Genomic DNA, 40,832 nt, shown 5'->3' with positions numbered 1-40,832 from the left:
CACGTCGCCAAGCGCACCCCGCGCGCCGAGGCCTCGGCGGCCAGCAAGCGCGTGCCTGACTAGAGCGGTTCACGGCTTGATTGAATCGGGAGGGATTCCCGATTTCGGACGAATGTGATTCAAGATGCTGGCTGGGCTGGAGGCCAGCATCCGATGGTCCGACCAATTTCCGATGATCTGCGTAAGCGGGCGGTTGCGGCAGTTGCGAAGGGTGAGAGCTGCCGCTCAGTGGCATTGCGGTTTGGGATTGCGGTGTCGTCAGTTGTCAAGTGGTCGCAGCGTTATCGAGCGACCGGCTCGGTAGCGCCCGGCAAGATGGGCGGCCATCGCAAGCCCGTACTTGAGCCGCATCGCGCCTTCATCATGGAACGGATCGGTCAGACGCCGCATTTGACGCTTCACGCCCTCAAGGACGAGCTCGCCGCGCGCGGGATCAAGGTCTCCCACAATGCGGTTTGGCTGTTTCTACGGCGTGAAGGGCTGCGGTTCAAAAAAAACGCTGCTCGCCCTCGAGCGAGCTCGCTCCGACATCGCGCGTAGACGCCAGCGCTGGCGTTCATGGCAGGCCAACCTCGATCCCCGACACCTGGTCTTTATCGATGAGACCTGGATCAAGACCAACATGGCCCCACTGCGCGGATGGGGGCCAAAAGGCGAGCGCGTACGCAGCTTCACGCCACATGGTCATTGGCGGACGCTGACATTCCTTGGCGCCTTGCGCTGTGACCGCCTCACTGCACCTTGCCTGTTCGACGGCCCAATCAACGGCGAATGCTTCCGCGCCTATGTTCAGCAGATTCTCGTTCCGCAGCTCCAGCCTGGCGACATCGTCATCATGGACAATCTCGGCAGCCACAAGTCGGCGGCCCTGCGTAGCTTGATCAGAGCGGCCGGCGCCAGGCTCTGGTACCTGCCGCCGTACTCCCCAGACCTCAATCCGATCGAACAGACCTTCGCCAAGATCAAGCACTGGATGCGTTCCGCCCAGAAGCGCACCATCGACGACATTTGCCATCATGTCGGCGGCCTCATCACAACCATCCAGCCTAACGAATGCAGCAACTACTTCGAAAACGCCGGATACGCTTCTATCAAAACGTGAAACGCTCTAGAGCGCGATCTAGCTGACCACGATCTTCGCGACGCAGAGCAGGATCACCAGCGCCAGGAAGAAGATGTCGATATAGGATTTGATCTCGCCGGCATGCCTGAGCGCGGTGACATCGGCGACGATCTGCTTGCGCGAGGCCACGGCATTGGGCCCCTCGCCGGCCGCAGCGGCGAGCCGCCGCGTCTCGCCCTCGAGGCGCTCGATCCGCTGGAAGAAATAGAACGAGCGCAGGCCGGAAAGGGCACGCATCGTTGCATAGACCAGGACCAGGATCGCGACCGTCGCGCGCTGCTCGTATTTCTCCAGCAGGTTCAGCGTGAAATAGACCAGTCCCAGGAACACGAAGTTGGAGAGGACACGGTAGGCGTAGCTGGCAAAGATCATCGAGGTCTCCGGGTGGGGCAGGCTTGCGGCCGCGCGTTAGGAAGACGCGGCCGCCTTCGGTCGGCAGCGCCACACCGGCAAGGCCATGCATCCGCGAATCTACCTGACCGGTGTTACAGGACCGCATCGACCGGCGCCTCACGTCAGCCGCCAACGCCCGTCGGACCGGCCCCGGGTGCGGGGCCGGCACGGCCAAGGAGCGGCATGCTTCGAAAAGTCCAGCGATTTCAATGATCAGCTGAGGTGTGGTGCGCTCGGAGGGACTCGAACCCCCACGGTGTTACCCACTGCCACCTCAAGGCAGCGCGTCTACCAATTCCGCCACGAGCGCTAAGGATGTCGGATGGAACCCTAAGGCGCCGCCGCATCGAGGGGGCCATGTAACAAATCACGGATGCAGGGACAAGGCGCTTGATGCGTGAATTAACTGCGAACGCCAGGAGATTTCGGCAGCATCTGCTTGACCTCGACCGCAATCCGGTTGCGGTCGACCAGGACGACGCCGCTGGCTACCGGCAGGTTGTTGGCGAGGATCTTGACCTCGTCGGCCTCGGTGGCATCCAGTTCGATGATGGCGCCGCGGGACAGCCGCATGACCTGGTGAATCGGCATGGTGGTCGTGCCGAGGACCACCATGAGATCTACGCTGACTTTATCAAGCGTGGGCACTTCTGAACCACCGAACGGGAACTAAATTGTGGGTTCACCTGACCACGTTAGGGTTAGCTAATGGTTAACGACCGCCAAAGCCTCGATTTGACGACCTTTGCGCGCCCTTCGGGCGGCGAAGCGGTCGAATGGCGGATCTCGGACGGTCCTGTGCCCTACCCCGATTCTCTCGCCGAGATGGATGCAAGGGTGGCGGCGATCGCCGAGGGCTCGACGCCGGAACTGGTGTGGCTGCTCGAGCATCCGCCGCTCTACACCTCCGGCACCAGCGGCAAGGCCGACGACCTGCTGGCTCCGCGCTTTCCGACCTTCCAGAGCGGCCGCGGCGGCCAGGTCACCTATCACGGCCCGGGCCAGCGCGTTGCGTATGTGATGCTCGACCTCAAGCGGCGCCGGCCGGACGTGCGCGCCTATGTCGCCTCGCTGGAGGAATGGATCATCCGCACGCTCGCGGCCTTCAACGTCCGCGGCGAGCGCCGCGAGGACCGCGTCGGGGTCTGGGTGCGGCGCCCGGACAAGGGGCTGGGCCATGAGGACAAGATCGCCGCGATCGGCGTGCGGCTGCGCCGCTGGGTCTCGTTCCACGGCATCGCGATCAATGTCGAGCCCGATCTCTCGCACTTCCAGGCGATCGTGCCCTGCGGCGTGGTCGATCCGCGCTACGGCGTCACCTCGCTGGTCGATCTCGGACTGCCGGCCACGATGGCGGATGTCGACATCGCGCTCCGGCAGGCATTTTCCGAGGTGTTCGGCGACACCGCAGCGCGCCTGCCGGAAGCAACCGTGTAAGGCTCACGCCGCCTTCTGCGGCGCGACCTCGAGCTTGCCGGCGATGTAGCGGCGCTCCTGGGTCAGCCCGCCGAAGCCGTAGGCGTCGCCCTTCACCTCGTCGACATGGGCGTAGCTCTCGGTGTGGAGCGGCCCAAGCAGCTCACCCATCCGCTTGAACAGCGCCGCGAGATAGGCCGCCTTCTCGTCCTTGGTGTTCGTGCCTTCGGTAACGTGAATGTCGAGCCAGTAGCTCGCGAGCCCCTGCTCGGCGAGCGACTTGCCGCCGGCGAACCAGTCGGCGGCGTCGGCGGACTTTACGATGATTGCCGTGACCTTGGGGTCCTTGTGCAGGATCCCTGCGGTCAGGTCCGACACTGCAGCGGCGATGTCGGACTTCAGCGATGGCCTCTCGCGGGAGGTCGCATAGGTGACGGTAATGAGCGGCATGATCGGTCTCCTTGAATTCGGTTGGCGCGGGTCAATCGCGCCTCCTCCAACTAGACCTTTGCGCATCATCTTGGTATCTTATCTATATGGATATCAATGATAACGATTTCTGATCATGACCGCGACGCTCGATATCGACACCGTGCAGGCCTTCCTCCTCGTCGCCGAGCTGCAGGGCTTCACCCGTGCCGCCGAGGCGCTCGGCACCACGCAGGCGGCGATCAGCATGAAATTGCAGCGACTGGAAACCGTGCTCGGCAAGCGGCTGGTCGAACGCTCGCCGCGCGCGGTGCGGCTGACCGCCGATGGCGCGGCTTTCCTGCACCATGCCCGCGCGCTGATCGAGGTGCATGACCGTGCGCTATCCGGCGAGACACCGGCGCAGCAGCAGTTGACGCTTGGGATCAGCGATCACGCCGCGGGGCCGGAGCTGGTGCCGCTATTGGAGCGGCTGCACGCGATGGCCTCGCAGCTTGCGCTCGCCGTCACCATCGGCTTCTCGCGCGAGATGCTCGACGCCTACGATGCCGGCGAGCTTGACGCCGTGATCGTGCGCCAGGAGGGCAGCCGGCGTGGCGGCGAGAAACTGACCGAGGACGAATTCGGCTGGTTCGCTGCCAAGCGCTTCGTCTGGCCGCGCGGCGACGCGCTGCTGCTCGCTACGCTGGCGCCGCCGTGCGGGGTGCGCGCCCTCGCCGTGCGATCGCTCGACAAGGCCGGCATCGCGTGGACCGAAAGCTTCGTCGGTGGCGGCGTCACCGCGGTCGTGGCTGCCGCGCTCGCAGGCCTTGCCGTTGCCCCCCTCGTCCGCCGTATCGCGCCGCCCGGCTTGATCGACATCGGACCAACCCACAAGCTGCCGCGGCTCGGTACGTCAAAGGTGATGCTGCATTCGAAGGTCAGCGATCCCGCGAAATTGGCGGCATTACGGACGCTGGCGGCGACGTTCCGGAGTGTGGCGTCTGCAGCGTAGCGCGGGCACCGCTCTGCGGCATCACGAGGAATGCTCGGCGGCTTCCAGCTCTCTCACGACAAACCAGTAGGTCAGGCCTGCGACAAATCCGGCGGCGGCGAACAGACAGACAAGTCCGGATGTCCAGACGGCTGGAGACCGCAGCAGCACCGTGATGCTCAACGCACCGATCGCAGCACCTGCACCGGCGAAGAACCCCGCGGATCGGATCTCGAGCTCCTCGCTCAGCCAGATCACGACCGCTGCGGGAATCGCGGTCAGCACACATGTGACGACGAGGACCAGGAATGTGGGAAGCAGAAGCGCGATGGCGCCTCCCAGCAGCCTCATGATGTCGCCGCCGGATGCGACCATCAAGAGGGTCTGGACAACGCCGGAGAGAATCGCAGTTGCGGCTCCGCATCCGGCGAGCCAACCTCCAAATGCACGGCAACCGTCATCAGACATCTCGCCCTCCTCACAAGATCGCCTCGAACGCGCTGCGCAAGGTCTCATGCCGGAACACAAAACCGTTGCTGAGCGCCTTGTTCGGCAGCACGCGCTGGCCGCCGAGCAGCAGCTCGTTGGCGAAGTCCCCGCCGACGGTCCGCAACAGCGCGGCCGGCACGCGGAAGATCGCGGGCCGGTGCAGGCGGCGTCCCAACTCCTCGGTGAATTTCGTGTTGGTCACCGGGATCGGCGCGGTCGCGTTGATCGGGCCTGAGAGCTCCGGCTTCGCGATCACATGCGCGATCAGGCGCACCAGATCGTCGCGCTCGATCCATGACATCCACTGCTTGCCTGAGCCGAGCGGGCCGCCGAGACCGAATTCGAATGGCGTCAGCATCCGCGTGATGAAACCGCCGTCGGTGCCGACCACGAGACCGATCCGCAAATACGCCACGCGCACGCCATGATCGGCGGCGGGCTTGGCCGCATTCTCCCAGGCCTCGCACAGTTCATGACTGAAGCAAGCGTGGGATTTCGCCGACTCCGTCAGCACCTGGTCCTGCCAGAGACCGTACCAACCTATCGCGGAGCCGCTCACCAGCACCGACGGCTTGCGTTCGAGCCGCGCGATCAGCCTGACGACCTCGGCCGTCATCTCGACACGCGAGGCGACGATCTTGCGGCGCTTGGCTTCAGTCCAAAGACCGTTGCCGATCGGCTCGCCCGCAAGATTGACGATGGCGTCGATCCCTGAGTCAGCGGGCAACTGGTCGAGGCTCGTGATCAGCGTCACCGGCGGCGGCAGCAGATCCGCCTTCGCCGGATTGCGGATCAGCGCAATCACCTGATGGCCTGATGCGGTGAGGCTTGCGGCCAGGCGGCTGCCGACGAAACCGGTCGCACCGGTGATGAGCACGGTCTGCCGCGCCGGCAATTTCTCGACCAAGGTGGCGGCCGGCACGCTGACCATCCGTCCCAGCCGCCTGGCCGCAGCAAAGTCGCGCGCACCGAACAGCGCGGCGCCGAAGGCCGCGCCGGCTGCGAACAGGCTTAGGAGGCCCGCATAGGCCGGCACGACAGCCGTCGGCAGCATTGCCCAGCCGATCAGCACCGGCACCAGCAGCACGAGGATGGCGCCGTAGTTGATCGCGAGCAGCGTATGATTGATCCGCTCGCTCGGCGGCAGCTTTCGGCTCAGATCCTCCTCGACGAAATCCATCAGCGTGATCACGACCTCGACGACCAGCACGGCCATGATGCCGATCGCGAGAATGCCGTGTACCTCCAGCCAGCCGAGCACGAGGAAGAGCAGCGCATAGAGCATGTTGCGCACGCTGTGCAGCTGCAGCTCATGGCGCTGCGAGGGACGCCGGGCCAGCCGCTCGGTGAATTCGTGGTGATAGAAGGTGTCGAACGCGCCCATCGCGATCTGGATGGCGACCAAGGTCCACAGCAGCGGCGTCATGACGAGGCCTCCCTGAACACGGCAGACTGACGGATCAGCCGGCCAAAACGCGGGTGGATGATCTCCAGCGTGAAGCGGAAGTCACCGCAGCCGAGATCGGAATGCGTGACGGTGAGATCGCCAGGCGTGAGCCATTCGGGCAATTGCATCCGAAACGGCCCGAGCCGCAGCGAATAGCCGACGCTATGAAACACCAGCGCCTCGTGCTCGACCGCGATCCGCAACGCCATGCTGACGCCGAAACCGACATACTCCTCGAGCCCGGTCGGCCCGGCAAAGCGCTTGGCGGAATGAATCACCTGCGGGAAGCCGTCGCGGCGCGCGCAGATGCGGGTCCAGATCTGGCCGCCGCTCGCGGCGTCCTCGGTAACGGTGACGATCATCGGCACGCCGGTCTCGGTGCCGGTCGGAAGCGGCCCGCCGATCAGCCGCGCGGCCTGTGCGAGCCACCAGCCGGCGCGGCTGATCGAGGCTTCCTCGACCTCGCCGACATAGACGACGGTGTTGCCGTCCTCGAACCGCTTCGAGAAGCGCCGCCAGATCGCAACCGGCAGGCGGCCCCAATCCTCGTCGGGCAGCAACGCGCGAAAGCGATGATCGTCGAACAGTTTCGTATCGGAAGCCGGCGCTGTCTTTAAGGTGGATATCCTTGCTGACGCCATCGCACACTCCCGTTACGCCGCCGCCCCTATTTGGCTCTGCCTGTCGGCAGGAAACTCACGATCTTGTCGCCGAGCTTGATCAACGCGACCAGGCGCGGCCGCGGCACGCTCAGCATCTGCGTGTACCAGCGGTCGACCAACTCGGTGAATGTCAGCATCTCCTTCAGCCGTTTGCTGGCGAGCGGACTGATGGCGGGATCGTCGGCCGCGTCGGAGACGCAAGCGCGCAGCGCCGCCAGCGCGGGATCGATCTCGCGCTCCTTGCGTCCGGCCGCGATCTTCGCCGCAACCTCCCAGATATCGGTCTCGGCCTCGAAATGGTCGCGACGGTCGCCAAGGATCGGGACCCGCCGGATCAACCCCCAGGACAGCAACTCCTTGATCGAGTTGGAGACGTTGGAGCGCGCCATGCCGAGCGTGTCGGCGATGTCTTCCGCGGTCATCGGCGCTTCGGCGAGATAGAGCAGCCCGTGGATCTGGCTGACCGAGCGGTTGACGCCCCATTCGTCGCCCATGTCGCCCCAATGCAGGATGAAGCGCTCGACGGCGGCGGGAAGTTTTTTCTTGGCGGTTATTTCTGTCATGACAGAAATATCAGACTGTTCGGAGTGGAAGTCAAGGGTCATCGATGCCGCCAGGGACGCCGCGCGACGCAGCGTGCCCCTCTCGCCTGCGTGACCCCAGCGAAGGTGATCATCACAGATGACGAATTTTCCTTTGTCGCGACCGACGTCTTCGTCCAAGCTGATCCGGGTGGACGATTTTTCGGCCGGATCGCGGGCTGTCGACAATGAGCCAGCTTCACGGCCAACAAGGAGCTTGCGATGCCCGCGTCCGACAAGGAGTTCGTTGGGTCCATTCCAGAACTTTACGACCGGCTCCTCGTGCCGATGATTTTTGAACCCTACGCACGCGATCTCGCACAACGCGCCAAGGCCATTGGCCCGCGCGACCTGCTTGAGACGGCCGCGGGCACCGGTGCCGTGACCCGCGCGCTGTCGGCAGCGCTCGGCCGTGACACCCGCATCGTGGCGACCGACCTGAATGAACCGATGCTCGAACGGGCGAAATCGCGGATGCCGGACGCGGCTGATATCAGCTGGCGGCAGGCCGACGCGCTCAACCTGCCGTTCGACAATGCGAGCTTCGATGTCGTCGCCTGCCAGTTCGGCGCGATGTTCTTCCCCGACAAGCCCAAGGGTTATTCGGAGGCTCGCCGTGTCCTGAAGCCGGGCGGCCGTTTCCTGTTCAGCATGTGGGATCGCATCGAAGAGAACGAGTTTGCCGACGTGGTGACCCAGGCATTGGCAGAGGTCTTCCCGGCCGATCCGCCGCGATTCCTGGCGCGCACGCCCCATGGCCACCACGCGGCAGACCCGATCCGGGCCGATCTTTTGGCCGCGGGCTTCAGCAAGATCGAGATCGACACCGTCCGGGAGCAAAGCCGGGCGAACGCGCCGCACGATCCGGCGATCGGTTTTTGCCAGGGCTCACCGCTGCGCGGCGAGATCGAGGCGCGTGGCGAGATCGGCCTCGACGCTGCGACCGAGCACGCCGCATCGGCGCTCGCGCGGCGCTTCGGCAAGGGCGCGATCGAAGGCCGCATTCAGGCGCTGGTGATCACGGCTGTTGCGTGACCGCGCGTCATACCGTCGGCAGGACCGAGAACCGCTCCGCTGCCCGTCGCAGGTTCAGAAGATCGGAATTGCCTGATACGGCGTGCACGGCATCGACCCGCGCCGAGAACGGTCCGCGGCCGCAGGCCGCGATCATGTCATCGACGACGGCCTCGGGGCCGGCGAACACCGCCTCGACGCTGCCGTCGCGGCGGTTACGGACCCAGCCTTCGAGGCGGCGTGAGGTCGCCTGCTCGTCGACCCAGGCGCGATAGCCGACGCCCTGGACGCGGCCACTGACCGTGACATGGCGGATCACACCGCTCATTTCTTCAGGCCGAGGAACTCGCCGCTACGCGCCTTGGTCTCCGCCTCGCGCATGACGCGGCTGGTCAGTTCGGACGAGACGATGCCTTTCAGATTCTTCGGCGAGGTGCCTTCGCGCAGCGCCTTCAGTGTCTCGTAGACGGCCTGGGTTGCGGCCGCGAACGGCGCGTGGCCCTGCAGCGCGATCCTGACGCGCTGGCTTGCCAGATAATCCAGCGCGGTCATCTCCTCCGGCGCGCCGCCGAGCACGATCGGCAGCGTCGTGGCGGCCGAGAGCGCCTCGAGCTCACCGCGCGACTTGATGCCGGTGAAGAACAGCCCATCGACGCCGACCGCCTCGTAGGCCCTGGCGCGTGCGATCGCGTCGTCGAGATCTGTGATCGAGACGGCGCCGGTCCGGCCCAGGATGACGAGCGACGGATCGCTGCGGCCGTCAAGCGCAGCCTTCATCTTGCCGACGCCTTCCTCGAGCGAGATCAGCTGCGCCTTGGCCTGGCCGAACGCCTGCGGCAGCAGCGTATCCTCGATGGTGAGGCCGGCGGCACCGGCAGCTTCGACCTCCTGGACCGTGCGGCGAACGTTGAGCGCATTGCCGTAGCCGTGATCGGCATCGACAAGCACAGGCAAGCTCGACGCACGCGACATCCGGCGTACCTGCTCGACGAATTCGGTCAGCGTGATCAGCGCAATATCAGGATCGCCGAGCACGGCGAGCGACGCCACCGAGCCGCCGAACATGCCGAGCTCGAAACCGAGATCCTCCGCGATCCGGATCGAGGTCGCGTCATAGACCGAGCCCGGGCGAATGCAGGTTGATCCGCTCAGAATCGATCGCAGTGCTTCGCGGCGCTTGCGGAAGGCCATGGGGGACACCCCTCACTCACGTCATTCCGGGACGATGCGAAGCATCGAACCCTCAGGTGCGCAATTGCGCACCCAAAATCTCGAGATTCCGGGTTCTCGCTTCGCGAGCCCCGGAATGACAAACTCAGGCGAACTCCAGGATCAGCGCATCGACCGCGAGCGTGGCGCCGGCGGCGGCGTGGATCTTCTTGACTGTGCCGTCGCGCTCGGCGCGCAGCACGTTTTGCATCTTCATGGCTTCCACCACCGCCAGCGTCTCGCCGGCCTTGACCTCCTGGCCCTCGGTCACCGCGATCGACACCACGAGCCCGGGCATCGGACACAGCAACTTCTTGCCGGTGTCGGCGGCCGAGGTCACCGGCATCAGCCGCGCCGAGGTCGCCTCGGTCTCGGTGAAGACATAGACCGGCACCTCATAGCCTTGATGCGCGAGGCGGAAGCCGTTGTTGATCGCCCGCACCTGCACGGCGACAAAATTGCCGTCGATAGTGCCCTGCCACACCGGCTCGCCCGGCGCCCAGCTCGACACCAGATTGTGCGGATTGCCCGGCAGCCCGTCGGCGCCGATGAAGCGCACCGCGATGGCGTCATCCTCGCGCGCGACGTCGAGCGCGATTTCGGCGCGATCGAGCCACACCGCGCGACGGCGCTCGCGCTGCACCACGCGGCCGCCCATCTGGCCGGAAATCTGCCGCTTGCGCTCGCCCAGCACGTGATCGATCGCGGCACCGACGGCCGCGAGCCGCCGCGCGATCTCGCCCTCGGGGGCGCGCGCGGAGAATCCCTTGGGGAACTCTTCCGCGATGAAGCCGGTCGAGAGCCGGCCCTCGCGCCAGCGCGGATGGTTCATCAACGCCGACAGGAACGGAATGTTATGCCTGATGCCGTCGACATAAAAGGCGTCGAGCGCGGTCGCCTGCGCCTCGATCGCCGCGGCGCGCGACGGGGCATGGGTGACGAGCTTGGCGATCATCGGATCGTAGTGGATAGAGATCTCGCCGCCCTCCTGCACACCGGTGTCGTTGCGGATCGTGATGCCGTCATGGCTGGCCTCGGCCGGCGGACGGTATTTCACCAGCCGGCCGATCGAGGGCAGGAAGTTGCGGAACGGATCCTCGGCATAGACGCGGGACTCCACCGCCCAGCCGGTCAGCGTGACGTCCTTCTGCGCGAGTGCAAGCTTCTCGCTGGCGGCGACGCGGATCATCTGCTCGACGAGGTCGATGCCGGTGATCAGCTCGGTGACGGGATGCTCGACCTGCAGACGGGTGTTCATCTCCAGGAAGTAGAAGCTCTTGTCCTGGCCGGCGACGAATTCCACGGTGCCGGCCGAATCGTAATTCACCGCCTTGGCCAGCGCGACCGCCTGCTCGCCCATCTTGCGGCGGGTCTGCTCGTCGAGCAGCGGCGACGGCGCTTCCTCGATGACCTTCTGGTTGCGGCGCTGGATCGAGCACTCGCGCTCGCCGAGATAGATCACGTTGCCATGCTTGTCGCCGAGGATCTGGATCTCGATGTGCCTGGGATCGACGATGAATTTCTCGATGAAGACGCGGTCGTCGCCGAACGACGACTTCGCCTCGGCCTTGGCGAGGTTGAAGCCTTCGGCGACTTCGCTCTTCGAATGCGCGATGCGCATGCCCTTGCCGCCGCCGCCGGCGGAGGCCTTGATCATCACGGGGTAGCCGATCTCGTCGGCGATCTGGACCGCGTGCTTGTCGTCCTCGATGACGCCGAGATGGCCGGGCACGGTCGAGACTTTCGCCTTCGCAGCGGCTTTCTTGGATTCGATCTTGTCGCCCATCGCGGCGATGGCGCCGGGGTTCGGGCCGATGAAGACGATGCCGGCGGCTTCCAGCGCGCGCGGAAAGGCCTCGCGCTCGGACAGGAAGCCGTAGCCGGGATGCACGGCCTGCGCGCCGGTCTTGCGGCAGGCGTCGACGATCTTGTCGATCAGAAGATAGCTCTCGGCCGCGGCGGGCGGGCCGATCAACACGGCGTCGTCGGCCATCTCGACATGCAGCGCGTCGCGGTCGGCCTCGGAGTAGACGGCAACCGTCTCAATCCCCATACGGCGCGCAGTCTTGATGACCCGGCAGGCGATCTCGCCGCGGTTGGCGATCAGGATTCGTTTGAACATGCTCTTCTTGCTTGGGCTTTGGGCAGGATTCCTCCCCGCGCAATCCGGCACGGGCGATTGGGCGTAACCACTCCGTGGTACAGGAAATTGTCCCGGAGGCAACGGTCTAATGCAGACCCGGCCCGGTGCCTGGCCAGTCCTTGGCGGTAGCCTGAGGGGTCGTTCAGCCCGAATAGGTCTTGAAGCGGCCGCGCGAATGCGCCTTCGCGACGGCCTTCATCAGCTCGCTGACCTCATTCTCCAGGAATTCATTGGCCACGATCAGCGCCCGGATGGTCGCGCGCAAATTGCCGCCGCACGCGGAAATGGCCTGATCGACAGCCGCTTCCAGCCCGTCATCGTCATCAGATTCGGGCCGTGCAGACATCATGGGGCATCCGGGATTCAGGTGGCACATCATGTTCCTATTTTGTTCTCATGAAGTCAATCGGATCTTTGCTCGGAAGCCGTCGGCCGAGGCGTCTCTCGCTTCCGCCGCCAGCGCGCGAGACATTGCAGGGTCCAGATGTCGGTGATGACATCCCCAATGAGCTTGATGATGAACTCGGCCATGTCAGCATCCCATCGATAGCAATGTCCGGCCGTTCTACGTCGCGGAATGCCGATCGGGATGTGACGGCGCGCACGCATCGCGTGCGAACAGTCCTTGGTTGGATCGTACCTGCCTGTGCTAGAAGTTCGGCTGCCCGCCAAAGATCTGAAGTGAGAAAATGCGGTTTCGGAATCCGGTCATCACGACGCTTCTCCTGACATGCCTGTCCGCGAGCCCTGTCCTGTCCGCGACGGCTGCCCCGTCTGCGACCGGTGGCCCCTCCACGGCTATCGTCAAGGACGCCGGCACCGTTCAGCTCGGCAACACGGTCTATCGGCTCGACGGCATCGACGCGCCGGCGGCCGACCAGCTCTGCATCGACGAGCACGCCGACGTCTGGACCTGCGGGATTGAAGCGCGCGACCAGCTGACCAGACTGATCGGCGGCAAGCCGATTCATTGCGACGATATCGGCGTCGATCCGACCTTCAAGAAGCGCCGCCTCGGCGTCTGCAAGCTCGAGGGCGACCCGACCAGCCTCAGCCAGGTGATGGTGCAGAAGGGCTACGCCCTCAACGTCGAGACATCGGCCACTGGCCGATTCAAGCCGGATCAAGCCACCGCCACGGACAATCGTGCGGGGCTGTGGAAGGGCTGCTTCGTGGCGCCGCGCGATTTTCGTCTCGGCAAGAAGGACGGCGCCCTGCTCGGCAACGCGTGCCCGGCCGGCCGTGACACGCAGATCCGCAATGCGCTCTTCCCCGACGACCTGCCGATGCCGGCGAGCTGCAACATCAAGGGCAAGTACGCCGTGCGCGCCCGCGTCACCGGCAATGTCGGCATCTATCACCTGCAGGCGTGCCGCAGTTACCCGGGCCTCGGCAATCCGGATCGCTGGTTCTGCTCCGAAGAGGATGCGCAGGCCGCCGGGTTCCGCAGGGCCTATAATTGCCGCCCGCCCAAAGGCAAATGAGGGGCAAGTGACGGGCAAGTGATCGCCGCAAATCACGCTGGAAAAGCCGCCTCGTCCTGTGTGAAACTGCGCCGAGAGGTTGCCGGCGCGTATGACCCCACCCGATCCCGCTGATGTGCTTCCCGAAGCTGCGGCAGCCGAACGGCTGCGGCAGCACCTTGAGGAGATCGCGCGCGAACGCGACCGCGCCCATCGCGAGCTTCAGGAGCGCGAGGCCGAGCTGGCGCGGATCCAGCGTATCGCGCGGGTCGGCGGGCTCGAGATCGATTTCCGCGACGGCGTGCGCAACCGCCGCTCTCCCGAATATCTGCTGGTGCACGGCCTGCCGCCCGAGGAGGTCAACGAGACCTATGAGAACTGGGTCGCGCGCATCCACCCCGACGATCGCGAACGAACCATCAGCCACCTGTTCGGCGTGCTCAAGGCCGGCGGCGAGGATTACACCGCCGAGTACCGCATCATCCGCCCGAACGACGGCGAGAGCCGCTGGATCCGCGTCGTCGCCAAGATCGACCGAGACCGCAGCGGCCGTGCGCTGCGGCTGGTCGGCGCCGATCTCGACGTCACCGATCAGATGCTGGCGCAGGAAACCCTGCGCGAGAGCGAGGAGCGCTTCCGCCTCATCGCCGACAGCGCGCCGGTGCCGATCTGGGTGACCAAGCTTGACCGCACCCGCTCCTTCGCCAACCAGGCGTATCTGGATTTCCTCGGCCTTCCGTTCGAGGAAGCGGTCGTGTTCGACTGGCGCAAGGCGCTGCATCCGGATGATCTGCCGAACATCCTGCAGGAGCAGATCACCGGCGAATTGTCGCTCAAGCCGTTCGTGCTCGAGGCACGCTACCGGAATGCCGCGGGCGATTGGCGCTGGCTGCGCTCGGAATCGCAACCGCGCTGGGACCCGAACGGCAAGCATATCGGCTTCATCGGCGTCGCCCACGACATCACGGCGGCCAAGGAAGCCGAGATCGAGCTGCGCAAGCTCAACGAGTCGCTGGAGCGGCGCATCCTGGAGCGCACCGCGCAGCTCGAATCCCGCGAAGCGCAGACGCGCGCGATCCTGGAAACCAGCCATCAATATCAGATGCTGCTCAACCGGGATGGCGACCTGCTCTACACCAACCAGACCGCGCTGGCCGGCATCCGCGCCGACGCCGCCGACGTCGTCGGCAAGCCGTTCTGGGACACGCCCTGGTTCACTGCGACCGGCGGCGTGCCGCGCGTGATCCAGAATGCCTTTGCGACCGCGATGCGGGGCGAGGAAGTTAAGATCGAGCTGCGGCTACACCTGCCGATCGGCGAGCGCTATTTCGATTTCGCGATGCGCCCGTTGCAGGACCAGCACGGCACGATCGTCGGCGCGGTGCCGGAGGCTGTCGACATCACCGAACGGCGCCTTGGCGAGGAAGCCCTGCGGCAGTCGCAGAAGATGGAAGCGGTCGGCCAGCTCACCGGCGGCGTCGCGCACGACTTCAACAATCTGCTCACCATCATCCGCTCCGCGACCGACTTCCTGCGCCGCCGCGAGCTGCCGGACGAGCGGCGACGCCGCTACATCGATGCGATCTCGGAGACCGTGGAGCGGGCCTCCAAGCTCACCGCGCAGCTCCTGGCGTTTGCGCGCAGGCAACCGCTCAATCCCGAAGTGTTCAATGTCGGGACGCAGGTCGATAGCGTGGTGCAGCTGATCCGCCCGCTGGTCGGCGCGCGGATTCACATCGAAGTCCGGATCGAGGATCCCGACTGCTTTGCGATCGCCGATATCGGCCAGTTTGAGACCGCGATGATCAACCTCGCGGTCAATGGCCGCGATGCCATGAACGGCGAAGGCCAGCTGACGATCGGTGTCAGGAAGGTCAAGCACATCCCTGCCCTGCGCGCCCAGGCCTCACGCAGCGGCGATTTCGTGACGGTCTCGATCCAGGATACCGGCACCGGTATCTCGCCGGAGAATCTCGATGCGATCTTCGAACCGTTCTTCACGACCAAGGAGGTCGGCAAGGGAACCGGCCTCGGACTGAGCCAAGCCTTCGGCTTCGTCAAGCAATCCGACGGCGACATCGAGGTGACCAGCACGCCGGGGCATGGCGCGACCTTCACCATCTATCTGCCGCAGGCGATGCGCCCGGCGGACGCCAAGGTCGCGGCCAGCGCCGGCATCGAGCAGGCCTCGATCGGCCGCGGCTATCGCGTCCTCGTGGTCGAGGACAACGACGATGTCGGCCAGTTCTCCACCGAGCTGCTCGAGGATCTCGGTTATTCGGTCAAGCGCGCGGCGAACGCCAACGCCGCGCTATCGATTCTCTCCGAGAACGAGTTCGCCGCCGACCTCGTGTTCTCCGACGTGATCATGCCCGGCATGAATGGCGTCGAGCTCGCCGGCGTGATCCGCGATCGCTTTCCCGGCCTGCCGGTGGTCCTGACCAGCGGCTACAGCAATGTGCTCGCCGAGAATGCGCATAGCGGCTTCGAGCTGATCCAGAAACCCTATTCGGTCGAGGCGCTGTCGCGCACGCTCCGCAAGGCGATCGCCGAGCAGCGGGCGACCGCCTCAAAACCCTGATCCCGCCGCCGGCCGCGCGCTACTCGATCACCACATGCGCGACGCCGAGCTGAAGGATGCCGAGCGCGCGCGCCGCCGTGGTCGAGACATCGATGATCCGTCCGCGAACGAACGGTCCGCGGTCGTTGACCCGGCACCGGATCGATTTGCCGTGATAGAACACGGTGACCATGCTGCCGAATGGCCGCTTGCGATGCGCGCAGGTCATCTCGCCACTCCTGCCGATGCCGTGATAATAGGACGCAAGGCCACTCTCCGCATTTGCCATGCATGAGGTAAACAGCAGCATGGCCGCGGACGTTACTGCGGTCTTCATTGATTGCCTGCCGGTCGAGCCCCGCAATGGAACGCGGTTCCACCGTTTCGGTTCCGCGCCCGACACGTCGGCAGGTCGATTTTTTGGAACTTTTCAGGGAAGGCCGCTCAGGCAGCGTCCTCGACCCCTTCAGCCAAGAGCAGCGTCCGGAGATCCTGCGCCGGAACCGGCTTGCTGAACAGATAGCCCTGCATCTGCGTGCAACCGAGCATCTGCACGGTGTCGCGCTGCTGATCGGTCTCGACGCCCTCGGCGGTCGTGATCATGTTGCGGTCGGCGGCGATCGAGACCACTGCGCGGATGATCGAGGCCGAGCCGCTGTTGCGGGTCACTTCCTTGACGAAGCTGCGGTCGATCTTGATCTTGTCGAACGGGAAGCGCTGCAGATATTGCAGCGACGAGTAGCCGGTGCCGAAATCGTCGAGCGCAATGTGGACACCGAGCGCGCGCAGTTGGCCGAGCGTGACAAGCGCCGCATCGTCGTCGGCGATCAGCACCGCCTCGGTGATCTCGAGCTCGAGCCTGCGCGGGTCGAGCCCGCTCTCGGCGAGCGCGCTTGCAACTTTCAGCGCCAGCGTCTCCGACTTGAACTGGATCGGCGAGACGTTGACCGCAAGGCGCACATGCGCTGGCCAGCCCGCCGCCTCGATGCAGGCGGTGCGCAACACCCACTGCCCAATCTCCTCGATCAGTCCGGTCTCCTCGGCGACCGGTATGAACTCCGCCGGGGAGATCATGCCGCGTACAGGATGCCGCCAGCGCAGCAGCGCCTCGCAGCCGGTTACCTCGTCGCTGCGCAGGTCGACCAGCGGCTGATAGTGCAACTCGAAACGGTCCTCCGCCAACGCACTTCGCAGATCGGCCTCCAGCGCGCGGCGCAGATTGGCCTGCTTCTCCATCGCCGGATCGAAGAAGCGATGGGTCCTGCGGCCGGCGGCCTTGGCCGCGTACATCGCGAGGTCGGCGCATTTGAGCAGGCCGAACAGGTCGGAGCCGTGACGCGGGGCGATCGCAATGCCGATGCTGGCGTCGCTCGACAGCCGATGACCGTGGCAGTCGAACGGCGTGCGCAGCGACTGATAGACGCGCGCGACCAGATCGCTGACGTCGTCGTCCGACATGATGTCATGCTGGACGATCGCGAACTCGTCGCCACCGAGGCGCGCGATGAAGTCGTTCGATCCGACCGACTGGCGCAGCTTGTCGGCCACGCGCCTCAGGAATTCATCGCCGATCGGATGGCCCAGCGTGTCGTTGATCCGCTTGAACTCGTCGATATCGATGTAATGGATCGCGAATTCGCGGACGGTAGCCTCGCGCAACAATTCTTCCGCGTGACGCTGGAACAGCGTCCGGTTCGGCAGATCGGTCAGGGCATCGTAATGCGCGAGATACTCGATCTGCGCCTGCGCACGCCGCCCGTCGGTGACGTCCTCGAGCGTGGTAGCCCAGCCGCCGTCAGGTGCGCGTTTGTAGATCAGGCGGATGCTGCGGCCGTCGGGCGTCATGATCACCGAATCCCGGATTTCGTCCCCCCTGGGATTGGTGAACCGCGCACAATATTCATCGACATCGCCGACGAATGAACCGAGCGCCTGGCGATGCAGGATCAGATCGCGCAGATGGCAGCCGGGCCTGGCGACATCGGGCGACAGGCCGAACATGTCGATGTATCGCTGGTTGCAGATCACGAGCCGCGCCGAGGCGTCGAACAGCAGGAGCCCCTGCGTCATGGTGTTGATCGCGGTGTCGAGATGCTGGCTCTTTTCGGACAGCCGGCGCTGCGCCGCATCGTGCTGCCGCTGCAGCTGGCGGACGATCAGGAAGACCGCGAAGCTGATGACCAGTACCGCCAACACGGCCGCGCAGAATTGCAGCTTGGTCTGGGCGCGCCAGTCCTCCAGCGCGCTCGATGTCTTCGTGGTGGCGAGGATCAGGATCGGAAAATGCGACAGCGATCTGACCGCACCGACGTTCTCCTCGCCCGAGGCGCCGACGAACCGTCCCGACGTGTTGCCGCCAAAGCTGATGACCTTTTGGAATACCGGCAGGTTGATGATGTTGCGGCCGATCACGCCGGCATCCTGCGGATAGCGCGCGATGATGGTGCCGTCGCGATGGATCATCGAAATCACGGTGTCGCCGTCCAGCGCCAGCGAGGCCACAAAATCCTCGAAATGGCTGGGCTCGACGCCGCGGCTCGCGAACCCGATGATCTCGCCGTTACGGCCGGTGATCTTGCGCGCAAAGATCGTGGTCCAGTTGCCGGTCACCTTGCTCATCGCAGGTTCGACGATCACCGGCGACGTCGGCCGTCCCGAGGTGAACTCCTGGAAATAGCGCCGTTCGGCAATGCTGACGTCGGGCACCGGCCACATCTCGGACGAGTTGATCAGCCATCCCTTGGCATTGAACAAATTGAGCCCGCCGACATGCGGCAGCGCGGCCAGCCGCGTGCGCAGCATCTCGTGCGCGCTCAAAAGCGACATGTTCTTTTCGAACTGATCGGCGGTCTCGACCTGCTCCGACCGCAGATAGTTCACGATGTCGTCGTGGACATGCTGGAGGTCGCTGAGCTGCTGATCGAAATGCCGCGACAGCAGCAGCGCGGTGTTGTTGAGCTCGCGTTCGGACATCTCCAGCGCGCGCTCGCGAAACTGCAGCGCGAGATAGCCGGTGCCAACCGTGATGGCGAGCACCAGCAGCGCGGCGCTCAGGACGAGCCACTGAATGGCACCCATCCTGGCGGCGCGCAGCACACCCTTGATCGACAGCCGCCGGTGCTCCGGCTTCACGCTGTTCGTTGATACAACCGACATTTTCCTGCCCCTGCGGGTGCCCTTCTACGGGAGCACAACCCAAGGGCTCGTTAGGAAAATCAGTTATCGGACTGTTAAGGCGGATGAGTAGCTGAGCCCGATCAGCACGGGCATCCTCAGGACGCGACCGCCTCAGGCGACCCCGGTCGCCTCCTTCAGGCTGCACTCGATCAGTGCGCCCTCAATGCTGAATTTCGAGAATGGAGAGAACGGCGTCGCGGCCTTGAGCGCAGCGAAGAATTGCGAGTCGCCAGGACTCTTGAGGAGAAAACGGATGTGACTGGCCGCCAGCGCATCACGCGACAGCCAGACGACGCCGGAGAACAGCGCCACCAGCATCTGCGCGTAATCGCCGACATCGGCGAGGCCGAGATCATAAATCGGAGACACATTGATGAAACGCGCGCTGAGAGCCGGCGACGTATATCGGCTCATCAGGAGACGCCTGACCTGGCAGACCGCGTGGACCCGTTCGCCGTCGGTCAGGTGATACAGTCCCTGACTGTCACCTTCCCTGGCGGTCAGCGCTTCAAACGCGCCGATGCCGCCAAAGGTGGCAAAAGCCTCTCCGACGCCTTCAGCGTCCTTCTTCCATTGTGCCTTGATATGACGCCAGGACCGCTCAGGATCCTTGATTGGCAAAAGCCGCATGGTTAAGGGGCTGTTAGCACGGAGGGGAGTAGTCGCTGAGATAATATGTCGCAGGCATTAAGCTTTTGCTTACAACGGTAGCCGGCTGCGCGGCATGACGACTGCCTGGCGACATCCTGGCGTCGGTATGCGCGACCGCCCCGAGCTCACGATCTGCAGCAGGCCGAAGCCTCGGGCGGCGCGGCCTGGGGCTGTGGCGCACAACAGGCGCTCTGCTGCCCGTCCAGCTTCTCGTGCGCGACGCGCGCGGTCCGCTCGCCGCTGCCGTCGCCGTAGACGATGCTTTCGCCGGTCGTATGGAAGGTCTCCCACGCGATCCCCGCGGGATCGTCGATCCACGACTTCTCGGACTTGGCATAGCAGCACACCGTCTGGCCCTGCTCGATCACCTCGCCGCCCGCCTTGCGCAGCCGGCCATAGACCTCGCCGAGCTCCTCGGCGCTCTCCACCTGAATGCCGAGATGATCAAGCCCCGGCTCGCGGCCGCGGGTCGAGATCGCGAAGTTGACGCGGGGATCGTCGAGCATCCATTTGGCATAGTCGGATTTCACGACCGTCGGTTCGGCGCCGAACAACGCCGAGTAGAAGCCGACCGATTGGTGGATGTCCTTGACGGCGACGTGAACATGCATGCGCTTCATGGGGGCAATCCTTTCGGGCGGCGACGCTGGATGGATATTCCAGCCCAAGCGTGCTCAGATATCAACAGCGTTACAACAGGAGTCCTGCTGGGGAATGGATGCGCTCACGCTGTTCGGTTTGTTCGCCGTGACGATGATGCTCGTCTGCTACGCAGCCGAAGATCGCAGCCCGTGGTTCATCCTGGCTTTCGCGGTCTCCTGCGCGCTCGGCTCGGCCTACGGTTTCCTCCAGGGCGCTTGGCCGTTCGGGCTGGTCGAAGCGATCTGGGCCGTCGTCGCAGCGCGCCGCTGGCTGATGCGCCGAACCGCTGAGAACGTGTAACGTTATAGTATCCGCGGCAATTCTGTCGCAGCGTCGAACTTGAATGCGCGCGGTCGCGGCGCTAATTAGGGCCCATGGACGCTTCGCGCACCATGATTCAGAATTCCGCTCATGCAACAGGATCGCGCCGCTGGCGCAGCCTGCTTGCGGGGCTGATTTCGCTTGCGCTGGTGCTGTCGTTCTTCCACGGCTGGGCCTTCGACGGCGATGACGATGCAGCTCCCGGCTTCTCGATCGCTCAGTCGATCAACGACACCGGCGGTAAGGCTCCCGTGCATCCGGCCTCACTGCATGGTGATCACTGCCTGACGCACGTCGTCTCGGTCGCTCCGCAGGAGACCGCGTTCCCCATCGCCTATGCGTCGCATAGCTATGGCGACGGCAGCGTTGAGCTGCCCGCGTCGGCTGATCGCCTTTCTCCTTTCAAACCACCCCGCGCCTGATCCGGTCGATATGACCGGCCGTGTGCCGCTGCCATTGGGCAGCGCGCACGTTTCCGCACAGATTGATGTCGCAACAGCGCAGGGCCTACGGCATGCGCTGCGGAGAGGCGTATATGAAACGGGTTGTTCTATTTTTCGCCGGCGTGACCGCCGGCATTGCGTTGGTCTTCCTGGCGGCTGGAGGGATCGGCTGGCCGGTCAAATTCGCGGCCACGACGCAGGAGGCCGCGTCCGCTGGTCCGGAGAAGACCGAGGCCAAGCATGAGGCTCCCGGGCATATCGAGCTGAGCGAAGACCAGGTTCGCGAAGCCGGCATCACGTTCGCGCAAGCCAGCGGCGGCATGCTGAAGCGGCATTTCCTCGCGCCGGGATCGCTGATCCCCGACGCCGACCATATCGGTCGCGTCTCGGTGCGCGTGCTCGCGACGGTCACGGAACTGCGCAAGCGTCTCGGCGACGTGGTCGAGAAAGGCGAGATTGTCGCTGCGATCGAAAGCCGCGAGGTGGCCGACGCCAAGAGCGAATACCTCGCCGCGCGGCTCACCAACGACCTGCAGCAGACGCTCTACGCGCGACAGAAGACGCTGGTCGAGACCCGCATCGTCTCGGAAAACGAGTTCCTGCGCACGCGGCTGACCGCGAACGACGCCCAGATCAAGCTCGACGGCGCGCGGCAGAAGCTGTTTGCGCTCGGCCTGTCGGAAAGCGAGATCACCGATCTGCCCAACCAGCCGCCCGAAAGCCTGCGGACGCAGTTCCTGCGCGCGCCGATCAGCGGCCGGGTGTCCGAACGGCGTGTCGATCTCGGCGGACTGATCGGGCGCGAAGGTCAGGAAAGCGAGCTCTACGTCATCGTCAATCTCGACGACATCTGGGTCGATCTGGCGGTTTCGCCTGAGGACATCAGTGCCGTTCGCGAAGGCGTGTCGGTCAAGATCCGCGCCATTGGCACCGAGGATGAAGCCAGTGCCGGCGTGATCTTCGTCAGCCCCCTGCTCGACCGCGAGACCCGCAATGCCCGCGTGATCGCGACCATGCCCAACAAGGATCACCGCTGGAAACCGGGCACCTTCGTGACCGCGGAGGTGCCGCTGTCAGGCGCGCCATCGACCGTGATGATCTCGAAGAAGGCCATTCAGACCATCAAGGGGACGCCGACCGTATTCGTGCGTGATGCCGACGGCTTCGAGGCGAGGTCGGTGCGGACCGGCCGCGAGGACGATGACGACATCGAGATCGTCGCGGGTCTTGCCGCCGGCGAGACCATCGCGGTGCAGAACACCTTCACGTTGAAGGCCGAGGTCGAGAAGGACGAAGCGGAGCACGGCCATGATTGAGCGCATCATCGGTCTTGCGATCCAGCGGCGCTGGGTGGTCGTCACACTGGCGGCGGTCCTGATGTTCCTCGGCGGCCTCGCATTGACGAAGCTGCCGATCGACGCAGTGCCCGACATCACCAACAAGCAGGTCCAGATCAACACCGTCGCTCCGGCGCTGTCGCCGGCGGAAATCGAGAAGCAGATCACCTTCCCGATCGAGACCGCGCTGGCGGGCGCGCCGGGGCTGGAGAGCACGCGGTCGCTCTCGCGTAACGGCTTCTCGCAGATCACCGCGGTGTTCAGCGAAGCCACCGACATCTATTTCGCCCGCCAGCAGGTTGGCGAGCGCCTGACCGAAGTTCGCGCGCGCTTGCCGCAAGGCATCGAGCCGCGCATTGGCCCGACCACGACCGGTCTTGGCGAAATCTACATGTGGACCGTCCACTACTCCGGCCATAAGGTGCAGAGCGACGGCGCGCCGGGCCTGCAGAGCGACGGCCGCTTCCTCACGGCGGACGGCCAGGTGCTGCAAAGCGAGGTCGAAAAGGACGCCTATCTGCGCTCGGTGCAGGACTGGATCATCAAGCCGCAGATCAAGATGGTGCAGGGTGTTGCCGGCGTCGATTCGATCGGCGGCTATCTCAAGCAGTACCAGGTCCAACCCGATGCGGCGAAGCTGATCGCGCTCGGCCTCACCTTTGCCGACGTCGCCAAGGCGATCGAGAGCAACAATGTCAGCCGCGGGGCGCGCTATATCGAGCGCAATGGCGAAGGATTCGTGGTGCGGTCCGGCGGTCGCCTCGAGAACATCGAGGAGCTCGGCGCCGTCGTCGTCACCACTCGCGGCGGCGTCCCGGTCCGGATTCGCGACCTCGCCTCGCTCTCGATCGGCGGCGAGACGCGCACCGGCAGCGCCAGCGAGAACGGCCGCGAAGTCGTGGTCGGCACCGCACTGATGCTGATCGGCGCCAACAGCCGCACGGTGTCGGCCGCGGTCGATGCCAAGCTGCGCGCGATCACGCCATCCTTGCCGGCAGGCGTCGCAGTCGAGACCGTGCTCGATCGTACCCAGCTGGTCGATGCTACCATCGGTACGGTGGCGCGCAACCTCAGCGAAGGCGCGCTGCTCGTGATCGCCGTGCTGTTCGTGCTGCTCGGCAATTTCCGCGCGGCATTGATCACGGCACTGGTGATCCCGATCGCGATGCTGATGACCGCGATCGGCATGTGGCAGGGCCGCATCAGCGCCAATCTGATGAGCCTCGGTGCGCTGGATTTCGGCCTGATCGTCGATGGCGCCGTCATCATCACCGAGAACAGCCTGCGTCATCTTGCCGAGAAGCAGCATGCGCTCGGCCGCGTGCTGACCCGCGACGAACGGCTGGCGACGGTGCGGGCATCCGCCGTGGAAATGGTGCAGCCGAGCCTCTACGGCCAGGCCATCATCCTGCTGGTCTACGTGCCGCTCCTCACCTTCACCGGCGTCGAAGGCAAGATGTTCGAGCCGATGGCACTGACCGTGATCCTCGCGCTCGCTGCCGCCTTCGTGCTGTCGCTGATGCTGGTTCCCGCGCTGCTCGCGATCGGCATCACCGGCCGCGTGCAGGAGAAAGAGAACTGGCTCGTTGCCGCATTGAAGCGCGGATACAGCCCGCTGCTCCGGCGCGCGGTTGCAACGCCCCTGCCCGTCATCGCCGTGGCGGTCGTGTTGTTCGCGACCGCCCTGTTCGGGTTCTTCCGGCTCGGCCAGGAGTTCATCCCCTCGCTCGACGAGAAGAACATCGCCATGCACGCGCTCAGAATTCCGAGCACGGCGCTGTCGCAGTCGCAGGCGATGCAGCTCTCGGTTGAGAAGGCCGTCAGCCGCTTCCCGCAGGTGTCGTTCGTGTTCTCCAAGACCGGCACCGCGGAGGTGGCGAGCGACCCGATGCCGCCGAACGCGTCCGACACCTTCATCATCCTGAAGCCGCGCGCGCAGTGGCCGGACCCGTCGCTGACCAAGGAGCAGTTGATCGAAGACATTTCGAAGGCGGTCGGCCGGCTGCCGGGCAACGTCTATGAATTCACCCAGCCGATCCAGATGCGCTTCAACGAACTGCTCGCCGGCGTTCGCGGTGACATCGCGGTCAAGGTGTTCGGCGACGAGTTCGAGCCGATGCAGAAGGCCGCCAACCAGATCGCCGCAGCGCTGCGCGGCGTGCGCGGCGCGACCGACGTCAAGGTCGAACAGGCCGGCGGCCTGCCCGTGCTCGAGATCAAGGTCGACAAGGCGGCGATCGCCCGGCGGGGCCTGAGCGTCTCCGAGGTCCAGGACGTGATCGGTGCGGCGGTCGGCGGCCAGGATGCTGGCGTCGTCTACGAGGGCGATCGCAGCTTCGACATCGTGGTGCGGTTGCCGGAGAGCGTCCGCTCCGATCTCGAGGCGTTGAGCAATTTGCCGGTCGCCTTGCCGAAGGCAACGCCGAGTTCGCCGGTGCAGAGTCTGCCGCTCAACCGCGTCGCGCAATTCTCCTTCACCGAAGGACCGAACCAGATCAGCCGCGAGAACGGCAAGCGCCGCATCGTGGTGACGGCCAACGCCCGCGGCCGTGATCTCGGCTCGGTGGTCGAAGAGGCTCAAGCAAAGGTCACGCAATCGGTGCAACTGCCGCCCGGCTACTGGATGACCTGGGGCGGCCAATCGGAAAATCTCGCCGCGGCGCGTCGGCGCCTTGCCGTCGTGGTCCCGGCCTGTTTTGCGATGATCTTCCTGTTGCTGCTGGCGGCGATGGGCTCGGCGCGCGATGCGCTGCTGGTGTTCAGCGCGGTGCCGCTGGCACTCACCGGCGGCGTCGCGGCGCTGTGGCTGCGCGGCATGCCGTTCTCGATCTCGGCGGCAGTCGGCTTCATCGCGCTGTCCGGCGTTGCGGTGCTGAACGGACTCGTGATGCTGAGCTTCGTCAGCCAATTGCGCGAGCGCGGCGTGCCGATGCGGGAGGCCATCGAGCAGGGTGCCCTCACCCGCTTCCGGCCCGTGGTGATGACTGCGCTGGTCGCCTCGCTCGGTTTCGTGCCGATGGCGTTCGCCACCGGCACCGGCGCCGAGGTGCAGAAGCCGCTCGCCACCGTCGTGATCGGCGGCCTGATCAGCGCGACCCTGCTGACGCTTGCCGTCCTGCCCGCGCTCTATGCACGGTACGGGCATGCCGGCAGCGCTGCGGGGAATGAGAGAACCGCGGTTCAGCCCGCGGAATGACGGCCTGCTGACCGGCCGTGCCAAGAAAAATCCGGCAGTTACAGCGCCCGGCGGGCGCTGTAACATTTCTGTCATATGGCAAAACTAAACGAAGGCTGCGGCGGGCTGCCGCGGGGCTTCATCAGGGGGAATAACAAAATGCGCCGTGCCATTACATTACTGTCCGCGAGCATGATCGCGCTTTCAGCCGGCGCCGCTTCCGCGCAAAATGCAAAACCCCGCAACCTGATCCTGTTCGTCCCCGACGGCCTGCGCGGCGGCATCGTGACGCCGCAGACGGCGCCTGCGATGGCCGAGATCCGCGACAAGGGCGTCCACTTCAAGAACTCGCATTCGCTGTTCCCGACCTTCACGATGGCCAACAGCTCGGCGCTCTCGACTGGCCACTATCTCGGCGACACCGGCACCTTCTCTAACACGATCTTCACCGGCTACACCTCGGTGCCTGCCGGCGACACCGTGGTTCCCTTCATCGAGAACGATGCCGTGCTCGCCGATATCGACGATCACTTCAATGGCGACTATCTCAACGAGGAGACGCTCTTGAAGATGGCCCGCGGCCAGGGCTTTAGCACCGCCGCCATCGGCAAGGTCGGCCCGACCCTGCTGTTCGACCACACCGATCGCGGCAAGAACACGATCGTGGTCGACGATTCCACCGGCGGCAAGGCCAGCGTGCCGCTCTCCGACGAGATGAAGGACGCGCTGACCAAGGCCGGCCTGCCGCTCGCCACCCCGAGCCGCGGCGACAACGCCAAGGCGGGCGACGCCAAGACGCCCGGTACCACGGTCGCCAACGTCGCACAGCAGGCCTACATGGCCGATGTCGCGACCAAGGTCGTGCTGCCGATGTTCAAGGCGCGCAACAAGCCGTTCGTGCTGGTGTTCTGGTCGCGCGATCCGGACGGCAGCCAGCACAACACCGGCGACAGCCTCAACACCATCACGCCCGGCATCAACGGCCCGACCTCGATGGCCGGCATCAAGAATGCCGACAACAACCTCGCCCAGCTCCGCAAGGCGCTCGACGAGCTCGGGCTTTCCGCCAACACCAACATCATGGTCTCCTCCGACCACGGCTTCTCGACGATCTCGAAGGAGAGTAAGACCAGCCCCTCGGCCAAGATCGCCTATGACGACACGCCGAAGGATTTCCTGCCGATGGGCTTTCTGGCGATCGATCTCGCCAAGGCGTTGAACCTGCCGCTGTTCGACCCCAACGACAAGAATGCCAAGGTCGCCGACAATGCCCATCCGAGGGCCGGCAACGGTGTGCTCGGCCAGGACCCGGCCAAGCCTGACGTCGTGATCGCCACCAATGGCGGCTCGGATCTGATCTATCTGCCGAACCGCGACAAGAAGCTCGCCGACCGCGTGATCAAGGCACTGCTCGAGCAGGACTATGTCAGCGGCCTGTTTGTCGACGACAAGCTCGGCACCTTCCCCGGCACGCTGCCGATGTCGAACCTGAACCTGAAGGGCAAGGCGGTGACGCCGAACCCGTCGATCGTGGTCAATTTCCGCTCCTGGTCGAGCGGCTGCGAGATCCCGACCAACTGCTCGGTGCAGGTTGCCGACACCGTGCTGCGCCAGGGCCAGGGCATGCATGGCAGCTTCAGCCGCGGCGACACCTTCAACTTCACCGCCGCGATCGGTCCCGACTTCAAGGCGGGCTATGTCGATCCGCTGCCGGTCAGCAACGCCGATGTCGGCATGACCGCGGCGCAATTGCTCGGCCTGCGCGCGCCGAACAATGGCGGGCTGATCGGCCGGGTGATGTCTGAAGCGCTCCCGAACGGCATCGTGCCGAAGATGGCTGAGGGCACCATCATGTCGAAGAAGCCTTCGGCCAACGGCCTGCGCACCGTGCTGAAATTCCAGCGCGTGCTCTCGACCCGCTATTTCGACGTTGCCGGGTTCCCGGGGCGGACGCTCGGGCTCGAGGAGAGCGCCGGCAAACAGAAAACGGCGGGGAAGTGATCCCCGCCGCTCTCGCCTGAAGCCGGTGGTCTGGGATGATGCACAGGCATCATCCCACACGATCACATCATCCCGATGTCGAACACGTTGGGCAGCTGGGCTGCGAGCGGCAGCGCAGTCGCGCCGACCAGCGTTGCCACCATCGCCGCCAGCGCACGGCCGGTGCGGCGCTGACCGCGCATCCGGCCCGCGATCCATTCCAGAACCTTGGTGTCCATCTTGGCGCCTTGCGTCGGCGCCCAGCGATCGATGTTCGTATCCGGCGACAGCGCCACCGTGCGCGGCGGCACCGGCAGACCGGACTCGGACGCGGCATGATGGGCGATCGCCTTAGCGAGCAGGTCGTCGAACCGGCCGCCATCGCTGCGCTCGGCAGCAGCCTCGTTGATCGCGAACAGCGCCTCGATCTCGGCCCGGCTGACCGGCTGATGCTCGACCGCGGCCGCCGTCAGGATGCGCGCGCACCAGGCAGCGTCATCGGCATCGAGTGACCGGGAGAAATGGATACGGCCCTTGGTGGTCGGGCCTTCGCCGGTGATCACGCCATCGCGCACGATGGTCAGCGCATGGGCGGCGGTCTTGCGGCAGGACGGATGCAACGCACCGCTGAGAGCCTCAGCGGCCTTGGTACTTGGGGTAGACATTGTGGGAGCTTTCAATTCCTATCTGAGGCCAGCTTTTCCATGCGGGCGTAAACGAGTGGTTAATGATTCGGAACTTGGGTTCCGAGATTTTTAGATGGTTGCTATTTGGTCGCTTTAAACGCTGTCACGGTTCAGTCCTATAGCAGCCGGGGCCGGCGTGATGACGGCGATAAGCGGCTTTATCTGGGCATTTCCAAGCTTTTGTGCCGAAGCTGATATTTCGTCGCAGGACTACGGATCAAAACAAATTGCTTGGAATTCCACCCTCAAGGAGAAATGTCTCACCTTTTTTCAGAAGCCGTTCACTTAGGCCTTTCCGCGTCCTATACTGGAACAGACCACCTCAAATACAAATTTGGATGCAACTTCAAAGAGATGAGGTAAAATCATGGCACTTCAGATTGGCGCCGTCGCCCCCGACTTCGAAGCCGAGACCACCGAAGGGAAGATCAAGTTCCACGACTGGATCGGCAGCAGCTGGGTGCTTTTGTTCTCCCATCCCAAGGACTTCACCCCGGTCTGCACCACCGAGCTCGGCGCGCTCGCCCGCCTGAAGCCCGAATTCGACAAGCGCGGCGTCAAGCTGATGGGCCTGTCGGTCGATCCGGTCGATCGCCACGCCAAATGGTCCGAGGACATCAAGGAAACCCAGGGCGCGGCGCCGAATTATCCGATGATCGGCGACACCGATTTCAACGTCTCGAAGCTCTACGACATGCTGCCGGCCTCGACCTCCGGCGATCCCCTCACCCGCACGCCGGCGGACAATCAGACGGTCCGCAACGTCTTCATCATTGGTCCCGACAAGAAGATCAAGCTGGTGCTGGTCTACCCGATGACCACGGGCCGGAACTTCCAGGAGATCCTGCGCGTCATCGACTCGCTGCAACTCACCGCCACGCACCGCGTCGCCACCCCTGCCGACTGGAAGCAGGGCGAGGACGTGATCATCGCCGGCTCGGTCAGCAATGACGAGGCCAAGACGATCTATCCGCAGGGCTGGAAAGAACCGAAGCCCTACATCCGCATCGTGCCGCAGCCGAAGTAACGGCCGGCACGCAGCCTCCAGGTGGCCCGCGTACAGCCTGTTATCGTCTGGTTTCGCGACGATCTGCGGCTGTCGGATCACCCGGCCCTGCATGAAGCGGCCAGCCGCGGCGCGCCCGTGGTTGGCCTTTTTATCCGCGACGAAGCAAGTCGTGCCCTGAAACCTCCAGCCGCGCGCCCCCTCGGAGGCGCGACGCGCTGGTGGCTGGCGCAGTCGCTGCGCGCACTTCGTAAAAGCCTTGAGGCGATCGGCGGAACGCTGGTGCTGCGCACCGGATCGGCCGCCTCCGTGATCGCCACGCTGGCGCGCGACATCCATGCGGGCGCCGTGTTCTGGAACGAGATCGCGCAAGCGCCGCATCAGGCGATTGCCGCAGACGTTGAATCCGCGCTCGCAAGTGACGGTATCGCTTCGCAGATTTTTCCTGGCGACCTGCTCGTCGAACCCAAAGCCATCCGCAACAAGGACAACCGTGGCCCGCGTGTGTTCACACCGTTCTGGCGGCGTGTGCAGGGGCTTGGCGATCCGCCAGCGCCGCTGCCGGCGCCGAAGAAGCTCGCATCCGTCAGTGGCGTCGCGAGCGAAGCCCTCGACGATTGGAATCTCGAACCGACCAGGCCGGATTGGGCCGGTGGCCTGCGCGACACCTGGACTCCGGGCGAAGCCGCGGCGCAGGCACGGCTGAAGGCGTTCCTCGACGAGAATATTCGCGGCTACAGCGACGACCGCGACCGGCCCGACCGCGACGGCACCTCGCGCCTCTCCCCGCATCTGCGCTTCGGCGAAATCAGCCCGCGCCAGCTCTGGCATGCGGCCCGCTTCGCCGCCGCCGAGCACCCGCGCCTCGCCGGCGACATCGACAAATTCTTGAGCGAGCTCGTCTGGCGCGAATTCTGCCGCCATCTGCTGTTCGATGAGCCTGATATGGCGAACCGGAATCTGCAGGCGCAATTCGATGCGTTTCCGTGGAAGCGCAACGCCCCTGCGCTGAAAGCCTGGCAGCGCGGCCTGACCGGCTATCCGATCGTCGATGCCGGCATGCGCGAGCTCTGGCACACCGGCGTGATGCACAACCGGGTGCGCATGGTGGTCGCCTCGTTCCTGGTGAAGCACCTGCTGATCGATTGGCGCGCCGGCGAAGCATGGTTCTGGGACACGCTGGTCGATGCCGATGCCGGCTCCAATCCGGCGAACTGGCAATGGGTCGCCGGCTCCGGCGCCGATGCCGCGCCCTATTTCCGCGTCTTCAATCCGAACCTGCAGGGCGAGAAATTCGATCCGGACGGCGCCTATGTCCGGCGCTGGGTACCGGAGCTCGCGCAGCTTCCCAACAACCTGATCCATCAGCCCTGGACCGCGATGCCGATCGAGCTCGCAAGCGCCGGCGTCGAACTCGGCAAGACCTATCCGCCGCCGATCGTCGATCACAAAATGGGACGAGAACGCGCGCTTGCGGCGTACGCAAGAATCCGCGGCAAGGATTAAGCGCGGCGGTTGACCACCAACACCGCGGCGGCGCAGGCGGCCATGCCGGCGATGGCGACGGTATCCAGCCGCTCGCCGAACAGCACATAGGCCATCAGCGCGGTCACCGCCGGCACCAGATAGAACAGGCTCGCGACCGAGGTCGCGGCGTGGTGTCGGATCAGCCAATACAGCAGCCCGATCGAGCCGATCGACAGCGCGAACACCAGCCAGGCTATCGCCAGCACGAACTCGCGGGTCCAATGCACGACATTGGTCTCGAACAGCCAGGCGCCGATGCCGAACAAGATCGTCACCGCGACGTACTGCACGAGATTGCCGGCGCGCCAGTCGATCTGGTTGCAGTAGCGGCGCTGGTAGAGCGTGCCAAGCGTGATGCTGATCAGCGAGACGCCGGAGGCAAGCCAGCCCCACCCCGCATCGCCCGTCATCGGCCGGTTGTGCAGGATCAGCACGACGCCGGCGAGGCCGAGCACGAGCCCGCCCCATTGCAGCGGCGTGACGCGCTCGCCGAGCCAGCCGTTGGCGATGGTCGAGGTCAGGATCGGCTGCAGACCCGGGATCAGCGCCGACAGGCCTGCGGGAATCGAATGCGCGATCGCAATCGCGGTGCCGCCGAGATAGAAGCCGTGCACCAGGATACCGGCCACCGCACTGTGGAAAACGCCTGTCCGGTCCGGCCATTTCGGCCGTGCGACCGCGGCGATGCCAGCCATCACCACCACCACGAACGCCATCCTGATCGCCAGATAGGTCAGCGGCTCCGCATTGTTGATGACGTATTTGGTGCCGATGAATCCCGTGCTCCACAGCACGACAAAAATCGTCGGCGCCAGACGAGCGGCAGTTTCCTCGAAGCTCTTGTTCATTGCAGGCCGTCATTGCCTGAAGAAGAGGCAGCCGGCAATCGCGAATTTTTGCGGGGGTGGCGGGCGGACGCCACAAGCATACTGTCCCGGCGAAAGCGATCAGATCCGTCATCCTGAGGAGCGCATAGCGCGTCTCGAAGGATGCACGGCCACAGTCGGGCCGTCGTGCTTCGAGGCTCGCTCCGCTCACACCTTAGCATGACGGTGCCAGACATAGGAGCATGCGATCTCCCCAATCGTCGTCCTGGCGAAAGCCAGGACCCATAGCCACCGTACTTGACGATGAGCGAGATCGCGGCCCCAGCATCGCACAAGAAATTTCATTCGGGGTAATGGGTCCTGGCTTTCGCCAGGACGACACTGAGAATTGTTTGCACGACTTGTGAGCCACGCATTCGCATTCTCGCGACATGATCTGTCCGAGCCTTGCATCTCGTTCCGCCGGGTTGCTTTGTCGCCTGAGACCGCTCTGACCCTGCAGACTGTCGCGCCTGTTCGCTGCAATCACGACCATTTGTCTTCAAGGATGCTATGCGTGTTTGTCGGATGCAGCCGCCATCCCTGACGACGACGATCCCTCGCCGCCTTACCAGCCGGCTCTTCTCCAGCGCTCGAAGGAACTGGGCGTGATACGCACCACGTGACGGCACCCGGCACACGTCAGACCGTCATCTGAGGTGGTACTTCCTGCCGTTGGTGTTCGGGTCGGTATTGTCGCTTGTCGAGAACATCAAGGCCGGTCCGAAATAGCCCCAGCGATCCCGGTAAAGTCCAAATCGGCCGGCGCCCTTGTCGATGATCTCTTGCTGCGTGGTATTCGCGGGACCGAGAAGCCTGTCGTCTTCATACAGCCGGGCAGTCTTGATCTCGCCATCCACGTATTTGACCGGGACGAGAAACGCGTGCCCCTGATAAAAGTGAAAGGTGCCGCGCAGAAGTTGTCGGTCGATCGGGCAGATAGAGCAATGCACTCGACGCCAGGGCAAAAAGCGTCGATCCGATCACGATGCGCGTATTGGCTGATATCCTCAACGGCACTTTCCCCAGGCGCTTGCTTGCCACGCGTCTCTGTAGCGCGCGGCTTCATCGCGTACAACCGACGGGCATCCGCCATCCCCGGTATGCGGCCGGTGCGGAAGCCGAATTGACAGGCCGCATGTCCGCACACAGCAAGCATCAGATCGTGGCCGCGCGTCCGGCGAAATTGCCAAGGACCGCCATCAGCACGGTCGCGACGGCGCAGCAGACGAGCGCAACCTCCCAGCCTCCGGTCGCATCGTGGGCAAGTCCGGCAAGCGGCGGACCCGCAGCCGCAAGCGTGTAGCCGAGGCATTGCGCCATGCCTGACAGCGCGGCCGCCTGATGGCTGTGCGCTGTTCGCAGGCTGACGAATGTCAGACCGAGGATGAAGGCAGCTCCCGCTCCAAAGCCGAACAGCGCGACCCACACCATCGCAAGCGACGGAAGCTGCCACAATCCCAGCAGCGAAACGCAGGTCGCGAGCGACACCGCGATCGCGATGCCGCGCTGATCCTTCATGCGGCGGACCATCGGACCGAGGATCAAGCCGGGAACCGCCGTCGCCAATTGCGACACACCGTGCAACGTGCCCGCCGCCGCCGCTGAATAACCTGCCTGCACGAGAATGGCGGGCAGCCATCCGACGATGATGTAGAACACCAGCGAGGTCAGGCCGAGAAAGCCGGTGACCTGCCAGGCGAGCGGTGAGTGCCAGATGCGCCCGCGATGCGACGACGAGCCAGGCTCGATCGCCGGAGCCGAGTGCATCCCCAGTTGCGGAGCCCAGACCATTAGCGCCACCAGCGGAAAGATCAGTGTGCTCGCAAGCGAAAGGTGCCAGTTCGATCCGGGCAACAGGGCGAGCGGGATCGCCACAATAGATGCGAGCGCCTGCGCCAATGCGGACGTGATCGCGTAGGCGCCCGTCAGGCCGGCGATGCGGGTCGGGAAGTCCCGCTTGAGCAGGCTCGGCAGCAGGACATTTGCGACAGCGATCCCGGCACCAAGGGTGGCAGTGCCGGCGAACAGCGCCCAGACCGGACCGGACGAGCGCAGCGCGATCCCGGCCGCAATGACCAGCAGCGCGCCGAATAGCGACCGCTCCATGCCGCATCTGCGCCCGAGGATGGCTGCAACCGGTGAGATCGCGGCGAACGCAAGCAAGGGCAGCGTCGTCAGGATCCCCGCCTCTGCCGCGCTGACCCCGCTGCTCTCGCGGATCAGGCCGAGCATCGGCGCCACGCCGGTGATGGGCGCACGGAGCGCCGAGGCGATCAGCAGGATCCCCGCGACCAGGAGCCCCTGCCCGCCCAACGTCCGCATCGGCGCAATCATCGTCATCGCATGCTCCCGGCTGTCTGTATGCGCGGAAATTATCGACTTGGCGGCCGGAAGAATTTACATATTTGCTCTATCGATCGCTAAATTCAGTCACGCGATGGGTTTTCAGCTCCGCTATGGGTTTTGAGCTTCGCTATCCTTGGCCGGACCTCGATCCGGATGACGTCGCGGCCCCAGCCCTCGCCGTGCGCCTCGACATCACCGCGAACAAGGTCGAGGCGGCCGAGCATGCGCACCGCAAGGGACAGCTGGTGTTTGCGCTCGGCGGCGGCGTGATGTGCCGCGTTCCGAACGGACTGTGGATGGTGCCGCCGCATTGCGGCGTCTGGCTCCCCGGCGGCACCCGCCACACCAATATCGCAACCGCCAACGCGCGGATCTTCTTCGTCTTCATCGAGCCCGGGGCCGCCGACCTGCCCGACCGCTGCTGCACGCTGTCGATCTCGCCGCTGCTCCGCGAGCTTATCGTCGCGCTTTCGGATCGCATGCAGCACGACGTCGGCGATGCGACGCTCGTCGCACAATTGCTGCTGAACGAATTGCCGCAAATGCCGGTCCAGCAGCTGCATCTGCCGATTTCAGGCGAACCGCGCCTGCGACGGATCGCGGCTGATCTCGCCGACGATCCCTCCGATCGCAGCACGATGGCCGAATGGGCCGACCGTGTGGCAATGAGCGAGAGCAGCCTCGCACGTCTCGTCCTGAGCGAAACCGGCCTGACGTTCGGCCGCTGGCGCCAGCAGCTACATTTGATCGTCGCGTTGCGCGAGCTGTCGGCCGGCGCAAGCGTTCAGCAGGTCTCGACCGCGCTCGGTTATGAATCCGTCACGGCGTTCATCACCATGTTCAAGAAGGCGCTCGGCAAGCCGCCGGCGAAATATCTCAGCGACATCGTGCAAGGCGGCGGTTCGGCCTTCGCGGCGTGAAGGGCCTCCGGCTTCGGTCCCTTCTGGCAAGGAAGGCCGCCGACCGGCGCCTGGAGATCGCAAATGCGTGATTGGCGCAACCGACCGCTGCCTTCATTTGGGCATCTATGAGGAACAGGGTTCCCAGCGGAGAGCAAAGGCGGCCGTCGCAGGGGGGCCTGCATTGACGTATCGATCCCACAGCAGCTGGCAGGACGTGGATCTGCGCAATCTCGTTCGGGTCATCTCGGCCTGCACCCTCGGACTCTGGGCATTTGCGGCCGGCCTCCTGATCGGGACCTTCCTGTTTTCATGACTGGCTTGGTGGACCTGCCGCCCGGTCTACCCGCCGCTCAGGTGATGTGCGGCGACGAACAGGACGAGCGCGCTCAGCACCAACGCTGACGCGGCGCCGGCAACGCCGCGGGCGAGTTCAGCCTTCGAAAGATTGGACCTGGTTGCCATCACAACCTCCTGCGCGGGCGAGCCGAGGCCGGTCCGTTCCGGCGGTGAGGCTCGCTCTCGCTGCTCGGACCCACCATCGCATCATGAGGATGAACGCATCATGAGCAAAACGAATGGCCCGTGCTGCCGGTTCCAAATTCTGACCGCAGGGTTTCGGATCGCGGGCGTTGGCCGCACGCGGCAAGCGGGCAAAGCCGCGCTGGAAGAAGGTCGAGTGTGCGCGAGCGTCCGCGCCTACCACTCTTCCGGACAGGGATCGACGATCTTCCAGAGATCGACGCCGTTCTTGATCTTCTTCATCTCGGTGGTGAGCCCGCCATTGCGGCGGATCCAGTCCTTCACCGTATCGGGATAGTAGGACATCAGGTCGGAGGTGCCCTCAAGGCTGGTGACCTTGATGCCGAAGGTGAAGGCCTTGTCGTAATAGGCCTGGTGGAAGCCGATGCTGGCCTTCGGCGTCACGCAGATCTTGTTCAGCGGCACGATGCCGAACACCAGCGTGCAGGCCGAATTGCAGATGCCGTCGATCACGACGCGCTCGCGGCGGTCGCGGATCTGCTTGTACTTGGCCTTGTACTCCTCGACATAGCCGCCATGGTCGCGCGTGATGTGCAGAACGGCCCGCGCTGGCGTGACCGCCGGAACCGAGAGCAGCAAGGCAACAAGGGGCGTGATGCGCATGAAATGTTCGAAACCGAGGGAAAGGCGGCCCGGGCGGACCTGACCGCAAGACTCTGGCCGGACTGTGTTGGCAATCCGTTAAGCATCCCCAAAAAGGCAAAATTTGGCGCGCTGTGACTGATTTCCCGCAGCTTTTCGCCGGATTCCGGGTTAAATGAAGCGCCAGAGGATCATGGACCGGCTGCGCAAGCCGATTCCAGCGTGAATGCCAGGAGGCCGCCAATGACCAAGAGCAAGCTTTTCGCCGCCCTCGCCGTGACCGTTTCCCTGGCCATCCCGGCCCTCACCCCGGCTGCAGCGGCCGACCTCTCGGCCACCCCGCGCCACCACCGGCATCACCACCACGCGCATTGGGGCCTGCCCTACCACATCAGCTATCTGCACAATTACGGCCCGGGCCCGGCCGCCGGCAGCTTCGCCTATTATGACGGCCCGTCGACCAACAAATGCTACCAGGGCTCGGCCGCCTATATCGGCCAGGATCATCGCCGGCATCCCTGCTTCTGAGCTCAAGGCAAGGCCGGCGGGACGCGCGGACGCCGCGCCGTCCCCGCTGGCCCCGACAGCCCAAGTCTGATAATCGACCCGCAACGCGCTCGTAGCTCAGCTGGATAGAGCATCGGATTTCGATTCCGAGGGTCGGGAGTTCGAATCTCTCCGAGCGCGCCAGCGTTTTCATCGATCGTACAATGGTTTAGGACGAACCGGTTTCGTTCTGGATGATCGTTTTCGTGCTGCGAACAAGCTCGACTCGCTGCGAGCAAAATCGAGACATTACCAACCGCTTCAAATCACTCCGCACGGCAAGGGCGCAACAGGGCGGTTTGGCGTTTGTTCTGAAATGCGATGTGCACAATGAGGAACGACCCCGACGCGGACGGCGCGCCGAGGTCGCCATTCTGTCAACTCCCGACCGGGTGGGGGCGTAAGGGTCGGGAGCCGACAGACTACCTCTGATACCGCCGCTCGTTCCGCCCCTAAGCGGCGCCATTAAGGGTTACTCCCGCCCAGCCTGCCGGAAAACGATATCCATTCGCGCTGGTCGAGAGCTAGCCGAGCGAGGCCGTTAGCAAATCAGCAAGCAGGTCGGCGCAGGCTTCTCAGAGGGACGGGACGTCTTACGGTCTCCGTTTCGGAGGAGCTGGCGCACGGGCCCTGGCGCCGGCTCCTCTTTCTTAAGACCTGTGTATGCACTGCGACAGTCATTTGCCCTCGCATTTGCTGAATTGATGGCACGGGGAATTTCAGGGCTCCAGCGCTGGGAACAACAGGCGCCGCAGGGACAAATCATTTCTTCTCAGCGAAGCGAGGACGCGATGTTCTCGAAGCGGTCAACATCGGCGAGCAAGCTCTGGACCTGCAGGGCCCTCGCTTCGCGAGAAAGTCCGGCGGCGCCGTGGCAAGCGCTTCTAGATGGCCGTAGCGCTCTGTCTCAGGCCCTAGATATTCGGGCCGCCCGTCCCCGTCCTCATGGGCATCGATAAACGCTTCGCGACAAGGTTCGGTGGCTCGATACTCGGCTGGACGGGGGCGAGGTCATCAGCTTCGCGATGGGCGTTTCGGGCCAGCCCAAGTAGGCTGAGAGTTCCAAGTTGCCAGCCTCTGCCTAATCTGCTCGGCCTGCTCCTTCGTCAGTTTCTCAGCCAAACTGTAATCGTTCAATTGGGCCGCCCCCTTGCGTTGTCGATCGTAAACCATCCAGTCGGTGCTTCCCTTTCGAACCAGGAACCTTGGTTGTATCGGTGCCGTGTAATTCACCGCAAACTCCCTCAGCAATATGAACGACGTAATATCCTTTTAAGTATAGCACTTGGCATTCGATGCTTTTGTGAACTTGCACACACACGCCGAACGCCTCGTGCGTTCCGCTTCGCTCCAATCGTCATCGGCACAGGCTCGTGAAAATATCGGGCCCGCGGATCACCGATTGCATCGAACATGGTTCCGCGGTTCAGACTACCGTCGTGCACGAGCCACTCGAAATCCTGATAGATTTGATTGCGAACGCAATTCCAAATTGCCGGCAAAAGCTCTAGCGATCTTTTGTCGGCGTAATGATCGTACTGGCGCGCACGAAATCGATAATCCGTCCGGGCTCTGACCGAGATTCGCGGGCGATGTAGATCGCTCCCAGGTCACAGAAGTGTGTCGCGCTCGCAACGTCACAACAGTTCCCTGTGTGGATGAGCGTGTTTGGACTTCACTGCGTTGCGCATTTGCCCTCTACTAATATCGGACCTTCGGCGGCGATTTTATTTCCAAGACGTCCATTTGAAATCGGGGTCCAGGAGGCCGCTGTTCAGCGGCCAGCGGCCTCTTTCGTTATTTGAGATTCATCGATTGCAATGACATCTTCCGACGCCAATCTGCGTCAATCGGACTGCCATTAGGTCATGGGGACAAGATGATTGAAGAACGCAAACCTTACGTGGCATTTGGAGTAGACCCGGCCGGCGTCGCACGCGCAACGTATGAACTTCGTTGCAGTGACGACGAAGAGGCAAAGCGCCGAGCTGAGGGTTTTTTGGACGAGCACGAATTCGTCGAGTTGTGGATCGACTACAAAAGGATCGCTCGTCTGAAACGTAGCTAGGAAGAGCGTAGACGCGGCATCAAACTCCGAACGAATGCCTCATTTGAACGGAGGCCGTCAGCGTCTGGCCGTCATGCTCGCTTCAGCAAGGCGCCTTTTCTCGACCCCTGGAGAAGCTGCTTGGCCGTTCGCGAAGTTCAACGGTTGAAGTCACCGGCCGGACTGGTTGCGCAGAACGAGCAGCAGTAGAAGCTGGCCCGCTCCGATGCCGGCGAGGCCTCCTGCAACCTTGAAGAATGCGTCGGCCAGGTGGCCGTGCCGGTCAGGGGTTAGCAATTGCATTGCTTCGAGCGTGAACGCACTGAAAACGACCAAGAGCACGACCAGCACGGCGCGCCGGGGATGGCCGACCACAAAGGCCAATGCCATCACCGCGAACGCGGCGAAATGCTCGACGTGCGGATCAGCTGCAAACGAGGGGCGGTCCCGGATCGGGGACAGTGTGGCGAACGCAATAAAGGCCAGCGTTAGCCAGCCAATGACCATTCCGAACGTCCTGATCCTTGATTCAAGCAAGCAACAATTTCCAAGTCGTGGTGCCCTGGATGCACCATCGCTGAATTAACCCATCGCGCGTGTCAGCGACAGGCGGGATCGACGCAAAACCGGGTCGCCCGCAAGGACTAATCCCGATGGCTTTCCCGTAGAGCCCCCGTAAGTCGAAATTCCAACTCCTCGGTGTGCAGCAAGCGCTACGATGAACAACGAGGGGGCGGCACCTCACCTTGAAGGGCAGCGAGGCCGTTATGGAGCGCTTATACCTGGGCATTACCGTTACCAGCACATACGTCTTGGTCACGATTGCGCTGATCGTGGCCTTCATGCACTGACGGCAGATAGGTCCGGCACGGCTGGTCTTGTGGCGAGCCACAACAACTTTCACCGCTCACCCGCAACTATCGACGAAAGCCCCGAAAGCCGATCGAGATCCGGCGGGAGGTCGCCCGCCAGTTTGCGGCCGACGTGCGGGCCGGTACCAAGTTGCGGTTGAGCGAGGTCAAACGACTTTTTGAGTTGATGCGAACCGGGCCGATTAACGCTCCCGCTTAACGCTCCTTGGGCTTGGGCTTTCCTTCCTATTGACGCTGTTGGGAGCCGAGGTGATAGGCTACCGCCATTTCAGGCGGCCATTTGAATGCGCGATTTATTTGGACTGACGCAGCTTTTGCTGGCGGTTTTGATCTTCGTGCCTTTCGAGCGACTGTTCGCCGCGAGGCCTCAGAGGATTTTCAGGCGTGGCCTACTGACCGACATGGCCTTCCTGTTTGTCAACGCGGGGCTGGTGCTGGCCGGCGTGATCGCCATCATGACGGCGGCCATTCTGGTCAATCAATCGATCCTGCCTGCGGCAGCGACGCAGTCGATCGGCGATCTTCCCTATCTGGTTCAAGTGCCCGTCGTGATCCTGATCGCCGACCTCGGCGTCTACTGGACGCACCGCATCCTGCACGTCGTGCCCGCCATGTGGCAGATCCATTCCGTTCATCACGCGGTCGAGGAACTGGATTGGCTCGCCGCGATTCACCAGCATCCGCTCGACGTGATGTTCATGAAGGCCGGCGCGCTGTTTCCGCTTTACGCGCTCGGCTTCTCCACGGAAGCGATCGGAACTTACCTGCTCGTCTACTACTGGCAGGCCTGGCTGGTTCACGCCAATGTCCGCCTGAACTATGGACCGCTGCGCCATGTCCTGGTGTCGCCGGAATTTCATCACTGGCACCACAGCAACGAGACGGCAGCCAGGGACAAGAACTTCGCCGGGCTGTTCTCGTTCTACGATGTGCTGTTCGGGAGCGCCTACCTTCCGAAGGGGCAGGATCCGAAGGCATTCGGCGTCGATCACCCAATGCCCTCCAGCTATCTGGCGCTGCTGGCCTACCCGTTTGTCGCTTGGACCTCCAAGCGCAAGCGCGACGATCCGTCGGCCATCCAACCTCTGTCGCAAGGTGGAGAGCCTGCGCAGCCGCGCCAAGGCGCGCCGATGAGCTAGCTTCGCAGGCTCCTGTCGCCGAACCAGCGCCGGCAGGCGCGGCTGAAGCTCGTCGCGTCGGTGTAGCCGAGCGCGGCCGCCATCTCGTCGCGCGATTGGGTTCCCGCCGCGAGCATTGTCCGGGCGCGCTCGCGCAGCACGC

At 64.2% G+C, this 40,832-nt stretch carries 40 protein-coding genes and 2 tRNA genes; 17 read left to right on the top strand and 25 right to left on the bottom strand.

What is annotated here, in order from left to right; genetic code table 11:
* Positions 1-153: 153 nt before the first annotated feature.
* Positions 154-1,102 (top strand): IS630 family transposase gene (locus H8B02_RS14590; protein WP_229166877.1). Its coding sequence is split into 2 segments (ribosomal slippage): positions 154-489 and positions 491-1,102, totalling 948 coding nucleotides; the frame shifts between segments, so codons are not numbered across the junction.
* Positions 1,103-1,120: 18 nt separating this feature from the next.
* Here the strand turns inward: H8B02_RS14590 and H8B02_RS14585 are convergent.
* The 3 genes from H8B02_RS14585 to H8B02_RS14575 form a co-directional block, all read right to left on the bottom strand.
* Entirely contained in the window at positions 1,121-1,495 is a 375-nt protein-coding gene (locus H8B02_RS14585) for a hypothetical protein (protein WP_229166876.1), read from the bottom strand.
* A 246-nt stretch (positions 1,496-1,741) separates the two neighbouring features.
* Positions 1,742-1,826 (bottom strand) — tRNA-Leu (locus tag H8B02_RS14580).
* Between the two features lie 92 nt (positions 1,827-1,918).
* Positions 1,919-2,164, bottom strand: coding sequence for a FliM/FliN family flagellar motor switch protein (locus H8B02_RS14575; RefSeq protein WP_021080574.1), 246 nt, complete (start codon positions 2,162-2,164; stop codon positions 1,919-1,921).
* Positions 2,165-2,224: 60 nt separating this feature from the next.
* Here H8B02_RS14575 and lipB point away from each other — a divergent pair, with 60 nt between their 5' ends.
* Positions 2,225-2,953: a lipoyl(octanoyl) transferase LipB gene (gene lipB / locus H8B02_RS14570; protein WP_229166875.1), complete on the top strand. Its 729-nt coding sequence runs from the start codon at positions 2,225-2,227 to the stop codon at positions 2,951-2,953.
* Between the two features lie 3 nt (positions 2,954-2,956).
* Here the strand turns inward: lipB and H8B02_RS14565 are convergent, their stop codons facing one another.
* Positions 2,957-3,382, bottom strand: coding sequence for a tautomerase family protein (locus H8B02_RS14565; RefSeq protein WP_028336448.1), 426 nt, complete (start codon positions 3,380-3,382; stop codon positions 2,957-2,959).
* A gap of 115 nt (positions 3,383-3,497) precedes the next feature.
* Here H8B02_RS14565 and H8B02_RS14560 point away from each other — a divergent pair, with 115 nt between their 5' ends.
* Positions 3,498-4,355, top strand: coding sequence for a LysR family transcriptional regulator (locus tag H8B02_RS14560; RefSeq protein ID WP_229166874.1), 858 nt, complete (start codon positions 3,498-3,500; stop codon positions 4,353-4,355).
* 21 nt (positions 4,356-4,376) lie between these two features.
* Here H8B02_RS14560 and H8B02_RS14555 read toward each other — a convergent pair whose 3' ends face one another.
* Genes H8B02_RS14555 through H8B02_RS14540 form a run of 4 tightly spaced genes read right to left on the bottom strand, consistent with a single transcriptional unit; the run spans position 4,377 to position 7,495 of the window.
* Positions 4,377-4,802 (bottom strand): hypothetical protein, encoded by a 426-nt coding sequence (locus tag H8B02_RS14555; RefSeq protein WP_229166873.1) that lies wholly within the window; start codon positions 4,800-4,802, stop codon positions 4,377-4,379.
* 10 nt (positions 4,803-4,812) lie between these two features.
* Complete coding sequence (locus H8B02_RS14550) at positions 4,813-6,249, bottom strand: TIGR01777 family oxidoreductase (RefSeq protein ID WP_229166872.1); 1,437 nt, start codon at positions 6,247-6,249, stop codon at positions 4,813-4,815.
* Positions 6,246-6,911 (bottom strand): DUF4166 domain-containing protein, encoded by a 666-nt coding sequence (locus tag H8B02_RS14545; RefSeq protein WP_229166871.1) that lies wholly within the window; start codon positions 6,909-6,911, stop codon positions 6,246-6,248. The genes H8B02_RS14550 and H8B02_RS14545 overlap by 4 nt, the downstream gene beginning before the upstream one ends.
* 26 nt (positions 6,912-6,937) lie before the next feature.
* Positions 6,938-7,495, bottom strand: a complete 558-nt coding sequence (locus tag H8B02_RS14540; RefSeq protein WP_229166870.1) for a GbsR/MarR family transcriptional regulator — start codon at positions 7,493-7,495, stop codon at positions 6,938-6,940.
* A gap of 240 nt (positions 7,496-7,735) precedes the next feature.
* Between H8B02_RS14540 and H8B02_RS14535 the strand changes: the two genes are divergently transcribed.
* Positions 7,736-8,548 carry a class I SAM-dependent methyltransferase gene (locus tag H8B02_RS14535; protein ID WP_229166869.1) on the top strand — a complete coding sequence of 271 codons (813 nt, stop codon included), beginning with the start codon at positions 7,736-7,738 and terminating at the stop codon, positions 8,546-8,548.
* Between the two features lie 7 nt (positions 8,549-8,555).
* Here the strand turns inward: H8B02_RS14535 and H8B02_RS14530 are convergent, their stop codons facing one another.
* The 5 genes from H8B02_RS14530 to H8B02_RS48060 all read right to left on the bottom strand — a co-directional run bounded on the left by H8B02_RS14530 (position 8,556) and on the right by H8B02_RS48060 (position 12,410).
* Positions 8,556-8,855 (bottom strand): acylphosphatase, encoded by a 300-nt coding sequence (locus H8B02_RS14530; RefSeq protein WP_229166868.1) that lies wholly within the window; start codon positions 8,853-8,855, stop codon positions 8,556-8,558.
* Positions 8,852-9,718 (bottom strand): isocitrate lyase/PEP mutase family protein, encoded by an 867-nt coding sequence (locus tag H8B02_RS14525; RefSeq protein ID WP_229166867.1) that lies wholly within the window; start codon positions 9,716-9,718, stop codon positions 8,852-8,854. Before H8B02_RS14525 ends, H8B02_RS14530 begins: the two co-directional genes overlap by 4 nt.
* 124 nt (positions 9,719-9,842) lie before the next feature.
* Positions 9,843-11,858: an acetyl-CoA carboxylase biotin carboxylase subunit gene (locus H8B02_RS14520; RefSeq protein ID WP_229166866.1), complete on the bottom strand. Its 2,016-nt coding sequence runs from the start codon at positions 11,856-11,858 to the stop codon at positions 9,843-9,845.
* Positions 11,859-12,021: 163 nt separating this feature from the next.
* Complete coding sequence (locus H8B02_RS14515; RefSeq protein WP_016840474.1) at positions 12,022-12,228, bottom strand: hypothetical protein; 207 nt, start codon at positions 12,226-12,228, stop codon at positions 12,022-12,024.
* Positions 12,229-12,281: 53 nt separating this feature from the next.
* A complete protein-coding gene (locus H8B02_RS48060; RefSeq protein ID WP_283842193.1) occupies positions 12,282-12,410 on the bottom strand; it encodes a hypothetical protein in 129 nt (42 codons plus the stop codon).
* A 158-nt stretch (positions 12,411-12,568) separates the two neighbouring features.
* On the opposite strand from H8B02_RS48060, the gene H8B02_RS14510 reads away from it, so the two are divergent.
* Both H8B02_RS14510 and H8B02_RS14505 read left to right on the top strand, forming a co-directional pair.
* A complete protein-coding gene (locus tag H8B02_RS14510) occupies positions 12,569-13,363 on the top strand; it encodes a thermonuclease family protein (RefSeq protein WP_229166865.1) in 795 nt (264 codons plus the stop codon).
* A 91-nt stretch (positions 13,364-13,454) separates the two neighbouring features.
* Positions 13,455-15,923 carry a PAS domain-containing hybrid sensor histidine kinase/response regulator gene (locus tag H8B02_RS14505; protein WP_229166864.1) on the top strand — a complete coding sequence of 823 codons (2,469 nt, stop codon included), beginning with the start codon at positions 13,455-13,457 and terminating at the stop codon, positions 15,921-15,923.
* A gap of 19 nt (positions 15,924-15,942) precedes the next feature.
* Here the strand turns inward: H8B02_RS14505 and H8B02_RS14500 are convergent, their stop codons facing one another.
* From H8B02_RS14500 to H8B02_RS14485, 4 genes are all read right to left on the bottom strand, one after another.
* Positions 15,943-16,239, bottom strand: coding sequence for a septal ring lytic transglycosylase RlpA family protein (locus tag H8B02_RS14500; RefSeq protein ID WP_229166863.1), 297 nt, complete (start codon positions 16,237-16,239; stop codon positions 15,943-15,945).
* Positions 16,240-16,346: 107 nt separating this feature from the next.
* On the bottom strand, positions 16,347-19,058 hold the full coding sequence (locus H8B02_RS14495) for a bifunctional diguanylate cyclase/phosphodiesterase (protein ID WP_229166862.1): 2,712 nt from the start codon (positions 19,056-19,058) through the stop codon (positions 16,347-16,349).
* Between the two features lie 132 nt (positions 19,059-19,190).
* Positions 19,191-19,709 (bottom strand): hypothetical protein, encoded by a 519-nt coding sequence (locus H8B02_RS14490; protein ID WP_229166861.1) that lies wholly within the window; start codon positions 19,707-19,709, stop codon positions 19,191-19,193.
* 146 nt (positions 19,710-19,855) lie between these two features.
* Complete coding sequence (locus H8B02_RS14485; protein WP_173642412.1) at positions 19,856-20,350, bottom strand: ArsI/CadI family heavy metal resistance metalloenzyme; 495 nt, start codon at positions 20,348-20,350, stop codon at positions 19,856-19,858.
* A 94-nt stretch (positions 20,351-20,444) separates the two neighbouring features.
* Here H8B02_RS14485 and H8B02_RS14480 point away from each other — a divergent pair, with 94 nt between their 5' ends.
* From H8B02_RS14480 to H8B02_RS14460, 5 genes are all read left to right on the top strand, one after another.
* Complete coding sequence (locus H8B02_RS14480; protein ID WP_229166860.1) at positions 20,445-20,672, top strand: hypothetical protein; 228 nt, start codon at positions 20,445-20,447, stop codon at positions 20,670-20,672.
* 74 nt (positions 20,673-20,746) lie between these two features.
* Entirely contained in the window at positions 20,747-21,115 is a 369-nt protein-coding gene (locus H8B02_RS14475; protein ID WP_229166859.1) for a hypothetical protein, read from the top strand.
* Positions 21,116-21,228: 113 nt separating this feature from the next.
* Entirely contained in the window at positions 21,229-22,452 is a 1,224-nt protein-coding gene (locus H8B02_RS14470) for an efflux RND transporter periplasmic adaptor subunit (RefSeq protein ID WP_229166858.1), read from the top strand.
* Positions 22,445-25,669 carry an efflux RND transporter permease subunit gene (locus H8B02_RS14465; protein ID WP_229166857.1) on the top strand — a complete coding sequence of 1,075 codons (3,225 nt, stop codon included), beginning with the start codon at positions 22,445-22,447 and terminating at the stop codon, positions 25,667-25,669. Before H8B02_RS14470 ends, H8B02_RS14465 begins: the two co-directional genes overlap by 8 nt.
* A gap of 138 nt (positions 25,670-25,807) precedes the next feature.
* The gene (locus H8B02_RS14460; protein WP_229166856.1) at positions 25,808-27,649 is read left to right on the top strand and encodes an alkaline phosphatase family protein; all 1,842 of its coding nucleotides are present in this window, start codon (positions 25,808-25,810) and stop codon (positions 27,647-27,649) included.
* Between the two features lie 62 nt (positions 27,650-27,711).
* On the opposite strand, the gene H8B02_RS14455 is transcribed toward H8B02_RS14460, so the two are convergent.
* A complete protein-coding gene (locus tag H8B02_RS14455; protein ID WP_229166855.1) occupies positions 27,712-28,293 on the bottom strand; it encodes a hypothetical protein in 582 nt (193 codons plus the stop codon).
* Between the two features lie 388 nt (positions 28,294-28,681).
* Between H8B02_RS14455 and H8B02_RS14450 the strand changes: the two genes are divergently transcribed.
* Positions 28,682-29,341, top strand: a complete 660-nt coding sequence (locus H8B02_RS14450) for a peroxiredoxin (protein WP_212318446.1) — start codon at positions 28,682-28,684, stop codon at positions 29,339-29,341.
* Between the two features lie 21 nt (positions 29,342-29,362).
* A complete protein-coding gene (locus tag H8B02_RS14445) occupies positions 29,363-30,826 on the top strand; it encodes a cryptochrome/photolyase family protein (RefSeq protein WP_229166854.1) in 1,464 nt (487 codons plus the stop codon).
* Here the strand turns inward: H8B02_RS14445 and H8B02_RS14440 are convergent.
* The 3 genes from H8B02_RS14440 to H8B02_RS14430 form a co-directional block, all read right to left on the bottom strand.
* Positions 30,823-31,695: a DMT family transporter gene (locus H8B02_RS14440; RefSeq protein WP_229166853.1), complete on the bottom strand. Its 873-nt coding sequence runs from the start codon at positions 31,693-31,695 to the stop codon at positions 30,823-30,825. The genes H8B02_RS14445 and H8B02_RS14440 overlap by 4 nt on opposite strands.
* A gap of 668 nt (positions 31,696-32,363) precedes the next feature.
* Positions 32,364-32,573 (bottom strand): hypothetical protein, encoded by a 210-nt coding sequence (locus tag H8B02_RS14435; protein ID WP_229166852.1) that lies wholly within the window; start codon positions 32,571-32,573, stop codon positions 32,364-32,366.
* Positions 32,574-32,871: 298 nt separating this feature from the next.
* Positions 32,872-34,056 (bottom strand): MFS transporter, encoded by a 1,185-nt coding sequence (locus H8B02_RS14430; protein WP_229166851.1) that lies wholly within the window; start codon positions 34,054-34,056, stop codon positions 32,872-32,874.
* A 116-nt stretch (positions 34,057-34,172) separates the two neighbouring features.
* Between H8B02_RS14430 and H8B02_RS14425 the strand changes: the two genes are divergently transcribed.
* Positions 34,173-34,982 carry an AraC family transcriptional regulator gene (locus H8B02_RS14425; protein ID WP_229166850.1) on the top strand — a complete coding sequence of 270 codons (810 nt, stop codon included), beginning with the start codon at positions 34,173-34,175 and terminating at the stop codon, positions 34,980-34,982.
* Positions 34,983-35,303: 321 nt separating this feature from the next.
* On the opposite strand, the gene H8B02_RS48055 is transcribed toward H8B02_RS14425, so the two are convergent.
* Both H8B02_RS48055 and H8B02_RS14420 read right to left on the bottom strand, forming a co-directional pair.
* Entirely contained in the window at positions 35,304-35,426 is a 123-nt protein-coding gene (locus H8B02_RS48055) for a hypothetical protein (RefSeq protein WP_256459054.1), read from the bottom strand.
* A gap of 234 nt (positions 35,427-35,660) precedes the next feature.
* Positions 35,661-36,107: a hypothetical protein gene (locus H8B02_RS14420; protein ID WP_229166849.1), complete on the bottom strand. Its 447-nt coding sequence runs from the start codon at positions 36,105-36,107 to the stop codon at positions 35,661-35,663.
* A 222-nt stretch (positions 36,108-36,329) separates the two neighbouring features.
* Between H8B02_RS14420 and H8B02_RS14415 the strand changes: the two genes are divergently transcribed.
* Both H8B02_RS14415 and H8B02_RS14410 read left to right on the top strand, forming a co-directional pair.
* Entirely contained in the window at positions 36,330-36,614 is a 285-nt protein-coding gene (locus tag H8B02_RS14415) for a hypothetical protein (protein WP_092114914.1), read from the top strand.
* An 85-nt stretch (positions 36,615-36,699) separates the two neighbouring features.
* A tRNA-Arg gene (locus H8B02_RS14410) sits at positions 36,700-36,776 on the top strand.
* Between the two features lie 2,074 nt (positions 36,777-38,850).
* Here H8B02_RS14410 and H8B02_RS14405 read toward each other — a convergent pair.
* A complete protein-coding gene (locus H8B02_RS14405) occupies positions 38,851-39,186 on the bottom strand; it encodes a VanZ family protein (RefSeq protein ID WP_229166848.1) in 336 nt (111 codons plus the stop codon).
* Between the two features lie 649 nt (positions 39,187-39,835).
* On the opposite strand from H8B02_RS14405, the gene H8B02_RS14400 reads away from it, so the two are divergent.
* The gene (locus tag H8B02_RS14400) at positions 39,836-40,690 is read left to right on the top strand and encodes a sterol desaturase family protein (protein WP_229166847.1); all 855 of its coding nucleotides are present in this window, start codon (positions 39,836-39,838) and stop codon (positions 40,688-40,690) included.
* Here the strand turns inward: H8B02_RS14400 and H8B02_RS48945 are convergent.
* The gene (locus H8B02_RS48945) at positions 40,687-40,830 is read right to left on the bottom strand and encodes a helix-turn-helix domain-containing protein (RefSeq protein WP_376711659.1); all 144 of its coding nucleotides are present in this window, start codon (positions 40,828-40,830) and stop codon (positions 40,687-40,689) included. The genes H8B02_RS14400 and H8B02_RS48945 overlap by 4 nt on opposite strands.
* Between the last annotated feature and the right edge of the window lie 2 nt (positions 40,831-40,832).

Source organism: Bradyrhizobium altum (genome assembly GCF_020889705.1).
GTDB lineage: Bacteria > Pseudomonadota > Alphaproteobacteria > Rhizobiales > Xanthobacteraceae > Bradyrhizobium > Bradyrhizobium altum.
This window is presented reverse-complemented; position numbering and strand designations above follow the sequence as displayed.

What these genes read in the sequence shown, in the direction of transcription:
- H8B02_RS14585 (WP_229166876.1), bottom strand. Translation starts at nt 1,495, where the DNA reads ATGATCTTTGCCAGCTACGCCTACCGTGTCCTCTCCAACTTCGTGTTC.
- lipB (WP_229166875.1), top strand. Translation starts at nt 2,225, where the DNA reads ATGGTTAACGACCGCCAAAGCCTCGATTTGACGACCTTTGCGCGCCCT.
- H8B02_RS14565 (WP_028336448.1), bottom strand. Translation starts at nt 3,382, where the DNA reads ATGCCGCTCATTACCGTCACCTATGCGACCTCCCGCGAGAGGCCATCG.
- H8B02_RS14560 (WP_229166874.1), top strand. Translation starts at nt 3,498, where the DNA reads ATGACCGCGACGCTCGATATCGACACCGTGCAGGCCTTCCTCCTCGTC.
- H8B02_RS14555 (WP_229166873.1), bottom strand. Translation starts at nt 4,802, where the DNA reads ATGTCTGATGACGGTTGCCGTGCATTTGGAGGTTGGCTCGCCGGATGC.
- H8B02_RS14550 (WP_229166872.1), bottom strand. Translation starts at nt 6,249, where the DNA reads ATGACGCCGCTGCTGTGGACCTTGGTCGCCATCCAGATCGCGATGGGC.
- H8B02_RS14545 (WP_229166871.1), bottom strand. Translation starts at nt 6,911, where the DNA reads ATGGCGTCAGCAAGGATATCCACCTTAAAGACAGCGCCGGCTTCCGAT.
- H8B02_RS14540 (WP_229166870.1), bottom strand. Translation starts at nt 7,495, where the DNA reads ATGACAGAAATAACCGCCAAGAAAAAACTTCCCGCCGCCGTCGAGCGC.
- H8B02_RS14535 (WP_229166869.1), top strand. Translation starts at nt 7,736, where the DNA reads ATGCCCGCGTCCGACAAGGAGTTCGTTGGGTCCATTCCAGAACTTTAC.
- H8B02_RS14530 (WP_229166868.1), bottom strand. Translation starts at nt 8,855, where the DNA reads ATGAGCGGTGTGATCCGCCATGTCACGGTCAGTGGCCGCGTCCAGGGC.
- H8B02_RS14525 (WP_229166867.1), bottom strand. Translation starts at nt 9,718, where the DNA reads ATGGCCTTCCGCAAGCGCCGCGAAGCACTGCGATCGATTCTGAGCGGA.
- H8B02_RS14520 (WP_229166866.1), bottom strand. Translation starts at nt 11,858, where the DNA reads ATGTTCAAACGAATCCTGATCGCCAACCGCGGCGAGATCGCCTGCCGG.
- H8B02_RS14515 (WP_016840474.1), bottom strand. Translation starts at nt 12,228, where the DNA reads ATGATGTCTGCACGGCCCGAATCTGATGACGATGACGGGCTGGAAGCG.
- H8B02_RS48060 (WP_283842193.1), bottom strand. Translation starts at nt 12,410, where the DNA reads ATGGCCGAGTTCATCATCAAGCTCATTGGGGATGTCATCACCGACATC.
- H8B02_RS14510 (WP_229166865.1), top strand. Translation starts at nt 12,569, where the DNA reads ATGCGGTTTCGGAATCCGGTCATCACGACGCTTCTCCTGACATGCCTG.
- H8B02_RS14505 (WP_229166864.1), top strand. Translation starts at nt 13,455, where the DNA reads ATGACCCCACCCGATCCCGCTGATGTGCTTCCCGAAGCTGCGGCAGCC.
- H8B02_RS14500 (WP_229166863.1), bottom strand. Translation starts at nt 16,239, where the DNA reads ATGAAGACCGCAGTAACGTCCGCGGCCATGCTGCTGTTTACCTCATGC.
- H8B02_RS14495 (WP_229166862.1), bottom strand. Translation starts at nt 19,058, where the DNA reads ATGTCGGTTGTATCAACGAACAGCGTGAAGCCGGAGCACCGGCGGCTG.
- H8B02_RS14490 (WP_229166861.1), bottom strand. Translation starts at nt 19,709, where the DNA reads ATGCGGCTTTTGCCAATCAAGGATCCTGAGCGGTCCTGGCGTCATATC.
- H8B02_RS14485 (WP_173642412.1), bottom strand. Translation starts at nt 20,350, where the DNA reads ATGAAGCGCATGCATGTTCACGTCGCCGTCAAGGACATCCACCAATCG.
- H8B02_RS14480 (WP_229166860.1), top strand. Translation starts at nt 20,445, where the DNA reads ATGGATGCGCTCACGCTGTTCGGTTTGTTCGCCGTGACGATGATGCTC.
- H8B02_RS14475 (WP_229166859.1), top strand. Translation starts at nt 20,747, where the DNA reads ATGGACGCTTCGCGCACCATGATTCAGAATTCCGCTCATGCAACAGGA.
- H8B02_RS14470 (WP_229166858.1), top strand. Translation starts at nt 21,229, where the DNA reads ATGAAACGGGTTGTTCTATTTTTCGCCGGCGTGACCGCCGGCATTGCG.
- H8B02_RS14465 (WP_229166857.1), top strand. Translation starts at nt 22,445, where the DNA reads ATGATTGAGCGCATCATCGGTCTTGCGATCCAGCGGCGCTGGGTGGTC.
- H8B02_RS14460 (WP_229166856.1), top strand. Translation starts at nt 25,808, where the DNA reads ATGCGCCGTGCCATTACATTACTGTCCGCGAGCATGATCGCGCTTTCA.
- H8B02_RS14455 (WP_229166855.1), bottom strand. Translation starts at nt 28,293, where the DNA reads ATGTCTACCCCAAGTACCAAGGCCGCTGAGGCTCTCAGCGGTGCGTTG.
- H8B02_RS14450 (WP_212318446.1), top strand. Translation starts at nt 28,682, where the DNA reads ATGGCACTTCAGATTGGCGCCGTCGCCCCCGACTTCGAAGCCGAGACC.
- H8B02_RS14440 (WP_229166853.1), bottom strand. Translation starts at nt 31,695, where the DNA reads ATGAACAAGAGCTTCGAGGAAACTGCCGCTCGTCTGGCGCCGACGATT.
- H8B02_RS14430 (WP_229166851.1), bottom strand. Translation starts at nt 34,056, where the DNA reads ATGACGATGATTGCGCCGATGCGGACGTTGGGCGGGCAGGGGCTCCTG.
- H8B02_RS14425 (WP_229166850.1), top strand. Translation starts at nt 34,173, where the DNA reads ATGGGTTTTGAGCTTCGCTATCCTTGGCCGGACCTCGATCCGGATGAC.
- H8B02_RS48055 (WP_256459054.1), bottom strand. Translation starts at nt 35,426, where the DNA reads ATGGCAACCAGGTCCAATCTTTCGAAGGCTGAACTCGCCCGCGGCGTT.
- H8B02_RS14420 (WP_229166849.1), bottom strand. Translation starts at nt 36,107, where the DNA reads ATGCGCATCACGCCCCTTGTTGCCTTGCTGCTCTCGGTTCCGGCGGTC.
- H8B02_RS14415 (WP_092114914.1), top strand. Translation starts at nt 36,330, where the DNA reads ATGACCAAGAGCAAGCTTTTCGCCGCCCTCGCCGTGACCGTTTCCCTG.
- H8B02_RS14405 (WP_229166848.1), bottom strand. Translation starts at nt 39,186, where the DNA reads ATGGTCATTGGCTGGCTAACGCTGGCCTTTATTGCGTTCGCCACACTG.
- H8B02_RS14400 (WP_229166847.1), top strand. Translation starts at nt 39,836, where the DNA reads ATGCGCGATTTATTTGGACTGACGCAGCTTTTGCTGGCGGTTTTGATC.